Origin of the sequence: Leptospira ryugenii (genome assembly GCF_003114855.1) — a bacterium.
GTDB lineage: Bacteria > Spirochaetota > Leptospiria > Leptospirales > Leptospiraceae > Leptospira_A > Leptospira_A ryugenii.
On record NZ_BFBB01000002.1, the window covers coordinates 345,036 to 402,706 of the forward strand.

A 57,671-nucleotide genomic window follows, 5' to 3' on the forward strand; every position below is an offset into this window, starting at 1 on the left:
GCCCCTCGGAGACAGTCGAAAGCATTGCAAACCGACTCGAGGGCCTCTATTTCCCTTCGAAACATATGATTCTGGACTATAAATTGAAATTGTACCCAGTCACAAGGCCGATTGCCGAGAATCCCAACGAGTTCTGTGATCTTTTTATGGAAAATGTCTAAATCAAAATTCGCCAGGATTGACAATTCCGTGCCCTCCAGATATCTGTTAAAATAAGACTATTTTTACGAGGACAATCACTGTCTATGACCCCACAAGTAGGGATTTATTTAAAAGAAGGTGAGTCTATCGAAGCAGCGCTTCGCAGATTCAAGAGAGATTGTGCCAATGCTGGCATCATGAGCGAAATCAAACGTAGAGAATACTTTGAGAAACCAAGTGTAGTGAAGAAGAAGGCTGTAGAAGCTGCAAAAAGAAAAAGAGACAAAAAGAAACGATTGTTCGCAAAAAAGGACAAACTGTAATCTAAACCGCTCCCTATTGTATGACTCTGCAAGAAACAATCAATTCTGATTTAAAACAGGCTCTAAAGGCGAAAGATGAGGTTCTTTTGGGAACCTTGCGCCTAATAAAGGCTGATTTGCAGTATGAAATGACTAAGACTGGAGCAACAGAACTTAACGATAGTTTTGTGATGCAAGTCCTAAAATCCAATTACAAAAAAAGAAAAGACACAGCTCTTGAATATGAAAAGGCAAATCGTGAAGATTTGGCAAATAAAGAAAGGGCTGAAGCGGACATCATCTCTCGTTACATACCCAAAGAAGTTTCCGACGACCAAATCCAAGATGCAGTAACAAAAGCAATTACGGAAATGGGTGCCTCTTCCCCGTCTGACATGGGTAAGGTGATGGGGAAAGTGATGGCAGTCTTCAAAGGGCAAAACATCGACGGCTCTAAGGTATCTCTCATCGTTAAACAATCACTCAGTTCAAACTAAAAGGCAGTGAATTCCTACCAGAATTTCAAAGACAGAGTTCGGAGGGAAGTCTCCATTGAATCTTATATAGGACGTTTTGTTCCCTTAAAAAGATCGGGTAGAAATTATATTGGTCTATGCCCATTCCATAACGAAAAGACACCTTCCTTCCACGTAAAATCAGATTCTGGTTACTACCATTGTTTTGGCTGCAAAGCAAGTGGAGATATCTTTCGATTTGTTATGGACTACCAAAAGGTAGATTTTCCAAAGTCTTTAGAAATTCTCTCTGAGTATACAGGCATTCCACTTGTCTTAAAATCCAAAGAGGAAGAAGAAGAGGACCGTAAAAAAGAAGCGCTTTACCAGTTCAATGAACGCGTTCGGGTCTACTTTCAGAAGAACTTCCAGACAAGCGCAGGGGAAGTTGCCATGAAGTATCTCTTAGAACGAGGTTTATACGAAGATGAGGTTCGTATCTTTGGAATCGGATACGCATTGCCAGGCTTTCAAAATCTAGCGAAAGATTTCATTCGCAGTGAAGCCGAAACAAAGATGGCAGAAGCCTTAGGACTTTTAAAACGGCAGGACCAGAATCGAGATCCGTATGATTTTTTCCGCAATCGGATCATGTTTCCAGTCATAGATGCAAGGGGAAGGACCATTGCCTTTTCGGGTAGGATCCTTGGAAATTCTGAGGAAGCCAAATACATCAATAGTCCAAATTCCAGTATCTATGATAAAAGTAGAAGTTTTTATAATTTAAATTTAGCACAAGATTCCATCCGCAAGACTAGAGAGGTGATTGTCGTAGAAGGCGTGTTTGACGCTGTCGGTCTCTTCCGAAAAGGGATCGAATCTGTGGTAGCCCCTTTAGGGACCAGTTTCACAGACTCTCATGCAAGAATCCTAAAAAACATGGCTGACCGTGTCATTTTGATGATGGATGCTGATGCTGCAGGTGCAAAGGGTGCTTTCCGAGCTGTCACTTTTCTAAACAAAGAGGGAATCGACGTACGGATTGCCCAAATCCCAGAAGGGAAAGATCCCTTTGATTATTCTCTCAAACACAACAAATCCGAAATTCGAGACGTGTTCGAAAGATCCCAATCAGCATCGCAATTTATGATCCAACAGATTCTCGCAGGCGCAACTGTTCAGTCACTTCCCGAAACCAAACAGGCCGGTATCCGAAAGCTCATGGATTTCGTCAAAACGATGGAGAAAGAGACGGATAAGCAGGTCTATTTGCAGGAAGGTGCCAAACAGTTAGGGATCTCATTTTCTGCGATTTTTCAAGATTTTCAAGGTAAGACGGGGGAAAGTTCTGCCCCCACAAATGTCGATACTAAAAGAACGAATGCAAAACTTCCCGAGAAGAAAGCGGAGCCCATCCAAGTCTGTGAGAGAAAGATGTTAGCGAAATTGGTTCAGAACCAGGAGCTATTTGAGTATTCAGAAAAGATCTTGGAAATGGATTTTTACGATGAGTCTGCTAGCTTTCTATGGGACTATTTGTATACGAAATATTTGCAAGGTGAGCCAATTTCGGTTGCTGAGATTTTGTCTAAAGAGGACATCCCTAAGGAATATTTGGGCGAACTTGCTGGTCATTTTGATATGGAACCAAATGAGGAAAGTAGCACCCAGAGAAAGTCATTCCAAGACTTGATTCTATTGCATAGAAAGCTACACCTTGAATTCCAAATGAACCAATTATTCGATAAAATGGGAAATCCACAACTCACTGTTGATCAGAAGAAAGAGGTCCTTTCCGAGATCACGTATTTGAAAAGTGAACGGGATAAAATCTGGGAGTATCTAAGAACTCTGCAGGTACAAGAAGTTTAAACGAGAAGGAAAGAGATCAAAAATGGAAAATTTAGCAAGTTTACCTGAGGTTCAAAAAATTATTTCGATCGGAAAGGCCAATCGAGAAGTGTCATATGACGAAATTAACGAGATCCTTCCAGATAAAATATTAAACTCAGAGAAAATAGACGATGTATTCACTCTCCTACACGAAATGGGGATCGAAATCGTAGAAGAATATTCCAAAAAATCCTTAGAAGAGTCTACAAGTCTTGCCAATACAAAAGAAGAGTCCAATAAAGAAAATAAACCTGCCAGAAAGAAAAGAGAATCAAACGTTTCTTCCAACTCGGAAGACCCGATTCGTCTTTATTTAAAAGAGATTGGAAAGGTTTCATTAATCTCTGGAGAAACTGAGGTATTTTTAGCTAAGCGTATTGAGAAGGGTGAAAAAATCATTGAGGAGACTATCCTTGGCTCTTCAATTTTGAGACAAAACTTTGCTAAATTAATCCCTAAGATCAAATCTAAAAAAATCAAAGTTTATGATCTGGTAAAAGTGGACAAAATGTACGCTTTAAACCAGGAGCAAGCTGATAAACTTGAAAAAGTTTTCTTTGATAATATGGAGCTTATCCAACAGGATGAGAAGGTTCTGAATGAATCTACGAATAGGATTCGAAAATACTCAGAGAATTCAAAAAAGTTTAAAGAACTTAAAGAGAAAATAGATACATCTTCTGGCAAAATAGATGAAGCCATCCGTAAAATCGGTGTATCTCAGAAAGAGATTCAAAAAATCTCTCAAAAGATTAAGTCGATGGTCTTTCGCGTTAAAGAAATCGAAAAACACTTTCTAAAGATAAAAGCGAAGTATGGACATGACGTTCGAGAAATCAAAGGCCTGAATAGGTTCATTGAAAAGAATGAGAACCTAGACGAAATCGAAAAGATGATGGGCTGTGACATTGAAGAGGTCCGGGAAGTCATCAAAGACATTCGCAATAATGAACGTAAACTCCGACGTATGGAGCAGGAAGCTGGTTCACCAGTCCATGAAATCAAAGATTGGGGCGAAAAGATAATCAAGGGAGAACGTGAAATTGCCCAAGCAAAACGCGAATTAGTTCGAGCAAACTTACGTTTGGTGGTCTCAATTGCGAAACGATACGCGAACCGAGGGATGCACTTTTTTGATTTGATCCAAGAAGGAAACATAGGCCTTATCCGAGCTGTGGACAAATTTGAATACAAAAAGGGTTATAAATTTTCTACCTATGCGACTTGGTGGATCCGCCAAGCGATTACCCGAGCCATTTCAGACCAAGCAAGAACCATCCGTGTTCCTGTTCACATGATTGAACAGGTAAACAAAGTGATCCGGGAAACACGTTTGTTTGTCCAGGAATTTGGTCGTGACCCTTCCAATGATGAGATTGCGGAAAGACTAGGTTGGCCTGTTCAAAAGGTTAAGGCAGTGAAGAACGTGGCAAGAGAGCCTATTTCTTTGGAGATCCCTGTGGGTTCCGAAGAGGATTCTGAATTAGGTGACTTCATCGAGGATAAGGATGTTATTTCTCCTTTGAATTCTGCGGCAAGCTCTATCCTCAGCGAACAAATCCGACAAGTCTTACAAACGCTCCCAGCTAGGGAGCAGAAAGTAATCCGGATGCGATTTGGATTGGATGATGGGTATGCTCAGACACTCGAAGAGGTGGGCTACCAATTTAAGGTAACGAGAGAACGGATACGTCAGATTGAAGCAAAGGCTCTCAGAAGGTTACGCCACCCAAGCCGATCCAAAAAGTTAAAAGACTACATCGACTAGATTATTCTTCTTGCCAAGTGGTATCTTGGCAAGAGTCTCTCGTTAGCTCTCTGTTTGTTGGATTTTGATGCTTAGGTTCACACGTTTTTTTTTCCCCTTCATTACCTTGGTTTTGGTCTCCTGTGGACCCAAAGCCGAACATGCATTTAGTTTTGAGAGCGCCTTGGGAACTGGGCAAATCTCCCCTGAACAAACCTGGAAGTTTAGTCCTGAATATGCTTTAGATGGAAAACCCCAGACAGGATTTTGTGCCGATATCCAAACTCCTGGCGCAGGGCTTGTTTTTTTCCTTGCAAATGTCTCTGAATTTTCTGGTGTCCAAATCACAAACGGACTTGCCATTTCGGCAAAAGATGCTAAGGCCATGGCGCAGGTGAAGAAACTTCGTTTGACCTCTTACACCAAAAAGTCGAGTGCCCCCAATGCCAAATGGATAGAGGAGAACACAATCACTTTGGATCTAAAACCCGTTCAATTCAAAGCTGAAAAGGTGGTACCCCAAATCCTATCTTTGGATACATCGTTTCGAGGAAATGTGATCCAATTGGAATTTTTAGAAAGTTATACTGGAAGTAAAGGTACTGATGTTTGTCTCAGTGAATTTTCGTTAGGCGATTTCAAAGACAAAGAGTTTTCTGCTTATGAAATCACAAACCAGCAAAGAGTTAAAGCCTCCCTACAAGGTTATGAAGAAGCATCGAAGCACTATTATGCATTCAAAAAGTTTTTGGTATGGAATGAAACCAATTCGATTAGCTTCCAAAGTTTTGATGCCTTTTTACCAGTGTATTTTAAATCGGATGGAACTTTCAGTTTTGGTCAGGTGCAGGCTATGGACCCACAAATCGGGAACGCTTTCCCATCTGAGCCCAAACAAGGCACATATACCATTCTTGCAACCAGTCCCTCTGGTATTGATCTGAATTTAAGTTATATTGATTCGGGAGGGATGCAGAGGAATGATACTTGGTTGTTCCGCCGTGCCCAAGTCGGCGATGAGGATTACGAATACTTTAAAACAAAGATGGGCATATCATTCTCTTCCATCTACAACGCAAAGACCCACTATCTTCTTTTTCTAAAAGAAAACAACTCTGGTGCTACCTTTTACAATTACGAGGTGCCTTACTGAGATTCCAATCGAAACCAGTATGGTACTAGCGAATCGTTTTTTCGAGAGAGCTAATAAGTCCATTGAGTTCTTTCAGGGAGGATAGTTTTTGCGCTTCCGTCCATTTCAGTTCCGTTTGTAGTACCTTTGCAACGGGCTCTGCCAATACCTTTGCCAAAGCCAAGTCCAAAAACAAGACACGCCAACGCCGAGCGAGTACATCAAGGACAGAGATTGCAAATTCATTCTTCACAAAATGAGAGACTTCTTCTGCGAAAAATCCTGTGCCTTTTTTGATCTCCTTAGGTTTTTTTCCTAAAATCAACTCTACTTCTCCACCGAAAGTATCCGCAAGTCGAACAGCTGTTGGTTCCGAAAAGCCATATAGAGAGATGAGTTTTCTTGGGAGATCCTTCGTATAGCCCAAAGTACCTGGGAAGGCAAAATTGTAGGTCATACATTCATTTTTGGTCTCTAGATTCCCTTCCTCGATGAGACGGTTGGTCAGGTCTTCTCCCATCTTTCTATACGTAGACCATTTCCCACCAGACATTGTAACTAATCCAGATGCAGAGACAAGAATCGCTTCTTCTCTAGAGATCGCTTTTGTATTTTTATTCCCGGCAAGGGAGATCAAAGGTCGCAGTCCACTAAACACGGATAAGATGTCTCTTTTATCGAGTTTTGTATCTAAGTAATCGTTTCCTGTCTTTAATAAAAAATCAACTTCAGACTGCAAGGGAAGAGGTTCCGAATCGATTCCATTTTTGGGAGTATCTGTTGTTCCCAAAATCACCTTTCCTTCCCAAGGGATGACAAACACAACTCGACCATCCTCAGTTTTCGGAATGATCATCGCTGTTTTACAGGGAATTTTTTCTTTCGAAAAAACAAGATGAATGCCTTGGCTGGGACTCAGTACGTCCTGTGCGCTGGGATCATCGAGTTTTCGAATCTGGTCAATCCAGACACCGGTCGTATTCGCAACAACTTTCGCATAGATGGATACTTTTTTCTTTGTGATTAAATCAAGTGCTTCCACCCCAACAATCTGACCCTCTTTCTTTATGAATTGAATCACTTCCATTCGAGTCACAATATCCGCACCTGCTTCTTTTGCTCCCCTAACGGTTGCTATGTTCAAACGTGAATCATTAAACTGAGCATCGTAGTATTTAATACCACCTTTCAAGCCCTTCGTTTTAAGCGCTGGAAAGTCGTTCAAGGCTTGGGATTTAGAAATCCGTTCATGTCCTGGGACTGTGCGAGAACCAGCTAGTAAATCATATAGAGTTAGCCCCAGAGAAAAATATGGTTTTTCATACCATTTGTAAGTAGGCATTACAAAGGCGAGAGGCTTCACCAAGTGGGGTGCATTTTTTAAAAGTCGTTTTCTTTCGGAGAGAGCTTCATAAATGAGTTTGAAATGTAGTTGGGCAAGATAACGGACACCTCCATGGATGAGTTTAGTTGAACGGGAGGAAGTTCCGCTCGAGATGTCCTGTTTTTCGAGGAGTGCAACTTTATAACCGCGTAATGCAGCGTCTAAGGCAGTGCCTGCTCCTGTAGCACCACCGCCCAGGATTAGGATGTCATATTTTGTTTGGTTTAATTTTTCTAAGGTTTGTAATCTTTCTTTTGAGATTGCCATTTCGGTCTGCGCTTTTCTTGCCTATAGAGATTCTTAGGTAAGTATTGTCAAATATCGCCTTTCTATCTATCTAAATTTGACGAAAGATCATGAAAACTGAAGCCCAGATTGAACAAGAAATTTTAAAAATCCAAAGAGGAACCGTAGAGGTGATCTCTATCCCCGAGTTGAAAGACAAACTCAAAAAGAAAGAAAGTCTCAGAATCAAAGCAGGATTTGATCCAACGGCACCTGATCTGCACTTAGGTCATTTTGTTTTGTTGCGAAAACTCAGGCATTTCCAAGATTTAGGCCACCAAATTCTCTTTTTGTTAGGTGATTTTACTGGAATGATCGGTGATCCATCTGGAAAATCAGAAACTAGAAAACGGCTGACAAAGGAAGAAGTCAGAGAAAATTCTTTAACATACCAAAACCAAGTTTTTCGAATTTTAGACAGAGAAAAAACACAAGTTGTCTACAATGCAGAGTGGTGTATGCCGCTTACCTCTGAGGATATCCTTACTTTAACAGCCAAGTATACTGTTTCACGTATGTTAGAAAGGGATGACTTTACAAAACGATACCGTGCAGGGAGTCCGATCTCCATGATCGAGTTTCTTTACCCGCTATTCCAAGGATATGATTCTGTTCATTTGAAGAGTGATGTAGAAATTGGAGGTACAGACCAAAAATTCAATTTACTCATTGGCCGCGACTTACAACGAGAATATGGCCAAGAACCACAATGTGTCGTAACATTACCTTTATTAGTTGGGCTAGACGGTAGCAAAAAAATGTCCAAGTCCTTGGGCAATTACATTGGAATCACAGAGGCACCTATCGATATTTACGGTAAGGTAATGTCAATTTCCGATGAACTGATGTGGAATTACTTCGAACTTTTAACAGATCTTTCCTTTGAAGAAATAGATAATCGAAAGAAGGGAATTTCCGAAAAAACACTTCATCCCAAAGAAGTGAAAAGTGAACTTGCACTTCTTATTTTGGACCAATTGCACGATCCTGCTCAAAATAGAGGAGCTGTTGAGGAATGGAATCGGATCCACAACGCAAAGAACAGAGCCTTACCAGAAGAGATCAAAACAATTCAGTTGGATGAAAGTTACTTTGTTGAAGGTCATCCTGGACTGCTCAGTATACTGAACCAGTTTCAATTTATAACTTCGGTATCCGAAGGAAGAAGGTTGGTGCAGGCAGGTGGACTGTACCTTAACGAAGAGAAACTTTCAGAGTGGCAAATTTCGCTAGAAAAGGGACAAGAATACCTCATCCGCCAAGGAAAAAAAGGGAAATTTTTAAGGATTCTCACTTAGCAGAGAGTTAAGATGGCTAGTCTTTTTTTCCGATATTGAGATTAAGGTAACGTATGCCTTTAGATCCGATTGAAGAAGAAAAAGAGATTCAAGACATCGTCCATGAACTCTCAAAAGATATAGAAAAGGATAGAAACTTCGCCAAGCAGGTGAAACGTCTTCTGTTCTTGGGTTTTCTTACCCTTAGCATTTCTTCCGTCGTAGTACTTTTGAGTTACCTTTTGTACCTCTCGTTTTCAGTGGATCAATTGCAAACGGAGGTTAAGGCAAAGGATAAGATGTTACAAGAGATGGAAGAGAGTCTTTCGTCTCTTATGTATCAGGAGCAACTTCGGGAAGAACAATACCTTACTTCAGAATCGGAAATTGATGAGTCCCTTCAGAAACAGGTAGAAAAGAATATAAACTATTTAAAAGAAGTTTCAAAAGAAACAAAGGGTAAAAATATCCTCAGAGGGAATGAAAAGTATAAAGAGATAGCCTTAACTTTTGATTTAGCTACCGGTGAAGAGCTCGCACTTCTTTACCAATATGTAAAAGAATATAATATAAAGATAACGATCTTTCTATCGAATGAAAGACCTTCAGATACAAGTGGTTCATTCTTTGTAAGGTCAAATTTAGACCTAATCAAAAGATTAGCAAAGACGGGAAACGTAGAGTTTGGCAATCACACGTGGAGCCATTTCAATTATTCCAGATCCGTTTCAGAAACAAGCCAGAGAAAACGCACCGTACTTGAGTACCTCTCTAAATCGGTATTAGATCTCACTCGTATGGCAGAAGAGCTTAAGAGAGTTGAGGATATATTTTATGCCCTTACTAAACAGGAATTAAAAAAATACTATCGTTTGCCCTATGGTGCCATCAACCAGTTGATTTTAGATGCCCATGCTAGCATAGGTTACACGCAGCATATAATGTGGTCTAGAAATAATAAAGGCTCTTTGGATTTGCCTGACTATATTCATAAACAATTTGTCTACCAAAATCAGAATGGCAAACGTGTTGTTGTTAAAAATCCATATTATAAAACTAGCCAGGAAACTCTAGACTATTTGGATTTATGGGAGAGTGTCGATCCCCATGGAATGAATGGCGCTATCATCTTAATGCACTTGGGAAGCCCTAGAAAATTTGATAAACTCATCTATATATTGCCCGAGTTTATCAAAAAGATGCAAAAGAAGGGATACCATTTTAATACGGTATCCGAAGTCTTGAATGACAAAGAAGACTAGTGGCTAGTTTCATTATCTTTTAAATTTACCACCTAGCCAGCCTACAAACTCGTAGGTTGTTAGATAAAAGACTGGAACCATAATCAAAGTGATAAAGGTAGCAAACGCTAAGCCCCAACCAAAGGCCAATGCCATAGGAACTAAAAATGGATCGCGTCCTCCAATTCCATAGGCTGTTGGGAGGAGTCCAAGTACTGTCGTGACAGTTGTCAGGATAACAGCACGTAAACGAATAGACCCAGTTTCTATAAGCAAGTCAAAAGTTTTATAATTAGGATTCTCTAATTTCAATTGGTTAGCACAATCAACAAGCACAATAGAGTCATTGACTACCACCCCTGCAAGTCCAATCACACCCAAAAAGGAAAGAAAGGATAAGGGTTGTCCGTGGAGTAAAAAAGCAAATATGACTCCAATAACACCAAAAGGAATGGCACTCATCACGACAAATGGTTGTAAAAGAGATTTAAACAATGAGGCTAGGATCATGTAAATGATAAGAAGTCCAACCAAGAAAGCACGCATGAGTGATTGCATGGACTCCTCTGTATCCTTATTCTCTCCAGAAAATCGCACCGTATAACCAGGGTACTTTTTAATTATACCTTCTCCCAATTCTTTTGCTTTTTGGTTAACGGCTCGGGAGGTGGTTTTGGTTTCATCAATATTGGATGTCACAGTGAGCAATCGTTTCCCATCTAAATGGTTTATGGACGCTCTTCCTGGTGACCTATCATAACTCGTAAGCCTTGAGACAGGGATTAAATTTCCCGTAAGGTTGTTCACGTACACTTTGTTCAAATGTGATAAGGAACTTCGGTATTCCTCTGGAAAGCGGACACGCACATCTACTTCCTCATCGGCTCGTTTGATTTTTGTAGCAATCGTTCCTTGTAAGGCTGTATTTATTGCTAAAGATACGGATTGTACGTTCACACCTGCAAGGGAGGCTAGGGATTGATCTACGGTGACTCGGATCTCATCTTTACCATCATTGAAATCATCACCAATGTCAACCACACCAGGGATCTGGTTGAGGACTTCTTTATATTCTGTACCTATCTTTTGTAAGGTAGAAAAGTCATCTCCTTTGATTTCGATTGCTACTGGCTTACCAACAGGAGGGCCCCCAGCTAACTTTTCAAATTCCAAATTGACAAGCTTTCCTTCTAAAGATTTAAATTCATCCGGCTTTGGCAATAATTGAATGGGTTCTTCTTCCTTTTTGCCTTTTTTTTCCGAGGCTAATTTCTCTTCCAAGAGGAGTAAGGATTTATCATTCAATAGATACTTTGTGTTATGGCGGACAAACTCTATGATCTTTTCTGTACTTCTTTCGCGGGATTCTTCAGGAGTAAGGTAGACCATAATTTGGGCATAGTTCTTACCTCTTTTTGTGAATGGATCATTGGGATCTTTTTGAATGATTCCGACTCTTGAGATATAGTTTTCTAGCTCTTCCTTGGGCAAACTCTTTAACGAATATTCGATGGCTTGTATAAAACGATCTGTCTGTTCTAAAGTAAGCCCCGTTTCAGCCGTTACGCGGACTTGGAAAGTTTCAATCGCACCTGGAAACAATTTGAACTTACCAAACATTCCTTGTAGGGTGAGGGAAAATATAAATATCACAAGTAGTCCCGCAATCATTTTCAATTTATGACTAAGTGCAAATCGTAACAAGGGAAGATAGGTTTTGTTTTTGAAGCGGACAAACCAATGAGACTCTTCTTTGACTTCGCCTTTTAGAGAGGTTGATTTACTCACATCGTATAAATGAGAAGGTAGCATAAAGAATGCTTCAAAAAGGGAGGAAGATAGAGAAAGGATCACAACCATAGGGATAGAGTGGATGAATTTCCCAAATATACCCGTCATAAATAACATGGGTCCAAACGCAGCAATGGTTGTTGTCACAGTAGCCATTACAGGTGCCAACACTTCAGAGGTGCCTCGCAGAGCTGCCTCAAACGGTTCTTCACCATTTTCAAGATGTCGGTAGACGTTTTCACAGATAATGATCGCATCATCCACGAGAATTCCCACAACAATGATCAATCCCATCATAGAGATTAAGTTCAAAGTGAGCCCAAAGTAACTCATCGCAATAAAAGTCATCGCAATGGAAATCGGGATACCCAAAGCAGTCATTAGAGCCATTCGCCAGCCCAAAAAAACAAATAAGGAAGCAGTTACAAGTATAAGTCCTGAAATCGCATTGGAGGTAAGCACTCCTAGTCTTCTACGAATGTATTTGGACAGGTCGTTTACAAAAGCGTGTTTGATTTTGCCTTGTGAAGCTGTGATAAACTCTTCCACAATTTTTTTAGCGGAATCAACTGTTACAATGGCATCTGCTTTTTCCCTTTTGATGACAGTTAAAGCGATTGCAATCTCACCGTTTGATTTATCAAGATAATCACTATCTTCAAAAGATTCAGTGACTCGTGCAATGTCTTTGATACGAACAGATCGTCCTGCATCGTTTGACCTCACAAATACATTCTCGATTTCATCTGCTGTATCAAATTCCCCTACGGTACGAACAATAATTTCTTTTGAACGCTCGGAAATATTTCCACCAGGAAAATTCACATTTCTCAGGCGTAGTGCATTGATTACTTGAGTAGAAGAGATGGAATATGCAGTGAGTTTATCTGGATACAAATCCACCTTCATTTCCCTTTCTCGCCATCCTCTTTTGGTTATGCGAGCAACTGTTGGTAGATCTTTTAGTTTTTCTTCTAGAATCTTTGCTTGGTCTCTGAGTTGGCTTGTATCAAGAACAGGTTTTCCATTGGATTGTGCGCTTGTTAGATGGATTTCGATGACTGGCTGACGTGCTGTTGTGATTTCTGTAACGATAGGATCTTCTGCTTCTTCGGGCAAGTCTTGGACCCTATCAATAGCAGATTTAATATCATCAACGACCTTTTGGGTATTTTTTGTATTTGGGTCAATTGTGATGACAATACCAGATCGATTTTCGAGTGAAGCTGACCGGTATTCTTTTATCCCATCAACTTCTTTGATTGCATCTTCTATTGGTTTAGTGACCAATTTTTCCACATCGGCGGGGGAAGCTCCTACATAGATAGTGGCAACACTGACAATATCAAAGTTGATATTGGGGAAGGCCTCTCTATTCATGGTAGCGGCCGTAAAGCCACCCACGAGCAATATTAAGAAGGTGAGTAAGTTTACGAATAAACTTTTCGAAAGGAAGTATTCTACGATGGATGAGCGCATGCTAATACCTGTATGTTAAAAATTAGTCGAGGATCTTGCCCTCATCGTCTATGTCTTCATTGAATCCAAATAGTTTCGTGCTTTTCAGTCGGTCAACATACAGAACACCGAAAAGATGATCACATTCATGTTGCATGACGATCGCTCGGTAGCCTTCTATTGTCTCCTCGTGAGGTTCAAAATTTTCATCTCGCCATTTCATGTGGATCTTGTATGGTCTCTCCACTAGCCCTCGCATTCCGGGAACGGAAAGGCAACCTTCCCAGAAACCTTCGCCTGGCTCTGAGAGCGGAGTAATTTCAGGATTGAGGATGACTTGTTCCGGAACGGCGGGGGAACCTTTGTATCGATTGTTATCTTCTTCAGAGCCAACGACCACGATTTTTTTTAGGATGCCGATTTGAGGTGCCGCAAGTCCGACACCTTCGGCAAAGCGCATGGTATCAAACATATCTCGAATCAATTTTTTGAATTCCTTTGTTCCCACTTCTGATTCGAGGACGTCTTGAGAAGTTTGCCTGAGCAAAGGGTTTCCGATGCGTAAAATTTTTCTGACAGCCATAGTCTACCAGGTTAGAATGAAAAAGGTATCTGTAAGATCAAGGAACAAAGTTTTCCTAAGGAAAAAGCATTTGACATTCAAAGTAAATTGAGGATTTTTCTAGGAAATCGGTAGATGGTGGAGACGAGGGGAATCGAACCCCCGACCTTTTGAATGCCATTCAAATGCTCTCCCAACTGAGCTACGTCCCCAGACAGCGTCCAGAGTCTGAAAGGGCGAGCCCCTGTCAATTGAAAGATACTATAGAGAGGATGCATTTCCCATGAGCCAAGATAGCATTGAGGAACTGAACAAAAAACTGAAAATACAGTCCGATATCATCAAAGGATATGAAAAGGTTCTGAGGCTCAACGAACAAGAGTTATCAAATGCGGATGAAATCATTCGCATGTATGAGCAAATCATCGATTACTCTCGTTCTGAATTGAAAGAGGCCAAAGAGACCGTCCAAGCAAGTTCCATGGTTTCCAATTTGAGTCGAGAGGAGTTGATGGCTGCCTTTGACAAAATCAAGTCATTGGAAGAAGCAAACCGAAAATTAAGGGAAGAGTCCTTAAAGTTCAATAAAGAATAAAATTTAGTGAGCCCTTCTTCTTTACCTCCTCTAGTCCAAAGATCTGAAGAAGGGGGTTTTTTTGTTACCTCATCTCCTGAGATTTTAGATCTCTATCATTTCATCCTAAGCCAAGCAAGACGCCTTATACAGGCGAAAGCTGCCTGTTTCTATCTGAAAAACGAAAGGGGCAATCTGAGCCGCATTGGCCAGATCAAAGATACCGAATCTATATCCAAGATTGCGAAACACGTATTTAGAACACGAAAGAGTGTTCTCTTAAAAAAAGGGACACACCTATCAGGGGATTCAAAGCCCTTGGAGGATTCTGTCGTTGCCAGCTACATTGGTGATGAGGTAGGGGAACATTCCTTAGGTGTCATCATTCTTGAAGGCATACACCATTTCGAAAATTTTGCCGAACAAGACTTGGAGCTCATCAACTTCTTTACATCCAACCTGTCGGCTTTGTTGAAGGATACCTACTATGCAGAAGGAGTGAACCAATTCCTAAGCTCTCTTGCAACTTCTATCCTATTGCTCGTTGATAATTCTAATATCCATAACAAAAATAGCCGTCTTGAATATTTACTCGAAGAGATCATCCGCGTAGCAGTTCTCATCAATACAAGTTTGGATTTGGATCGATTGTTAGAAATGGTGATGAACTCAGCAAAATCGGTATTTAGAACAGAAGCCAGTTCATTACTTTTGTTAGATGATAAAAAAGAATTTTTGGTATTTAATACTGTAACAGGAGATAAGAGGGAAGAGGTCGCAAAGATAAAAGTTCCTATGGGCCAAGGGATTGCTGGGAGTGTTGCAATTACCAAGCAGCCTATGATCATCAACGATGCTCAAAATGACCCAAGGGTCTTCCGAGATGTAGACAAAGCCTCCAATTTTATCACTAGAAATATCTTGGCCGCACCCTTAATTGTCGGAGAAGAAGTCATAGGTGTCATTGAAGCCATCAATACCATTGATCGAAATAATTTTAGCCAGAGTGATATTGATTTCTTTCTCTCCTTTTCTTCTGCCTGTGCAGTTGCCATTCAGAAAACTAGCCTAATCAATAACCTAAACATTGCAAACATTGAACTCAAACAGAAGTTGAGCACCTTAGAATCACTCTTTGAATTAGGCCAAGCAGTTCTGGAAGCGCATGATGAATTGGGGCTTATGACAAGGGCCTTGGCAATCCTCACAAAAGAATTGGGTGCAGAGGATGCAGGTATGGTCATTCTTCAAGAAGGCAAACGCACTCTTCTACAAGTCTATTCACGACAAAAGGACGTAGTCTTCGAATCCTTCTACGACCCCCAAGAAAGCTCACTGATATTGAAATCTCTAGAAACAAAAGACCCTAGGATAGGACATGTAGCCCACCAAGAAAAGGATTCTTTTTTGGGATTGGAGTCCTTTGTTTTAAGAGACTCATTTGTAGTTCTTCCCGTTTCACCCAGTGGCAGTAGCCTAAAGGCCGCTCTCTACGTCTGTGGGAAAAAAGAGCCGAATGGGTTTTTGGACTCTGACCTAAGAATGTTCAAAACCATTTCCAGTCCACTTGCCAAAGCTTATGAAAACTTGCGCTTGAACCAAGAGATCATTACAAAGAAGTCGATCGAAAAAGAAATTGAGATTACACGAAATATCCAAAATAATATCTTACCGAACCATTTGATCACATCGTTTAGCTTCGATTTGGGGGTAAAGTCAGTTCCTGCCAAAGAAGTCTCAGGAGATTTCTATGACTTCCACCAATACGGAACACATAACTTTTCTTTTTTGGTTGCCGATGTTTCCGGAAAAAGTTTGCCCGCGGCCATCTTTATGGCTATGTCATCTTCCATCATCCGAACTCTATCTCGTACCACAGAACTTTCTCCTTCTGAGCTATTAAAAAAAGCAAATCAGTTGATCTATGAGGATTCTCAATCTGGTATGTTTGTGACCCTCTTCTTTGCAAATTTTGATTCTCTCTCTCGTACCATTCGTTTTGCATCGGCAGGACACAATGACCAGATATGGATCCGCGCTGATGGCACCTATGAACTTCTAAAAGGTAAGGGTGCTCCTCTTGGTGTTGTTCCCATCGGAAGTTATATAGGTGGAGAGATCGAAATCCAAGCCAATGATATGTTAGTTTTTTATACGGATGGTGCGATCGAAGAGAAAAACAAACTTGAAGAAGAGTTTGGTTTGGATCGATTGATCCAAGAAATCATTAGAAGAAAAGATAAGCCGAGTCAGGTGATTGTTGAGGAGATCTACCGCATCATCCGGAACTTTTCGGATGAGTCCGAACAATATGATGACTTCACGGTTATGATTCTCAAGTTTCCAGATCTTTTACTGGAGGAATACAAAGAGACCTTCCAGGCGACTTCGGCGGAGATTCCTAGAGTACGAGATTTTGTAGCGGAGAAAATCCGAGACCGAGTGAAACGAGAGTTTGCCTTTGATGACATCCTAGTCTCTTTAGATGAGGCCGCCACCAATATTGTAATGCACGGATATGAAGGCCTCTCCGTAGAGAATCCTACCTTCGAATGTAAGATCCAGATCCAAGGGGAACTTGCTATCTTTACCTTGATCGATGAAGCCAAACCTTTCCAGAGATCGGTCGTGCCGAGTCCTTCCTTGGAAGCCAATCTGAAAGGGGAACGAAGGGGTGGCTTCGGAGTGTATTTGATGGAAAAATTAATGGACCATGTCTCTTACCACAATGACGGACTGAAAAATTATACACGTTTGGAGAAACGTATCCTATGAACGATACAAACATTTCTATGACGCACGAAACGGTTTCGAACCGCCTTGTCATCCGAATCCAGGGCAATTTAGATGTGCACAATTCACACAAAATTGAACCGGAGCTCATGACCTTAGTGAAATCCGCAACTTCAGCGATTGTCTATGATTTAGAAGAAGTGCCCTTTATTTCCTCGGCAGGGCTTAGGGTACTTGTCACCTCACTTCGCATGAGCCAAGAACATGGGCATGAAATTTCGATCTGTTCTTTGAAACCAGCTGTCGCTAAGGTCTTCGATATCATAGGCATGCAGCAACTTTTTAAGATCCATTCTGATTTGAAGTCAGCTCTTCAATAAAATTAACTTTTCGACACCATTCCTCCTGGAAAATTGGAAATAAGTCTATGGAAAAAACGCAATATTCGCTTGAGAATCCCTTTCAAACCAAAGCCGATCCAGGCGCTACTTCTGGCAGCGGCATTTATGATGATGCCTTAAAATTGGGCAAAGAATTAATCGAAAAACCATTCTTAGGTGGTGGTGAAGATAGGATTAGGGTCCAACACTCCAAGAACCGAATGACTGTTTGGGAGCGGATCAAAGTCCTCACCGACAAAGAACCTAATATCACCTACCAAAACTGGGGACCGAATTTAGATGGTGCCTCTATCATCACTGGAATATTGAATATTGATGGGCGCGATGTTGCAGTCTACGGACATGACTTCACTTTACGTGCAGGTTCGATGGATGCCACGAACGGTAGCAAATTAGCAAGGCTCATTATGATGGCAGGGGAGCATGGCATTCCTCTCATTGGAATGAATGATTCTGCGGGTGCCTATGTCCCCGCTGGGGTCGGTGGCTTAGATGGATATTCTGAAGCCTTTACTGCTCTTAGAAAGATCAGTGGAGTGGTTCCATCCATCATGTTAATGTTTGGATTCAATGCGGGTGGAGGAGCTTACCTACCTAGACAAGGCTCGTTCATGATCCAATGTGAAAATACCTTCTTTGGTTTGACAGGCCCAGGAGTTGTCAAATCTGTATTAGGTGAGGATATTTCTGCGGATGATCTCGGTGGGCCAAAGGTACATGGCCAATCAGGGGTAGTTGACCTAGTCACAAATGACGAATTAGGCTCCTTACGTACGGCCATTCGTTTGTTGTCCTATTTGCCAGATAATAACAAATCAAATGCACCCTTTTATCCTACCTCAGATGCTCTTGATCGTTTTATCTATGAGGAAGATATCCTTTTCCGAAAAACATTCAATAGCCCTACCGGGATGAATACTCCTTTTGACATCACTTTGTATCTTCAACAGATTTGTGATCACGGAGAGTTCTTTGAATTGCAACCGCAAAGGGCAAGAAACATTGTCACCGCATTTGGCCGCATCGGTGGACATGTTGTCGGATTCCTTGCAAACAATAGCGCCGTTTCCTCGGGACAGATTGACATTGGTGCTTCAAGAAAAGGAACACGTTTTGTGCGCTTTTGTAATTTGTACAATATCCCAATGGTATTCATCGAAGACACAACTGGCTTTTTGCCAGGTCGTGACCAGGAACACAATGGTATCGTTTTGGAAGGACGAAAGCTTTTGGATTCTATCATTGACCTTCGTACACCTCGTTTAACTTTAATCATCCGAAATGCCTTCGGTGGTGCGTATGCTACATTTAACTCTTATTTTACAGGAGCCTCTGCTGTGTTTGCTCTACCAACTGCAAGGATTGCCGTCATGGGCCCAGCAGGAAAGGAATACGTCTACAAGGATGAAATATCTGCAATCCAAAAGGAATACCTGGCGAATGTAAAATCAGGAATGTCAGAAAAAGAAGCGATAACACTTCGGGATACAAAACTTGCACAAGTCAGCCAAAAGTATGAAAAAGAACTCATGAATCCTAAAGAGGCACTCTCTTTAGGATCTGTTTCTTCTATCATTTTGCCTGGTTTCACAAGAAAGGTCCTAGCCAAAAATCTGAATTTCCTCATGTCAAAATACACACCTGCGCCTATGAGCGGTCCTCAAAGGGAGTTTGAGTAATCACATGCTTGATCAAAATTTTAATCGTATTAAGTTCCAAGATGCAAAGTCAGAATGGGTTCGTTCTTTTAGTGTCGAATCCATCAAATGCCTAATTGTCTGCCGAGGGCCTGTCCGAAAGGAAACCATGGATGTCTTTGACCAGATTGGTGTCAGAGAGTATGGGATTTTACTCTCAGAAAAAGATTCCATTGTTTACCCAAAGGCTTTGGCACCTGAATTGAGAAACTTCCGTTTCCCTGAAAATGTCCACCGAGTCCCAGATTATATGGGAGCAGGCAAAGAAGAGAAAGAGCAAAGAATCAAACAAATCATCGACATTGCCAAAGACAATGGATATACCCACTTATTTGCCGGATATGGATTTATGGCGGAAGATGCTGAGTTTATTGAGGCGATTGAAACTTCAGGACTGATCTTTATGGGGCCAAGCTCTCACGTTGCCAAAGGTGCTGGAGCAAAAGACGAAGCAAAAAAATTAGCAAGGTCTCTAAAAGTATCCGTAACTCCTGGTGTGGACAATATTACCGCACTCGCTCTCGTCAGAAAAACGGGATCAAGTAAAGATGGACTTTTGAAAGTGGCAAAGGAAAAGCAGATCAGCTTTACTTTCCAAGACAATTTAAGCTTAGAAGATAACGCTGAATTGCTTTTGCAGGCCTCCTACGAAAAAACAATCGATCTTACAAGCATTGAAGATCTGCAAAAGGAATCCAAAATCCAGTGTGAAGATATTTGGAAACAATTCCCAGGAAAGAGAATTAGATTTAAATACATCGGTGGTGGTGGCGGAAAGGGACAAAGGGTCATCAATGAGGCTTCTCAAATTGATTCTGCTGTCATGGAAATCCTCGCGGAATCAAAAGTGACTGCCGTAGGTTCTAACCGAAACTTTCTCATAGAATTGAATATAGAAAACACTCGCCACAATGAAATCCAGATGATTGGAAACGGTGAGTGGTCTCTATCGCTAGGTGGTAGAGATTGTTCTTTGCAAATGCATGAGCAAAAACTCCTAGAGATTTCACTCACACAAGAGTTATTGCAAAGAGAGATTGAAGACGTGAAAGTGTCTTCTCCTAAAAAAGCAGCCATCCTGGAAAAAGATCTCGCTACTCTCAAAGATATGGAACACCAAGCAGAGGTTTTTGGGAAAGCCATTCGTTTGAATAGTGTCTCTACTTTTGAGTGCATTGTGGAAGGAAATAGTTTCTTCTTTATGGAAGTCAATACTCGGATCCAAGTAGAGCACCGAGTGACAGAAATGGTATATCAGCTTAAGTTCGTAAACCCTTCTGATCCAAAAGACTTCTTTTATGTAGATTCACTTGTGGAAGCGATGGCTATTCTTTCCTTACATGCGCCAAGAGTTCCAAAACCAGAAAGGATAGTGAGAAATATCTCTGGCGCGGAAGTGAGAATCAATGCGACAAATAGAGCATTGCAACCACATGCGGGAGGCATCATCCAAAATTGGTCTCCACCATTGCCTGGAGAAATCCGAGATGACCAAGGCATATGCACAAGAAATCCAGACACAGGTTCCTTTGTTCACTATAATTTAGCTGGTGCATACGATTCGAACGTTGCTTTGATTGTGAGTTATGGAGAGACTAGAACCAAAAATTTAGAGGTTTTGGGAGATATTCTCCGTAGGACAGTCTTACGAGGCCAAAATCTAGAAACAAACCTGCTTGTTCATTATGGGCTTATCCAATGGATACTTGGCAAGGATGCGATGTTCAAACCTAGCACTGCCTTCATGATTTCTTATTTGGCAGGCATTGGATCCTTGCAATCCGTAACAAATGATGTTGATTTGGAATACCTTTGGAACCAAAAGACAAAGCAAGCGGATGCGGATTTGAAAAAGGTTCTCGCCAAAAAATTAACACTGGTCGTTCGACCTATTGAGAAACTTCTCTCCAATCCGCATGTGTTAGGTGGGTTTTTGGGTTATTTTGACGGAAAACTTTGGGATCGTAGTGGAAAACAAATCCAATTTTCCGAAAATCCAATTGTGTTTTTGGACAAACTGTACCATTATTTAAATTGGGAGGATGTTGCAAGTAAACCACCTTCCGAAAAAATTTGGGACCATGATGCAAACTTACTCGAAAAAGCAAAAGCTTTCTATTCGGAAGTTGCCAAACGCACGGGAGTTTCTAAATGGCAAGATTTGAACACATTATTGCTCTCGGAAAAGAATCCAAAAACCGCAGTATTCAGTGAAGAGGAATGGTCGAAGGCTTTGGCCGCGCATAAAGGCTTCCAAGCGGGTCTCGAAACCCTTCTCATCATTCCAAACATCGGAGTGAAAGCAAATTTCTTCGCTTTGGGAATGGACGAAAACTTAGAAGGTGTAGTGCCAGAAACATTCAAAAAAGCCGAAACAAGAGATGCTCTGATCAAAACGTTGAACCCACCACCAAAAATGAGCGGGGATGAAATAGTTGCGCCGATGGGTGGTATGTTTTATTCCAAAGAAGCACCGAATCTTCCTGCGATCATTGAAGAAGGTGCACACTTCCAAGTTGGGCAGCCACTATTTATCATAGAAGTGATGAAGATGTTCAACAAAATTTTGGCACCTGTGAGTGGAACGATCACCAAAAACTTGATGGTAGATTCTGATGGAAAGATTGTTACAAAGGGCCAGCCTATCTTTAAGATCAAACCTGATGAAGTGATCAAAGAAGAGTCTCCCGAAGAAATCCACCAAAGGATGGTGAAGGTTACCTCGGAACTCGCGAATCTCTAGTAGCCTGAGATCACCGAGTGGACATCAGTGAGGTTGAGGATTTGGTCAATCCCGCCTCGCTTGATGGCCTCTTTTGGCATTCCAAAAACAACACAACTCTCTTCTGATTGTGCATAGGTGTTGGCTCCCGCTTCATGCATTTCCAAAATTCCATTAGCGCCATCATCACCCATTCCAGTTAGAATAATCCCACGTGCGTTTTTTCCTGCTGATTTTGCAACAGATCGAAAGAGAACATCAACCGAAGGACGATGTCGGTTCACCAAGGGTCCTTCTTTGACTTCCACATAGTACTGAGCGCCAGACCTCTTAAGCTGCATGTGGTAGTTCCCGGGGGCAATGAGGGCAAGACCGCGTGAGACTCGATCACCATCTTTTGCTTCTCTTACTTCTATATCACAGATTTGGTTCAGCCGTCTAGCAAAGGCTTCTGTAAACTTTTCAGGCATATGTTGTACAATCACGATTCCGGGTGTTTTTTCTTTTGCTAGTTTTGTTAGAATGGTCTCCAGGGCGATCGTGCCGCCCGTAGAGGTGCCAATGGCCACTATTTTTTCTGTAGCTTGGATTTGTGAGATATCACCTGTTAATTTTTGTTTGGTGATTTGTGCTGGCGTTTCGCTAGGAGCTTTCCACCTCGTTAGGTTTGTCTGTGAAGCTGCTATGACAGCATCCATTAATTGGGTGTGCGCCTCTTGCAAAAAATCTTTCAGGCCAATTTTTGGTTTTGTGATGATCTCCATAGCTCCGTGTTGCAAGGCGAGAAGTGCCGTATCAGAGCCTTCTTCTGTCAGAGTAGAACAAATCACAATGGGAGTGGGGCGTTCGGCCATAATTTTTTTTAGAAACGTAATACCATCCATTCTAGGCATTTCAATATCTAAAACAATCACATCAGGCCAATTGGAGTTCATTTTATCTAATGCAAAAATAGGATCTTGGGCGCTACCTAAAAATTGGAATTGTTCATCTTTACTAAACGCATCGCCTAATACTTGTCTGACAACTGCGGAATCGTCTATGACAAAGACTTTGATTTTTTTCATTTAATTTCCTCTTTGTGTATCAAGCCATACCTCTCCATCCCAAACGGTAAAAATGATTTTACGATGGTGGTTTCCTCCCAGGCTTTCTGAAACTATTTTGACGGAATGTTCCTCTAAAATCTTCTTTGCAAAAATATAATTTTTATCTCCCACAGAATTCATATTCGTAACCGCATCTCTTTTGAAAATATCCTCTTCCTCTTTCAAAAACATATGCGAACCACCAAACACCTTTGCCTCATATTCAAAAAGTTGTGTATTGTGTTTTTTTACTTCTTTCTGAAACAGCAGGAATGCCTCGTCTCCATACTTTCCAGAAATTTCACGGGCTTCATTAGAATCTGTTCTATGGCTCAATACAAAATGGCACATACCTCCGATTTTTTTGATCGGATTCCATAAGACAATAGAGACACAAGAACCGAGTAATGTCCGGAGTCGAAGGTTGGGGCCACCAAAATAGAATTCCCCCGGATTAAGATAAATATCTTTTACGACTCGTGGTGTTTCGTCCAAGGGACCCATTTAAGAATTCTTGGCAGATTCATGGACCAGATTCATTTCATCTAAATTCAATAGATGGTGAATATTTAAGAGTATGACAAACTTCTCATCAACTTTTCCCATACCTTTTATAAAATCCAAACGAATCTTAGAACCAAAATTAGGTGGTGGTTCGATCTTTGTTTCTGGGATATCGACCACTTCATTTACGGCATCCACAAGAAGACCAACATCCATAGATTCATTTTCTAATTGAATCTCTGTGATGATGATACAAGACTTTCTTCCAGTTATGGTTGGCTTTTTATATAACCTTAGGTTCAAATCCAGAACAGGTACCACATTTCCTCTCAAGTTGATGACCCCAGGGATGTATTCTGGCATCATAGGAACATGGGTAACCGATTCAAATTCGATGATTTCTTTGATGTGTAATATACCTAAACCAAAGAATTCATCCGAGATTTCAAAGGTGAGGTACTGGATATCTTCTATCATGGCCTTACCTGTTTAAAATTTCTGGTATCGATCATTTGAGGGAGACTCTGGCTCACTTTTTTTAGGAAGGGAAGTTGTTTTCTGAGGAGTCCTCTTTTGGGCAACAAAGGAATCCGCCGTACTGATTTTGAAGAAGTTTATTGAACCCATCAATTGTTCGGCTCTTGATTTCAATTCTTCGGCTATGGCGGCAAGCTCTTCTGAGGCTGAGGCACTTTGTTGGGATACTTGGTCCAATTGAGACATTGCTTTATTGACTTCATTCACCCCAGAGGATTGTTCCTGGCTAGCTGCTGCGATTTCTTGGACCAAATCTGCTGTGCGGTTGATGGCAGGTACGATTTCTTCAATCAATTTACCAGCTGTTTCCGCTATCTCGACCGAACCTCCTGCCAAAGTACCAATTTCATTCGCAGACTTTTGGCTTCGTTCTGCGAGTTTTCGTACTTCCGATGCGACTACCGCAAAGCCTTTTCCATGCTCACCAGCTCTTGCCGCTTCAATCGCAGCATTGAGCGCAAGTAAGTTGGTTTGGTAGGCAATATCTTCAATGATGGAAATCTTATCTGCTATCTCTTTCATGGCTTGGACAGTCTTTTTCACGGCATCCCCACCTTGTTTTGCCTCCTTTGCAGATTTTGTTGCTATCGTATCTGTTTGTTTCGCGTTCTCCGCATTTTGGTCTATGGAAGCTCCCATTTCTTCCAAGGAGGCAGTCGTTTCTTCTACAGAAGCCGCTTGCTCACTTGCTCCCTGTGATAGTGTGCCTGCTGTTGAAGATACTTCCTCTGCTGCATTCACAAGAGCATCTGCATTTGTCTTTACTTCATTCAAGATTTTAATAAGGGTGAGTGTTGTGTTGTTGAAAGAATCGCGGAGTTTTGAAAAACCAAACTCATATTGTTTAGTGAGTTGAACGGTAAGATCTCCTGCCTCAAGAGCACTTAAGCCTACTACCAAATCATCCACTACTCGAGTTGTTTCCAAGGAGAGTTTTTTCTGAGATGTTATATCGGTTGCAAATTTGATAACACGGGCAGTCTTTCCTGAAATGTCAAGGATTGGGTTGTAAGTTGCTTGTAACCAAACCTCTTTGCCACCTTTCCCGATCCGACGGTATTCAGCAGTTTGAAATTCACCGCGCGACAAGGATTCCCAGAAATGTTTGTAGTCTTCTGAATTCGCGTATTCAGGTTCGGCAAACATTCTGTGATGCCTTCCTTGGATTTCATGCAATTCGTAACCCATTGTTTTGCAAAAAATATCATTTGCCGTAATGATTGTACCATCCGGTTTGAATTGAATTGTCGCTTGTGCTCGGTTGATAGCCTCGATCTGGCCTTCATAGTCTAGATTTTTTATCTTTTGGTGGGTGATATCACTTGCAAATTTAATAATTTTCACTGGTTTACCAGTCGTGTCTAGGATTGGAGTATAGGTTGCTTGGAGCCATACTTCAGAACCCGATTTTGTAATTCTACGAAACTCAGCTGTTTGGTGTTCACCTCGATTGAGTAATTCCCAAAATCTCTTATAATCTTCTGATTGAACTTCCTTCGGGTCCACAAAGATGCGATGGTGTTTTCCTTTGATTTCTTCTAAACTGTATCCCATCAATAAAAGGAAATTTTCGTTTGCCTTAATGATGCTACCATCAGTTGAAAACTCAATCGTTGCTTGTGATTTTTCCACAGCCCTTTGCTCAGCGTTGGTTTCGGACATATCTGCCCATTCCACAATATTGGCTAATTTTTTGCCTTTTGCGTCAAAGATTGTATTTGCGATGAGATTGAATTCGCGGTTACCGATTCGGATACTGGATCTATGTTCTGAGCGAAGGTCTTGTAAGAGACCTCTCTGCATCGCTGGGTTTCTGTGGTATAGATCAATGTTTGTACCCATCAGTTTGTCTGCCGAAAAATGAGGGAGTTGTTTTCGGATGTCTGCTTCCGAAAGAGTAAACATTTTTTTAACAGCATCATTCATGTAGATGATATTCAAATTCTTATCAGCTAACATAACATTTGTGGTTATCCTACCCAAAGCTCCGGACATCAATTTCCTTTCTTTTTCGGTTTCACTCCATTTGAGGTAGAGAAGCACATAAAAAATAAGAAGGATTAGGATACCTGAAAGGGATATGCCTTGGAGAAGAGTAAGAGAACTCTGCAAGTCTAAAGATTCTACTTTTGTTTTGCCTTGGCTAGATACTTTAGGTTGAAAATCGTCTTTGTATTTGCCGATCAGTTCTTTTAAAGTCAGTTTGGCATCTTTCTCATTTTTAGTTTCATCTTCAGCTAATGATTCTAAGGAAGCCAAAAGAGATTTTCCTTTTTCAGAGAGAAATTGGTCTTGTTTCTCAGAAGAAAGTATGGCTTCCTTCGAAGACCTCGCAATCGATTCAGATTCATCATAAAAGGATTTTGCCTGCAGAGTGATCCAAACGAAAAGGAGTAGGTTAGTCACAAGGACCACACTTAGCAGGAACAAGGAATTTATTTTTTTCATGGTGTACTCTCTATTTAATTTTTATTTCGTTCTAAATACATAGTTCTTTCAAACAAGGAAGGAAGATCAACTATGAGTGCGACGCTTCCATCAGCCAAAATACTTGACCCGCTAACGCCCTTTACATGCTGAAATACAGAACCCATAGGTTTAATGACAGTTTGGAACTCTCCAAACAAACGGTCTACAACGAGACCCGCTTTTTTTTCACCAGTTTGGACTATTACGATATTCTTTCTACGTTGGGACACATTGTCCTGTATATCGTAGGCATCTTTCATTTTAATGTATGGAATGAGAGCCCCTCGCAAAGGGAAAAATTGGTTTTTGACTTCTGAATGTTCTTCAGAGAATTCTAAACATTCGAGAACCGAATCCATAGGAATTACATAATGCGATTTCCCAACACCCACCAAAAACCCATCGATAATGGCAAGTGTGAGAGGTAATCTCAGCTGGAAGCTCGTGCCCTTACCTTTGGTCGAGTGAATGGTGATGCTCCCTCTCAAGGCTTCAATGTTTTTGTGCACAACGTCCAATCCGACACCTCTGCCCGAAACATTTGTAATCGTGGCAGCTGTTGAAAATCCTGGATGGAAGAGTAGTGAGTAGACGTCCTCTTTGGCCTCTGGGATAGGCCCGTCCACGATTCCCTTTTCGATGGCTTTTTTCCATATGATCTCAGGATCAATCCCTCGTCCGTCATCAGATATTTCTATGACGATCATTCCTGTATCGTGGTAGGCTCGGATTTTCAACTCACCGGTAGCTGGTTTACCTGTTCGGAGTCTTTCTTCACTTGTTTCAAGTCCATGGTCGCAGGCATTGCGGATCATATGGACCAAGGGGTCCCCAAGTTTATCTAAAATATTGCGATCTAATTCTGTTTCCTTCCCTTCTATGCTGAGGTGGATAGATTTATTCAATTCTTTGCCTAAATCCCGAACAATCCTTTGGTACTTTTGTAGCACTTCGCCGATCTGAATCATGCGGAGTTTCAAGGAGATCTCTCTCACTTCTGTCAGTAGCCTACCGACATGGAACAAAGATTCTTGTAGGATAGGATCAGCCTTTCCCAAGAGGTTTTGGTTGAGATTGGCTTGGGCAACAACAAGTTCGCCAACTCTATGGATGAGGGCATCAATCCGATTGGCATCCACTCGGAGTGTATGGTTGGCTTTGTTTTGGTCTATTGGAATCTCTTTGTTAGTTGGTTCAAGGCTAGGAAGCTGTGTTTCAACTTCTGAAGATCCATGTTTTAATATCCCAAGAAAGCGTACGAGTTGATTGTCAGAGATGGTGCCCATCTCCTTCCAAATATTTCCTAAATAGATTTCTTCTTCCGGAAGTTGGCTTGATAGGTCGACCAATTCCTGCAGATCGGAGTGCGGCGGAAGGATATGAAGAAAAGCATCTGCTTCTAAGAACTCAAACACCTCTCGGATTTTTTCGATTGGTTCTTTGCTATCGAATCGAATCTCAAATCCAAGATAACACAACTCTGGATTGTAAGAGTTCTCTTCAGGGATTGAGGAATGAATGGTTTTCAGATAAAGAATTGTTCCCAATTTTTTTAAATAATTGAGAAAGGAGTATGGATCTAAGCCGAGTTGAAAGACGTTTTGGTGAGGTCGTAATGAAATAAGGTAGTTTTGAGTTCCATCTGCATTGTTTTTTTTGGGAAGCGCATGCGCAATTGATTGGGTTTCATTCAGAAGAGATGGTTTCTCTCCATTATCTTTTCGTATCTCGTTTAAGAGAAGTTCCGCATTTTGTAACTGTGCATTTGTGAGATTGTGTTTTGGTTCTTCTAGGACAAACTCCAAAAGTTGGTCTTTGCAACGAATCAATATACTAACGAGTGCTTGGTTCAAATCTATTTTATGAGATCTGAGCTCATCCAAAAGATTTTCTAAGGTATGTGTAAACTTAACTGTTTCACTAAAACCAAACATTCCGGAAGTACCTTTAATAGTGTGTACCGCTCGGAAGAGCGCATTTAAATCCTCTTCTGAGGGAGTCTCCTGCTCCAATCGAAGTAGGATTTCCTCCATGGATTCTAAAAGGTCTTGAGACTCTAGAATATAGGCATCAATAACTTCAGAAAGATCCATTGCCTTCCTTTTTGGTACCATAAGAAAGAGAGTATTCGCTACTTTCCTCTTTGGTGATTTTGATTTTATCTCCAAAAAAACCAATCAATCCATATAAATCTAATATCTGTAAGATGGGTTTTGGATGGTTCTGGAAACTTAAGTTTATATTTTTTTGTCTACATAGCCTCTCTATATAAATCATCCATTGAATACCAGCGGTATCGATCCTCTGGATATTTCGCAAATCGATATGGAGATTTTGGGAATGGAAAATATCTTCCTTCTGCAAAAGTTCATTCCAAACCTGGATGAAAGGAATCGTAAGATAACCATCCCATCGAAGTAAGACTCCATTCTCTTTATCTTTTCTTAGAACTTTGGGTTCCATGGTCCTATACAAGTAGCTTGGAAATTGTCTCTAAGAGTTCTTCTGGAGAAAATGGTTTTGTGAGCCATGCCCTTGCTCCGGCATCCATGCCTTGTTGTTTTTTTTCTGGCTGAGACTCAGTCGTTAACATAATGATGGGTGTAAATTTATATTTTGGATTTTCCTTTGTCTTTTTGATGAAACTAATGCCATCCATATTGGGCATGTTCATATCCGATACAATTAAATCGATTTGGTGTTCTTCTAATTTGCTTAGGCCCTCGAGACCATCCCCGGCTTCCACCAATTCAAAGTTTGCGTTCTTTAGATGCACAGAAATGATCTTTCTGAAAACTGCAGAGTCATCGATGATAAGTATTTTTTTTGACATGAGATCCTCTTATTTTTTTTGTATGGGTATAAAAAATTCGGCAATTGTGCATAGGCTGATAGGATCAGAAGTATGGTCTTTTGCATTTCTGATAAAGAACATTCCGTTATGTTTATTCGCTATGTAATCTACCATAGTCAATCCTAGACCTAAGCTGAATGGCTCTATGTGGTGAACAGCCTCTACCGGTGGATGTGAGCGGAAGAAGGGTACTGTCAGTAGTTTTTGGTTTTGCTTTGAATACTCTGCATAGCTATCATCGTTGATGCTGTTTTTTATGGAGAGGCAAAGGTATCCTTCAATGATCGTTATAAAGGTATCTATGATCGTTCCCATGGATGCATATTTAATGGCATTCAGCAGGAGTTCCTTTATGGCTAAGACGATCAGAGATTCATCTAAACAGATCTCATATTCTGTGCGAACCAAAGGTGGATTGATTTTTAGATTTTTGATGTCAGTGAATGGCTTATAGTCATCGATCTGGTGTTGGATTAAAATGGACAGATGAGAAGAGCTCAGAGCTTTTAAAGTAACCGATTGTTCCAAAGTGGCAACTGCTGCTTCCAAACCACGAATCATTGATTTTGTATGGTCATTGTTTTCAAAGAGGAGGTGCATAAGGTCTGAATCTACTAGAAGGTTTTTATTTGCGTCCTTCTCGGACGTACTTTGTATGCTATCGATGAGTGTAGTCATCGTCCCAAGTCCAGTACCTTGGGAAAGTGTAGTCTTTAGATTATAAATCGACATCATTTCTGCACTCTGGCTATCAATCTTACGTTTACTCTCTTTATAACTTAACCATTCCAACTCTTCTCTCAATTCTTTTGATTCTTCCATCAAAAGAACTTTTTCGATATCGATCAGATACCGGTATTCCAAAGCCTTTTCGAGAACAACTTTGAAGAGTTCAATTTGAAGGGGTTTGATTAAGTAATCATACACTCCCAACTTCATGATCTCTATGATTTCATCTGACGAATCAATCGCAGTTTGTACTAAAATAACGGCATCAGGATGGATTTTTTTTAGTTCTTTGATAAATGACTTTCCGTCCATCACCGGCATCATCAAGTCCACAATAAAGACACTGAAGGTTTCGCGAGCAATCAACTCGAGTGCAATCTGCCCATTGGCAGCTACTTTTGACTGGACATTTATTTCTTCGCATAGGCCAGACAAAAGAATTTGGTTTTCTTCTCTGTCTTCTATGATTAAAACGGGAAAGGACGGTCTACGCTTTGAAAAATCCGAAGAAGTCTCTTTTTGTTTTTGAAAAGGGAGTAGATTTGCCATCAATTATCTGAGCATTCTACTTCAAAATAAGAAGAGAGCAAATCATTTATTCAAATTTGCTAAATTATCGTTGAGTGGCAGTAAAACCTGAAATGTACTTCCTAAATGTTCGCTACTTTCGAAACAAATGTTCGCTCGGATAAGGTCAGCCAATTTTTTTGAAATGGCAAGCCCTAGACCACTACCCTCTGTGTTAGGGGATGCGGACAACCGTGTAAATGATTCAAAGATTCGGCTCTTGTTTTTTTCTGAGATGCCTTCTCCGAAATCTTGGATGGACAATGACAGATAAGAACTCTCTTTGTTTAATGTGACGATAATATTTGCATTGGGAGGAGAGAATTTTACTGCATTGGATAAAATGTTTAAAATGATTTGAAATAATTTAGTTTTGTCTGTAAATAATTTGAATGATTCTAATTGATTGGTATGTAAGAGTACGTTTATATTTTTTTCTTTGAGTTGAGGGGTTAAGTTCTCTTTGCAATTCATGATCAAATCATAGATACACACCTCCGACATTAGTACTTCTACTTTACCTGCTTCCAATTTTGAATACTCTAAGAGCTCGTTGATCATTTTTAGCAGCCGGTTTCCTGATTGATGGATGATGTTGAGGTATTGTTTTCCAGGTAGGTTTTCTTCAGGAAGTTTGATCAATTGGGAGAAGCCTATGATGGAGTTGAGAGGAGTTCTCAGTTCATGGCTCATATGTGCCAAAAATTCTGATTTTACACGATTGGCTGACTCTGCTTTCTCTTTGGCTTGGTTGAGGTCGGCTGTCTTTCGGTCCACAAGAAGCTCGAGATGATCCCTATGAAGCTTCAACTCATTGGATAATCGAATCCGTTCCAGATAGGTTCCGATCCAATTTGCGACCGTTCGGTAGAGTTGGATTTCGTCCTCATCCAAGGGAAAGATCTTTTTCTTTTCCCAAACGATGCATCCATAGTACTTTCCTTGGATTTCCAAGGGTATTAAAAGTATATATTGTACACCTCTAGCAAAGAACCATTTCTGGTTAGGATCGGCTTCTGGTTTGGAAACAGAAACGTAATTTCCTTTTTGTAGGTTTTCGTGCCAATTCTGAAACCCGAGCTCCAGCCACTCATGCGAAAGATTTGCTTTTTGGATGCTGAGATGTGCATCTGTTCTACTCACTTCCATCATGATTTCGTAATAGATATTTTGTCTTTCGGGTAGGTACCTGAGCAGACAAAATGAATCCATCGAAGTAAAGTAGATAAAATCTTTTAGAGCCTCATGCAAAGTAGAATGGCTAGGCGTTGGCTGTATCAATGCCTGAGTCGTGGAAGAGACTCCAAGTTCAAATAACATCCGTTTTGAGAGATTTTCTTCCAAAATCTTTTGCGAACTTAGATCAATGAGGTTGATCAAGATGTATTTGACTTGTCCTTCCGAATCCTTGATCATAGAAGTCGTTAATTTTGTATCAAAGGAAGATCCGTTCTTTCGGTAGCAAATCAGTTCTAGCTCAAAATTCATCTTCATTGAAAGTTTTGAATAGAGTTGATCGATGGATTTTCTTTTGCTCCTTTCTCCGAATAAAAGGGATAAGGATCGGGAAATCACCTCCTCTTCACTGTATCCAGTCAGTTGAAAAAAACTTTCATTTGCAATTTCTATGATCCATTCATTGTTTTTATTCGGTAGTGCTCCAATTACCAAACTAGCATCTGAATTTTGGTGGAACATGGAACGATAGAGAAAGGCTTCTTCTTGGGCTTTCTTTCGGAAAAAAAAAGTTTCAAGGATATAAATCACTTTCATCCAATCAATATGTTTACCGAGCCAATCGGAATGTAAGGATTCTATATACAAAAGTCCTCTTGTCTTATTTTTATCAGGAACAATTAAAATAAGGTCTTTGGTTTCTTTTGATTTGGAGGGTAAAACTTGAATGACTTCACCTTGTTGTTCTTCTGCAAGTGTCCGAACAAACTTCGCATCCAGGAAGGGAAGTGCTTTTGTGCTTTCTAAACATATCCAGGGGTCATGCAAAGCATTCGGAAAATTTTCAATCAAAGAACTTGATGATTCCTGGGACCAAAATTCTACTTCATTTGCATTTACCAATTCTTTGAGTTTAAAAAGAGTCTCTTTGATGACTTTATATGTATTTGATTCTTGTATCGATAGAGCAAAAATTTGGTTCTTAAACTGTAAAAATTGGTTACTCTGTTTTTCGATCCGAAAGAACTCGTCGATATGACTCACATCTTCAAAGTTAAATGCATAACACTTTCCATTGGGATGAGCCAAACTTTTGATAGGTAAGATTTGGTAGCGAAGAAGTTTGCGTTTGTCCTCATGGTAAACTTCTAGGTTTCCATTTGGATGGGAACCGTGTTGTAACATGAGATCCAACAAAGATTGAAAGGCTTTCGAATATGCAGGTTCAAAGGATAGTCTATTTTGAAATATGATTTCAGGTTTTTCCCCATCTAAAGAGAATAAAAAAACCGCTTGGTTGATTTCAGAAAGGGTTTCGTAGGCGATCAGTAAATGATCCTTCTTCGAAGCGTCAAAAAAGGAATCATCCTGATGTTTCATCTTTAAAATTGAGTCAAAAGTTCCTTAGGTAATTTAAAATTCATGAGATCCTCCCGGCTTCCAGGGTACAGACCCACTTTAGCCTTTGGAAAATGCCTTTGCAATTCACTGACGATCTCATCTACCAATACCTGAGGACTCGAGGCACCTGCAGTGATACCCACGGTTTTGATTTGGTTGTCTAAAAAGTACTTTGGGTTTAATTCTTCTTTGCCTGTAATCCGAAAGGACAAAGGCTTAGTTTTTTTGGCTAATTGTAGCAGTCGGACTGAATTTGAGGAATTGGCAGCTCCAATCACTATCATTGCATCAACACTATCAATCATCGTTGTCACAGCTTCCTGCCTTTCAGTCGTGGCATAACAAATATCATCCTTTTGGGGATGCTCAACGAATGGGAATACCTCTTCAATTCGTTTTACTATATTTTTGGTATCACTAACAGATAGGGTTGTCTGCATAAGATAGGTGAGGGGCCGGTTTGGGTCGATTTGGGACTTCAAGTTTTCCACATCCGACTCTTCTTCCACAAGAAACATATCTGCTTCCCCCATCGTTCCAATTGCCTCATCATGCCCGCGGTGCGCTATGTAGATGATTTGGTGGCTGTCTTTGATGTTTTTTGCTTTTTTATGTACTCGGGTTACGAGAGGACAAGTGGCATCACCAACCCTCATATTCCGTCGTTTGGCTTCCTCTACAACACTCGGCGCGACACCATGAGCGGAAAAAATGACCGTAGCACCATCGGGAGCTTCATTTAATTCTTCAATAAACTGAATCCCTCGTTTTTTCATTTCGCTAACAACTCTTTGGTTGTGTACGATTTCCTTTCTCACGTATAGTGTTTCACCCTGTAAATTCTCAAATACAGTATCCACGTAGGAAATCGCATATTTGACCCCGGCGCAGAAACCCCTTGGATTGGCTAAATAAACCTGTTCGAGCAAAGTGATACCTTCCTAGGTACTTTTTGATTTAAATCCATATACTTGCAAAGAAAAATTTCGAGGGACATATTCTCACGGCAGGGAAGTCTTTATTTATTCCAAAAAAAGTCCATTTTCGCTATTATCCCAAAGTTGTATTTGACCGATCATCTCTTTGAAAGGGCCAAGGACGGCCTCTTCGAAAACTCATCAAGCTCCCCCAGAGATCTGGAGGAGAACGGATTCAAGGAGGAACCCGGATGATTATCAACCACAATATAAGTGCTATCTTTGCACACAGGACTTTGAAGTCAAATGACGCAAACCTGAGTAAAGATATAGAGAAGTTGTCTTCTGGTATGCGTATCAACAAAGCCGGAGATGACGCTTCTGGACTTGCGGTGTCTGAGAAAATGAGAACTCAGATCTCGGGTCTTCGACGTGCAGAACAAAACACTGAAGATGGTATGTCCCTCATCCAAACGGCTGAAGGCTACCTCCAAGAAACACATGAAATCGTTCAAAGGATTCGTGTGTTGGCTGTTCAGGCAGCTAACGGTATCTACACTGAAGAGGATAGACAACAGATCCAAGTGGAAGTTTCTCAGTTAGTGGACGAAATCGATCGTATCGCTTCTCAAGCAGAATTCAACAAAATGAAACTGCTCACAGGAGCATTCGCTAGATTGAATCCTACAGCAAGTATGTGGTTCCATATTGGAGCAAACATGCACCAAAGAGAAAGAGTATTCATCGAAACTATGAATACAGCTGCATTGGGATTAAGAAACCCTACGGTTCTTACTTTCATTTCTCTTTCGACTGCTGGAAAAGCAAACTCCGTAATTGGACTTTGTGATGATGCTTTACGAGTGATCTCTAAACAAAGAGCTGACCTCGGAGCTTATTACAATCGTATGGAGCACGCTGCAAAAGGACTTATGAATGCTTATGAGAATACACAAGCTTCTGAGTCTCGTATCCGTGATACTGACATGGCTGAACAAATGACCAGCTTCACGAGATACCAAATCTTAACTCAGGCTGCAACTTCAATGTTAGCGCAAGCAAACATGAAGTCTCAGTCAGTGATGAGATTACTCCAATAATGGGGTAGGAGAGTTTGAACTAAAGGGACAGGTGGTTGGGGTCCCTTAAGTTCAGCTCTCCGTTTTCTTTTCTAGAATTTTTTCCCAAGCTGAAAACTGGTATATCGATGGAAGGGCAAAGTACTTTCTGTTGCGCGGTATTCGAAACTACTCAATTCCACTCCAAACTGCATAAACCAATCTACATTTTGAAACATAAAACCGAAGGATAATTTTCCTTGGAATCTTTGTAGATCCACATGGTATACTTTTTTTGCATTCGATTCATTTGTAAGTAAAAGCAAACTAATGAGTTTTGTTTCTTCTGAATTTAGGTTTCCATTGTAAAAATACTGGTATGCCAAAAAGCGACTATAAACGGAAAGCCCTTTGGTTTCATTTCTAAATAATGTATCATAAAGAAAGTAATTCAATCCTGGGTATTTTGATTGGTCAATGTTTGAATCTAGCAGGGATTTAAGGATGGAAAACTTCAGACCTTCATTCGGGACCGATGCCCCATTAAAAATAGAGTTAAAGATAAGGTAATTGATCGCAAAAGGCTGGTCCTTACCTATAAATTGTTCGTATGCTAAAAATCGTGTAATTGTGGATGAAGAAGACTCATCAAAGACTGCATTGTACAAAGCTTGGCCATAAATATTGGTTTGTCCATTTTCTAAAATGACAAATTGATCCTCTTTATTTGGAAGTGGGCTGCCAATCGAAGTTCCCTTTGGATTTCCTAAAGTTGCGTTGATAGTTTGGTATTTGACTCCTGGTATTAAATAGAAATAAAATTCAGAATCTTCGCTGTAGTAATTTCCACTTGGATCAAATACAGATAATCCTCCCATGTTAGGTGAACTGATCTTTCCAAATCTCAATATAGGTCCAATGCTGAGAGAGGAATCTAAATTCCCCAAGCGTGCTGTTGATTGGAAACCAAATTGAGGTAGCCAAAAATATTTCCAGTCCAAATTCACTTGAAGGAGATTCTGTTTCGGAATTTGGTAATCCCAGCCTTGGGGCATAGGTGATTGTGTGATTTGGTGGATGATCCCTTGGAAGTATTTTCCTTGAGCGCTTGGGCCGATCTGGCCAAAGGCGAGTTCCAGTGATAAGGCACTTTTTTCCCAAAAAAAACTAGCTTTATCCGAAACCAAACCAAGAGAGGAGTAGGGCCTTTCACCGTATGGAATATCCGAAGTATAGAGATTGAGAGGGGAGTAGATGGCGTGAACTAATCCTATTCCCGAATATTGCTGTTTATGCGTACGATCTGCACCTAAACTTGATAGGATTGCGTGCAATACCCAAGAGGCGGGTAAGGGTAGAAGTAAACTTTGACCGTATTCTGCACGGATACCATTCGTATACTCTCTGTCAGTGAGTAGGAAGACATCATTTTCCCAATGCAGTTTAATGCTACGTGTTGGGCTTGTTTGTGGTTCTGATCGTAACTTTGCCGAGCCGATAAAAAAAAACACAAAAAGGAGAATACTTAGCAGAACTTGTTTCAATACTTGCCCACGCTTTGCATCCAATCTCTGTTTTTACTAGAATTAGAGAATCTTAAAAAAAAACGAAAGGGAAATCTAATGATTTTTTTTTAGCTGCCGACAGCTATAATGATCCAAGCAGATCGCCGTACAGCTTTGAATCCCGAAAAACTTTTCGGGATTTAATTCTTTTCGTTTTGCGCAATCACAAATAAACTTAAACTAGCAAAGAGATTGGGTAACCATTTTATCTCTCGTCTTCTATTAAAAGAAGCCGTTTGTAGGATTTTGATCGTTTCGATTTCACAAAAATCTTTGAAATCCTGGGCAGAGAGAAAATGTAAGTTAGGAGTATCATACCAATGGAAAGGCATAAGGTCAGTGACTGGCGTTTTTCCACTCAATAGGATGCTTAGGCGAATTTGCCAATGTGAAAAGTTTGGAAAGACGATGATCACTTTTTTGCCGATCCTAAGGCATTCTTTGATGATATCTCCTGGATTTAAGGTTTGTTGTATGGTTTGGTTTAGGATTAAGTAGTCAAAACTTTTGTCTAGATGGTGTTTCAATCCGTGGTCAATATCACCATGGTGGACATAGAGTCCTCTCTTTACACATTGGATGACACAACGTTCATCCTTTTCTATCCCCTGAACTCGCACACCTTTTTGTTTTAGGAGTAACATCAGTTCACCGAAACCACAGCCTAAATCCAAAATCCTTTCATTGGTTTGGATTAAGTTTGCAATATATGAGATGTCAGGTCTGTTTTGCAGATCGATTTCTTGAATGATTTTGGTTAAGCGAGTATTCATTTTCATCCTATCTCTTCCCAAGAAGAGAGTAAAAAATCGCGGATGATGGATTCTTGTTCAGGATTTGGGAGTAAAAAACTATCGTGACCTGCGGGATTGTTGAGTTCTACAAAACTGACAGGGATCGCATTCACTTCTAGGGACTTTACAATTTCTAAAGACTGGTAGGGAGGGTAAAGCCAGTCGGATGTATAAGCAACAACTAAAAATCTACATTTAACAACGGATAGTGCAGCTGTTAATTCTCGTCCAGTACCCAAACTGAAATGATCAAGTGCCTTTGTTACATAAATATACGAATTTGCGTCAAATCTATCCACGAAAGATTCACCCTGGTAAATTAAATAACTCCCCACAGCAAAATCAGTGGATTGGATGTTACCTTTAGGTGGCTTTCTCCCAAATTTTTCTCGCATAAGCTCATCAGAGAGATAAGTAATGTGGCCAACCATTCGTGCCAAAGCGAGTCCCTTTGCTGGCCTATGCTCAAATGAATACTCTCCTTTCAAATAATTTGGATCTGCTAAGATAGCCTGCCTACCTACTTCATTGAAGGCAATCTGCTGTGCAGAGTGTTCGGATGTGGAAGCCATGATGATACAATTTTTTACTCGATCAGGGTAACTGACTGACCATTGTAAGGCTTGCATTCCTCCCATTGAGCCACCAGCCACAGCAAACAAAATTTCAATTCCGAAATGACTGACTAATTTTTCCTGTGCATTCACCATATCTGCGATGGAAACAAAGGGAAAGGATGATTGGTAAGGTTTTCCGGTCTTGCCATTTTTGGAGAGTGGACCACTTGAGCCTTTGCATCCACCAATTACATTTGAAGAGATAACAAAAAATAGGTTGGTATCGATTGCTTTGCCAGGTCCGATGTAATTGTCCCAGTAACCTGGTTTTTTATCTCCTTCATGGTAGCCAGCAGCATGCGCATCGCCTGAAAGGGCATGGCAAACAAGGATTGCATTGTCTTTATTCGGAGAGAGTTTGCCATAGGTTTCATAGGCAATCTCGAGGGGTTTGATGGTCTCCCCATTGTCTAGAGTCAGTGAAGGGAAGGTAAATAGTTTTGTTTCGACAATGCCTACCGACCGCTCTCCAGATTGATCTTGATTGTCAGTGGTAGGCATGATTTTTCTCGTTAGATCAAATCTTTTTCAATGCCTCTTCTAAGTCGAGTAGAATGTCATCAATATGTTCTAGGCCAACAGAGAGTCGAACAAAGCCAGGGCTCACACCAGCAGAAGACTGTTCTTCTGGAGTTAATTGTTGGTGAGTTGTACTAGCTGGGTGGATGGCCAGTGATTTCGCATCACCAATGTTAGCTAACAAACTGAACAATTCTAAACTATCTATGAATTTTTTCGCAGAAGGAACTCCACCTTTGATTTCAAATCCAACTATGGCTCCAAAGAGTCCTCTTGTGTGGTATTTGGAAGCGGTCGCAAAGTTCTTATCTGTCTTAAGTCCTGGATAGTTTACCCATTCTACTTTTGGGTGTTTGCTCAAAAATTCTGCAACTTTTAGAGCATTGCTAGAGTGTTTTTCCATCCTAAGCGGAAGTGTTTCAATACCTTGCAAAATTTGCCATGCATTGAAAGGAGAGATTGCTGGTCCGAGGTCACGTAGTCCCTGCACCCGAGCTTTTAAAATGAAGGCAATGTTTACTCCGCCAAAGGGTTCAAATTTTCCAAAGACATCCCAAAATTTTAAGCCATGGTAAGAAGGATCCGGATCAGTATAGTTCTTAAACTTTCCATTCCCCCAGTTGAAGTTTCCTCCATCCACTATGATACCGCCAATCGAGGTTCCGTGGCCACCCAAAAATTTGGTGAGGGAGTGTACGACAATATTAGCACCATGTTGGATTGGGTTTACCAAATAAGGAGAGGGCATAGTGTTATCGATGACGAGTGGCACTCCAACTTCATTGGCAACTTTAGCTACCGCAGAAATATCTAGAGTATCCAACTTGGGGTTTCCGAGCGTTTCGGCAAAAAAAGCTCTTGTTTTATCATTTGCTGCTTTTCTAAAATTTTCCGGATTGGACTGGTCCACGAAATGAACTTTAATTCCAAGTTTGGGAAATGTATAATGGAGAAGGTTGTAGGTTCCTCCATAGAGTGAGGAAGATGCAACGATCTCCTGTCCTGTTTCCACAATGTTTAAAAGGGCAAGGGTTTCGGCTGATTGGCCGGAAGCGGTCGCGAGGGCTGCCACGCCACCTTCTAATGCCGCAACTCGTTTCTCCAAGACATCTGTCGTTGGGTTCATGAGTCTTGTGTAGATATTTCCAAATTCCTGTAGCCCAAATAAACGTGCTGCATGGTCTGTGTCTTTGAACACATAGGATGTCGTTTGGTATATAGGCAAGGCACGAGAGGTCGTGGTAGGATCAGGCTCCTGTCCTCCGTGTAAGGCGATGGTTTCAGGTCGATACGATCTTGGCATGGGATTCTCCTCAGAGAGTTTCGTTTTCCCCATGAAAATCGAATACTACTTAAATGTAAAGAAAAATTCTGCTAAATTAAACTTATTGTTTGTTTTATTGGATGTGGTGGTGATGCTTAAAATTCTTATTTCCAGTCACATTTCGATCGATATTATAGGATAGCTCAATGAAGACTCGGTATTTCCTATTGACTTGTGTTTGTTATGGTCTGGCCACCGTCTCTCTCTCAGCCCAGGTATGGGCGCCTACTGGAACGGAAACACGAAGACCCTCCGCCCTGCAATTTGATGCGGGTACTAGCCAATTCAGAGGGGATTATTATGTCTATCTTTCGCCGAACTTTACCTATAACCATGGGAGCCAATTTGGTTATTCCTTTTCCTTGCCCCTAAATTTTCTTTCGGTGGACCGAGCGCCCAAACTGTCGGGACAGAGCACAGGGGAGTTAAGACAAATTGACTACAATAGCAGGCAAGATTATCTACGGACATTGAATTACATTTCCTATGGGACTTACAACCAGCAAGTGCCTGGAAAATTCACCTACTCTTTGTATGCTGGAAAAGTGATCGATGGATACGTAGGACATGGCACTATCTTAAATAAATACCAATCGTCCTCCAGGTTTGATGCTTATAATCCAAGTGTGTTAGCTGATGCTAATTCTGATTACGGAGGTGTGCAATACTTCTCCAATTCAGTCGCCAGTTTCAATGTGAATGTGGTGCGCGTTTACGTTAAGCCCTTAGCAATAGGGCGCAAAGTGATGTCTTTTTTCCAAGACCAGTCTGGATCCGTATATTTTTTGAATATACGAGGAAAGGTCATTGATGATGCCGGAAGGAAAAGTGTCGAGGAAGAGATATCTTCCGAAGATACCGTGGCAAAGCAAAAAAAGGAAAAGGAGATTCGTCCCATACAAAAAGACTCAAGGGTGGAAATTGCGGAGAATGATCCTTGGTACAATCGTTTGACTTTAGGCTATACATCAGCTTGGGACCGAGGGGCACCCGTTACACTCTCCTATAGCTCGAATGGTGCTCCCTTATTAGAAAAAACTTCAGACCAACCCACAATCTCTACAAGTAAAACTGTGCGCGTTGAAGGTTTTGATGCCGAATACCGACTACTGAATCTAAGTTTTTTAGAATTCACACCTTATTTTGACTTCAACCGAATCAAGACATTAGACAATTCCACGGGAACACATTATGGAGCTAGCCTCAGGATCGGGAACAAAGATTTAAATGTGATCTTAAAACCGGAGCTACGCCAAATGACAGGCAATTACATTCCAATGTACTTTGATAGCTTTTACGAAATCGAAAGATTCCAATCATTCCCTGCAGTCGCTCCAATGCGTACAAAATTTGAAAACTTAGAAACGCAAGGAAATGGAACTATAAAAGGTTATTTGCATACGATCTATTTGAATTTTTACCATCTAGGCTTTGAATTTGCGGTAGAGGACTACGGTGGTAAAGAAAAGAAACGGGTGTTTGCTGCTGCCTATATTCCGATTGGTTCTTCTTTTCAAGTCTCTTTTTTCTTCACGAAAAAAGGTTACGGTGGGCAAAGTAATCTTTTTGAGGTGGACGAAAATAGCCAAGGAGCAGCAGAGATTTCGAAATCATTTGGGCCTTTGATGTTTCGAGTGCAGAACTACAGACGATTTGTCTTAGATGTCGCGGAGAAGACTTTTGTCTCCACCGATGAAGTCCGTTTTTTGGTTTCAGGTGGCATGAGTTTTTAGCCAAACGTCTGTTTGGTACAATGCTGCAAGATAGGCATCCTCTGTGCGCAAACTCAGATCACTCAATCGGACAATCTTTGCTCCCAAGCTTTGGTAATATCGAAGGTCATTTTCTAAAAAACCGGATTCAGGACCAAAAATATGTTCTATGGAATTAGATGCTAAATAAACATCTCTGAGGTCGGAAAAGGCCTCTCCCTCAGGATGGAAAACAAAAATTGTCCTTTGATCTTCAGTCTTTGGTTTCCAATGTCTCTCTTTCGAATAGTGGATCTCTGCTTGGAAGATATTTCCCGTTTGTGACATTCCCTTTGCATAATCCTCGTATTCTTTTCCTCTATACAAAGGAGAGGTGAGATACTCCTGGTTTCTCGTTTCGGGAAGAAAGAATTGGAGGGTTCCGATTCCAAAACAGCCAGACAGATAGAAAATCTTTTTCCCTGTTTGTGGTCTGGGTAAAGCAAATGAAAAACTATGCTCTTTACGGATTGGCTTCTGAGAATCTATAGATATAATTTGCAGTGAGGTTTCGTTACTTGTTTGGTGAACAATTCTACAAATACCTCTCCACACATTAGTAAGTAAGGCCCGAACTGTATCATTCGTTTTTTTTTGCAGAATGGTTTGTATGTGTCTGTGCCTATCTCCTTGGATTGTATAAATGCCGTTTTCAAATGGATCCTCTGCTCGGATGACGATCCAGTTCATATCTCTAATACTGGTTCATCACTTTGGATCTCTGGACTGGGGTTTCTGGGCTCTTGGCTAGTCGGTTCAGAAGGTTCCTTCGGGAGTGGTTTATTTGTGTCGAGGGAAGGGGACCTAAAATAAAATACAATGTACAAAAACAAGATACCATACAAAAGAATCGCGGCAATCTGTTTGGGTTCTTTCCAGAAGGGTGTTGCCGAGGTTTGTTTCTTCGGAATTTTTGATTTTAAGAAATCAATCGGTGCGTAGAGAAGGTCCGAGAGGAGATGTAAATACTCTTGTTTACTCGGTTGGAACGAAAAACTTTTAGATGGAGTCTCAAGTTCTATCTTAAAATCTTTATCCGTTTCAGAGTTGAATTGAAAGCTATGGTAGCAGACAGGGCATCTAACAATGACGGTTCCCATACTCTTCGGGAACCGTAACATCGTAGAACAATTCGGACAGTGTTTTAGTAAATTCAAACCATTCGTAGGCTTTGAGCTCTTAGTATTTCAAAGAGCTTTTCAATGCCTCAACATTTTTCTTATAATGTTTATTGGAATCGCGGTCATTGTAATCAAAAATCTTAGTGAAAAGCTTATCAAAATAATCTAAGTTTTTGAAATAAAATGATTTTTTGAATCGATTTCGGATTGGGTTTGTTTTTGTGTTTTCCACATTTGCAAGGATGTACTTTCCTACCCCTTTTTCAGAAGGAGTTTCTGGTGTACCCCAAAGAGGGAAACCATCGTGTTGGTAAAATAGTTCGATTTTATCGTTATGAGCAGGCGTTCCGTTCGGAGCAGTGTCTGCAATCACAGATATGATCTTGTCTTCTATTTGGAAATTGTTTTGGTATACATACGTCCTAACCTTGGTTAGGTTTCTGGGTTGTTCCTTTCTGGGATCTGGGTCTGCGTTGTTGGAGCCTTCAAAAAACAATTCAAGAGTTTTTGATTTAGCACCTAAATTGTAGGCGGATTTTCCATCATCAGAACCAACAAAATCAAACACCTCGAGGTGAAGGCAGGTGTTGTCCTTTGCTTCTTGGTTGGCCGCAGCCTCGCACTTTTCCCCGTCTTGGCTTGGTTTGCCTTTGTAGAGTACGGTTCTATGTGGCAAGGTGCGCACTTTCATTTTAAAGAGGACAGTATGTCGAGTGAGCTTTTTATTCACTTCGGAGATATTTCCATCTAGTTCGGCCTCGGTATCAGCAATTGCTTTCCCTTCCTGGGTAGCGTCAATGCCAGCCTGTGAACTGCTTTGCTCTGTTTGTGCAGACAAACCGAAAGCAAGGAATATGATAGGAACAAATTTTAAAAGTTTCATGTCCGCGTTCATCCTAAAACGGTTAAATTGAGGATACCTCCGAACGGCAGTCTACCGTAAAGTATTATCCTACAAACTGTATCGGATTTTCCGAGCCTAGGGTTGACCCAAATATTCCAATTTTCTCAAGTGTGGTGAAAATCTGTCAGGCAAGACCGGTACAAATCGAAAGGAGGCGCCTCGATGCCCTTTCCTTCCCGAATTTGTTTGGTGATCCACGTTCTTTCGACAAAATCGCAGAAATCCTTCAAATTTCTCCCGGAAGCTCCTTCCAGTGACACGGATAATACGGCTCTTTCTTGGTCCGTCAATTGTTTAGCATAATTTGCGAGGATTTTTGTTCTTTCCTCCTGTTTTGGTAAGGGGAAGTAAATCTTTCTGTCAAAGCGAGAGACAAGAGCAGGGTCTAGGTCTTTTTTTCGGTTTGTGGCACCAATGGTGATCAAATTCCCTGTTTTCGCAAATCCATCTAATTTTCGAAGGAGTACACTCAGTAAATTTCGGGTAGCTTCAAAGAGCCCGTCCTCTCGTGAAGTTGCCAGGGAGTCTATTTCATCTAAAAACAAAAAAGACCTTGGGAATAGGGCAGTCGCGTCAAAGATCATGGCAAGATTTTGTGAAGATTCTCCATAGTATTTACTTAAGATGGACTCGATGGGAACATAGACCAAAGGGATCTTTGCCATATAGGATGCTACTTTGGCCATACTTGTTTTTCCCACCCCGGGTTCCCCTTCGAATAGAACTGCCCTCGGGAGGATGGAGGAGGCTTGGACCCGCGTCAATTTTGTAATCTCTTGGAAAGGTTTGGGGTGGAGAGTCGGCATCACCAAACTTTCTAAGATCTGGTCTTTCACCTCTTGGTAACCAGCAATTTGGGAGAAACTGTATTCCGCGACATCACTTGCTAGAGGATCATAGACTTCCACACCCAGCTTTTGTAGGATCTCTTTGGGTTCTTGGGTCTTCTTTTCGGCACCAGAAAAATGTTGGGAAAGCGCAATGCAGGCCTGTATCTCCCTTTGGGAAAAATCACCCCGTTTGGATGCTTCCCATTTTAAGGAGGGTCCTCCGAACGAAAAACGAAATCGGATTCTTTGGCTTAGGTTTTTATCTACTTCGAACAGATTGTCAGGCAAGGCTTGTAGGCTCAAATAATTGCTTTCAAAATTATAGATGCGGTAGTTTTCAATGAAGTTGCGTAGGACTCCCAAAGCATCGAAAAGGGCCACCTTTCCAGGATCGGGAAGATGCATACGAAAGATGGTCTCTTCTTTCTCTGTTAAAAATTCGAAGGCCTGTTTGGGGAGTTCATGCAACAAAAGTTCCCGGGCCCGAAAGAAGTCCAAGGGACTGCTCTGAGTAGACATAAGTGACAAATTCCATACCCAGAATTTTTTTTTCAAGGAAGGAATTTTTATTTCTCCGACAGTGAATAGAGAGAGGATGCAGCATGGGTGAAGGTTCATTATCACAAGAAGATATTGATGCTCTATTAGGTGGATTTGGCGGGGGAAGTGGGACAGGGAGTTCCTCTTCCGGAGCGAGTAGCCCTGCGCCTTCCGGTGGAGCCCTAGATGATTTGGATGCCCTAGTAGGAGCCGGCCCTGGGATTTCCGATGATGGTGGACCCAGTTTTGCAGACATCGCTGCTGCTTTAGGACCTAGTTCCACTCCAAGCCCTCAGAAAAGTAGCCAAAAAGCGCAGAGTGCTGGGGGAGGCGGAAACACCGCCAATTTAAATCTCCTTTTAGATGTCACCCTCCAACTCACCATAGAATTAGGTAGGACTTCTATGTACATCAAAGATGTTCTCATGCTGACAGAAGGAACCGTAGTGGAACTCGACAAAAACATTGGAGAGGAATTGGATATCCTCGCGAATGGAAAGCTTGTAGGACGAGGAAAGCTAATCGTTTTGGATGATTATTATGGGGTTCAAATCACTCAGATTGTGAATCCTATGGATCGATTAGGTGGAGCGGCCTTTCTCTAGGAAAACACTTGCCTTTATCCGCTCGTTTGAAAGTCTCACCGCATGCTGCAAAGATTTCTTTTACTTTCGATTTTACTATTCATGACTGCATGTTCCAAAAATGACAAACCACTCCCTTTTGGTTCCGAAATGCGTATGATGCCAGTGGATACAGCCAACCAAGGTAGAAATGATACCGTAGGATACTACATTCCCGAAAAAGGAAATTATCGTATCCTCTACATCGAAATCGATAAAGACGATAATGGCTCCTCTGATGAATTCATCTGGCAGGGACTTTCCTCTGTACAGCAGGAAGCGAATCCTAACGTAAAATCTATGGTGAAGGTTCATGAGGAAGTGGATGAGAACAATGACGGGAAGATCGACTTAATTAGGTGGCTACTCCCGAATGAGCTTATCGGTATTGCACAAAAAGATTCCAACCACGATTCCTATTTTGAAACGACTATGTTTTATAATTTAAAAAAACAAATTGTCCGTAAGGAAATAGACGCCGAACGCAAAGGTTTTCCGACTATATTCATTTTTCCTGATCGAGCTGAAATTGACTCAAATTATGACCGTATACCAGACCTTGTGGTTTTCGGAACTTCGGATTTAGAATTAGAAGCTAAAGCAACAGGAAAAAAAGATACAAAGCCCCTTGCCAAGTCGGAATCACGGGTTTTAAACCAAAAATTATTGCCAGCTGAAATAAGACCGATCATAGGAAGTGGCCTAATCGATTGAAAGGAGCCCTCATGAAACAATTGTTTCATGAGGAAGTTTCGTTTTAAGTTTTTGCTTTTTTTCCTTCCGTAAGATTTGCAATCAAATTCGGAAGGTTCATCACATCTGCAGGGATGAGAATTTCCGTATTCTCTTTAGCCACATGCAAGAAACTCTGAATGAATGACTTAGTGATTTGGAGTTTGATTGCTGCCGAACCAGTTTGGTCAGAGATTGCATTTGCGATGGATTCAATTCCTTTTGCAGTCGCAGCAGCCAAAGCTTCAATTTCATTTGCTTTTCCTTCCGCTGAGTTGATACGTCTTTGTTTTTCCCCTTCAGACCGGTTGATAGCTTCCTCTTTTAAACCTAAAGATCGATTGATGCGGGAATCCCTTTCTCCTTCTGAAAGTAGAATCTGCGAACGCTTCACAATCTGAGCCTTTTTTTCTTTTTCCATTGCTTCCAAGACAGATTTGGGAGGCACTATGTTTAGAATTTCATAGCGATTCACTTTTATGCCCCAAGGCTCAGAAGCTTGGTCCAATGCTGCTACAATTGTACTATTGATCAGATCTTTTTCACCGATGGTTTTATCTAATTCCATTGTTCCAATTACGGAACGCATGGTAGTTTGTGCCAACAGGATGGAGGCAAATTTATAATCTTGGATCCCATAAGAGGCACGAACAGGATCAATTACTTTTAAATACAGAACTCCATCAACCTTCACCTGAACATTGTCATGCGTAATGCAAATTTGAGGTTCTACATCTATAGCCTGTTCCTTTAGTGTATGGAAGTAGGCATCTCGGTCAACAAATGGAAGGATAATATGGAATCCCGCCCGTAAAGTTTGGCTGTATTTACCTAGCCTCTCCACGATGAGTACATCTTGTGCGGATATGATCCGTATGCATCTAAATATTTTGTAGGCAAGGTAAATGGTGACAAGCGCCCAAAAGGCAATGACATGATAACTCATATTAGTTCTCTCCTGCTTGTGGGATTTTTGTAGTTATGCGAGACAGTCCTTCAAATACTCCGCCTATGTTAGCTAAGTTTTCTGGGACAACTGTCGTTTTGGAATTTTTTAAGATAGAACCCAGTGCATCCAGATATTCTTGTGTGATCTGAAGGCTTACAGCTTCCTTTCCCCCTTTTTTGGAAATGGCTTCTGAGACCATTTGTAGGCCTTTCGCAGTTGCCGTCGCGATCAATTCAATCTCCTTTGCCCGGCCCGTTGCTTCATTGACAAGTCGGATCTTTTCACCTTCCGAGATATTGATTGATTCTTGCATCTCTCCCATTGATTTGTTGACGAGAGATTCTTTTTCTCCTTGGGAGATGGTAATTTCAGCTCGTCTTTCTCTTTCCGATTTCATTTGGTCTTCCATCGCTAATAGGATTTGTTTGGGAGGAGTGATGTTTCTCAGTTCATAACGAGTGACTTTTATCCCCCAAGCATCTGTGGCTCTATCGATATTGGATACCACATTGCCATTGATTTCATCCCTTTCTGAGAGAAGATTATCGAAGAGCAATTTTCCGATTTCGGAACGTAGAGTCGTTTGTGCTAGTTGGGAGGTAGCTAACATAAAATTATCGATTCCATACGATGCTTTTTCGCTATCCATTACCTTAAGGTACAAGACACCATCCACTTCTACAGAAACGTTATCGCGTGTGATGCAGATCTGCGGGTCAATGTCTATGGTTTGTTCTTTCAAATCCTGTCGATAGCGAATCTGGTCTATAAACGGAATCAAAAAATAAAAACCTGGTTTGAGAATGCCTTGGAAGACACCCAGTCTTTCTTTAACAAACTCTTGTTGCTCAGGTACGATGATGATTGTTTTTCGTATGATGTAAACCACCAACACGAATAATACGATGGCTATGTTTTCCATGTATCGTATCCACTCCTTTTTGTGAATGTAGAGGCAAAGCGTATCCTAGATACCCGGAAGAAAAAAGGAATTTTTTACCTCTTGGATTTTTTTATGCCACAGGCTCTGTTGGTTCAACGAAGAAGGTGAGGTTGTCTCGTCTGGTGATCCGAACCAGACTGCCTTTGGGGATTCTCTTCCCTTGCGTTGTGGCATCCCAAATTGTCCCTTGGAAGCGGACCTTTCCACCGAGCTGTCCTACAAGTATGTCCTGCTCCACCTTAACAATTTGGTTCAGGTAATCTTCTTTCACAAAGGGATCCACTGTCTTTTCCGATCGAAAGAGCTTTCGGACAAAATGGCCTCCGATGAGAAGGGAACCCAAAGTAGAGACCATCCAAACAATGGCCTGTTGGCTAAAACTGAGAGGGAACCAAAGGTGGACTAGGCCAGTCACAAGAGAGCCAAAACCCAAAAACATAATAAAGGTACCAGGGAAGACAAATTCCAAAGCGATGAAAATCACTGCGGAAATGATCCAAAGTGTAGATGATTCTGTAATCAGATCCAAGAGTCCCTCCGAGGATTGAGACTGGCCTGGCTTTTCAAAAGGCGCAAGAAAATAATACTTTGAAATGCATCCATAGGCCGAATTCTAGGAGGAAAAAATGAAACTAACCCTTGCCATCGTAGGATTTCTTTTGTTTGCCATCCAGTGGATCCCTGTTGACCGAAGCCAAAGACCAGAACCTGCGCCTCTCGAGGCCGAACCAGAGATCAAGTCCATCCTAGAACGGAGCTGTTTTGATTGCCATTCGAATCGTAGCCAATGGCCATTCTATTCGTATATTTCTCCCATTTCATTATTTGTTGAGCGGCATATCCAAGAAGGAAGAGAAGAATTGAATTTTTCAGAATGGGAGTCGCTATCCTTGAAGAAAAAGGCTACCTATGCAGGCAGTATAAGAGAAAGTATCGAAGAGGGGGAAATGCCTCTCTTCTCCTACACCATTCTCCATAGAAATGCTATTCTAAGTGAAACTGACCGTAAGACCCTCATCCAGTGGACGGAAAGAATCGAAAATGAATACGACAAGGAATCAGAATGAAATCTAAAAAACTTTGGGGAGGTCGTTTTGAAGAAGCTCCTTCTTCGATAATGGTGCGCATGGGGGAGTCCATTTCCTATGATAAAACTTTGTTTGCACAAGACGTACGCGGTTCCATTGCGCATGCCCGGATGTTACAAAAGATAGGTATTCTTTCGAAAGTAGAACTCAAAAAAATGGAATTAGGTCTCTTACAAGTTTTAAAAGAGATCAAAGCGAATCAATTTGAATTTAAAATTGAAAATGAAGACATTCATATGTCGATTGAATCTCGTTTAACGGAGATTATTGGGGATTTAGGAAAAAAGTTACACACGGGAAGGTCTCGGAATGACCAGGTCTCACAAGATGTACGACTCTATTTGAAAGATGAGATTATCTTGATCTTAGAATCGTTCCTTAGTCTTTTGGCTGTTTGGATCCGAAAGGCAGAATCGTCCATCGATATTATCTTTCCTGGCTATACCCATTTGCAAATTGCACAGCCTATACGGGCTTCTCATTATTTCTTATCACATTTTTGGGCCAATGTCCGCGACTTTGAAGAATTTCTGGCTAGTTTCGATAGAGCAGATGAGCTTGTCTTAGGATCGGGCGCCTTGGCGGGTGTGAACTACCCAACAGACCGTGTGTTTTTACAGAAAGAGCTCCGGTTATCGGCAATCAATGAAAATTCGATCGATGGCGTATCCCAAAGAGATCACATTTTAAAATTTTTATTTTCCGTTTCTCAGTTTTCTTTACATGCATCCCGTTTTGCAGAGGAAGTGATTCTATTTTCTTCTTTAGAATTTTCTTATTTTCGTTTGCCTGACTCACTCACAACTGGTTCCTCAATTATGCCACAGAAAAAAAATCCAGATATTGCGGAATTGATCCGTGGAAAAGCAGGAAGGGTCATAGGGGGACTCAACCATTTGATGGTGATGATCAAGGGTACTCCCTTTGCCTACAACCGAGATTTCCAAGAAGATAAAATTCCATTATTTGATGCCGTAAACCAAGTAAAACTGGTGTTAGAAGGTGTGAGAGAGATGGTAAGAGAACTAAAAATCTTAGAAAAAAACACGGAAAAGAGTCTGAAGCAAGGTTTTGCAACAGCAACCGATTTGGCAGATTGGTTAGTAAAACGAAAAGGTTTACCATTTCGTAGTTCACACGAAATTGTGGGCGAACTCGTGAAGCGTTGCACGGAAAAGCATTGGACTCTCGATACAATTCCCAAGGAAGAAAGGAAAAAAATACATGAAGCACTCGTAGACCCAGAATACGAAGAAGCCATTTCTCTAGAGACTTCTTGTGAAAAGAAAGATGTTAGAGGTGGGACTGCCAGAAGACGGCAGATAGAACAAATCTCTAAAGCTAAGCAGAAATTAAATGATTTAACCAAACAATACATACAAAGAAAAGGAAAGCTCAAATGATCAATACGATACGAACTATATTATTTTTAGGATTCCTAGTTGCCCTAGGCTTTACAGCATGTTCCAATCAAAAATTTAAGAAACTCACGTATGAACCTGTTTCGTATGGAAAAATAAATGTAGTCGTTCGCAAGTTGGAAACAAGCTATGCCAAATTGCCCGAAAAACCAGCCATATACGCCATTATCAATACAAACGTGGGGGATTTGGTCTTGGAATTGTACCATGAGGCCGCTCCCAAAACGGTGCAAAATTTTATTGATTTAGCTCAAGGTGAAAAAGAGTTTCGAACGGAAAAAGGTACCGAAAAACGGCCGTTTTACGATGGATTGAAATTCCACAGAGTCATCAAAGATTTTATGGCACAAGGTGGTTGCCCGAGGGGAGATGGAACAGGTGGTCCTGGCTATCAGTTTGAAGATGAAATCAATGGTAAGGCCTTGGGGCTAGGTGCAGTCAAAGTAAAGGAGGCTCCTCAATACCAGACACAACTCCAAAGGTTAATCTTTACCGAGTTTAACATCCAAACCAAACAAGATTTAGATGCAAAGGGTGCAGAGGTTGAAGAGGCATACGTGCAGGCATTGGAACTACCGGTTTTGGAAGTTTTGCATAGGGTTGGTTACCGATTTAATGAAGTTTTACCGAGTAAACCTCCTGTAAGAGGCTCTCTTGCGATGGCAAATGCTGGTCCAAATACAAATGGTTCACAATTTTTTATTAACCAAGTAGATACTCCGCATCTAACTGGGATTCATACTGTATTTGGTCAGCTGGTAAGTGGCTGGGATGTACTAGATAGAATCATAGAGAAAGGGAATTTACAGACTACCATCAAACATATCAGTATCATTGATAAACGAATATGAATTATTTAGAAGGAATTGAAATCATCCAAAAATATACGGCTGGTTCCTCAGTGGAACCTGTATTACAGTTCGTAAGTTCAGTTCCTTATGATGGCGATGGCTTCGCTCGTGCCTTGGATGAGATCGGAGGTATCAACCGATACCCAGATACATTTGTTGGACTACTTTCTTTTTTGAGCTTTTTGTTAGCTGAAAAAAAAATCGTAAGCGATCTATATGAAAGCGCATTGGAACGCTATGACAGGCTCAACCAGCATACAAGCAAACGAAAACCTACAGAAGAAGAGGCGAAAATCAAACGCACCTTGACGGACTTTATCTTAAAAGTAGAAAAAGTCTTTGAAGTCCAAGACCTAACAGATGAAAGTTTAGTCAAAGAACTCAATCGATTTGTCTCTGAATCCAATCTCTATGGAATCACTGAGAACGAGGTCAAAAACTTAAAACTATCTACAAAAACAGTAGCCCTCGTCGAATCCCATTTGGACAAACTCCGAGAGTCCTACTACCAATACAAAAAGCTAAGGTCCATCATGGAGCGTCTGATTCGTATTGCCGATTATATCTTAGAAGATGCTGAGCGTATGCGCACATAATTTTTTATGTCTTAAAAAAAGAATTTTGTTTTTACACTTTTTGCCGACAAATGAGATGTATGGCGAGAAGCATATCCGCATTTGTCTTTTTATGGCTTGTTTTAGCTGAGATTCTTTACGCTTTCCCTGACCGAGATGCTCGTGGGGAGTCTATAGAGAATTTTTTAGCACTCCAAGGCAAAATCCATCTCGAACTGCCCAAGCGAAATTTTGAAGAACGGGAAAGAATCGCATTGGAGTATAGCATTCGCAATACAGGGAAAGAAGTAGTTCGGATTTTTCCTGCGGGAGACTATCGCTATAGCTTTCAGATCCTAATCAAAGATGGAGAGGATAGACTCCTTGCTCCACTAGAAGACCCAGAATTCCATGATCCGATATTAAAACGCAGGACAACCATTGTAAATTTGGTGGGAGATGCCAACAAGGAGATTATCCTCCACAAAGGAGAGTCTTTCTCTCGTACCATCTATCTGGATGAATTGTACGCTTTTGAGCCTGGTAAAAAATACTATGTTACAGGCTATTTTTATCCTAACTATACTGAGGATAAAAGGAATTTCCTACGTTCAGAAAACACTGTATCATTTCTTTTGCAGAGTCGACCCAAAGAGAAAGTTAGCTCACTCATCCAATTGCCGGGCCAAGAAATCACCAAATTGAGTCCAGAGGAAACATTATTTTTATTTCTTGGTTCGGAAATGAAGAAGAACTGGGAAGGTCATTTTAAATGGATTCACTTCCCTGAATATATATTGAATTACGATCGGTTCAGCACTATCTATTCGGAAAGTCCTGTGGGAGAAAGGGAAGCGATTATCCAGGAATTTAAGGAATATTTGACAAGTTCTCCTTCTGGTGTGTTAAAATACTTTAAAATCCTTTCTGTAGAATACCCAAGTGTTAGAGATGCGCGGGTCCTCGTCTATGTAGAGAGGATGCAGGGAAGATTTAAGAGTCGCTACGAATACCAATATAGTTTACATTTGGATATGAATGATCGATCGGCTCTTTGGCAAATTAAGAATGTGTTGGTAAAGGTAAAAAAATGACCGAAATCCTTTCTCAAGATGAAATTGATGCTCTGTTAAATGCGATCTCCTCAGGTGAAGTTTCTGAGGATGAATACTCCTCTGTAGGCGAACAAAAGAAAGTCAAAATTTATGACTTTAAAAGGCCAGACAAGTTTTCGAAAGACCAGATCCGTACGCTTCAGATGATGCATGAAACCTTTGCTCGTTTGGCCACTACGGGTTTATCTGCTCAGCTGCGTGCCCTAGTTGTGGTCCACGTGGCCTCGGTTGACCAGTTAACCTATGAAGAATTCATTCGTTCCATTCCCAACCCAACCACTCTGGCCGTGATCAATATGGACCCCCTCCGTGGATCGGCTATCTTAGAAATTGACCCTTCTATCTCCTTTACGATCATAGATCGTTTGTTTGGTGGTAAAGGTGAATCTTCCAAAGTAAATCGAGAACTTTCCGATATCGAACTTTCAGTAATGGAAGGTATCATCGTTCGAATTTTAGGGAACTTACGTGAATCATGGTCTACTGTAATTGATTTACGCCCTCGTTTAGGGAATATTGAAACAAACCCGCAGTTTGCGCAGGTGGTTCCTCCGAATGACATGGTGGTTTTGATTACTCTAGAAACAAAAGTAGGAGAAGTTGAAGGGATGACTAACCTTTGTATTCCCTATATCACCATTGAGCCAATCATCAATAAACTATCAGCGCAGTATTGGTATTCCTCCATCCGAAAAGGAGAGGTAGATGAGAATAGGGCCGTCATCCAGGAACGACTTGACCAAGTCAAGATTCCGCTGATTTCAGAAGTGGGCTCCGTAGACATTTCGTTAAACGATCTTATGAATTTACAATTGGGTGATGTTATCAAGTTGGAAAATACTCCTATCAAATCAGATCTTACGGTAAAGGTCGGAGACAGAAGTAAATTCAAGGCCACTCCAGGAAAGGTGGGGAATCGTTTGGCAATTCAAATCGGTGATAGCATTGAAGACATTCCAGACGAACTGCTTGGTTCTACAAGATCCGAACAGGAATATTGATCTCTGTCATTGGGAATTTTGTTTTTCTGTGAAGGGTGCTTAATCTATGCATCGAACATGGGTTCAATTTTTGATCCTATTCTGGATTGGGTGTGGAAGTATTTTATTTGCGAATCCAAAAACCAAACAAAAAATAAAGCCCAAAACCATCATCATTTCTGTGGATGGTTTTCCCTACTACTACTGGTCCAAACAAGAACATAGGCAACACTTTCCTCATCTTACTCGTATATTCGAGAAATATGGAGTCTTTCCCTTAGAGACTGTCAATCCCTCTGTGACGTATCCTGCGCATACCTCTATGGTGACAGGAAAGGATCCCATTGAACATGGCATCTATAACAACACTCTATCCGATCCATTTGACCGAAACGACGGTGGTTGGATGTGGTATGCAGAAGACATACAAGTCCCGACACTCTGGACTCTCGCAAAAGATCGGGGCAAAAAAACGGCAAATGTATTTTGGCCAGTGACAGTAGGCGCCTCGATCGATTGGAATCTACCCCAGTACTGGCGAAAGAAAATTCCAGAGGACGATAAACTTCTCCGCGCGCTTTCGACAAAAGGTCTACACAAGGAAGCTGAATCTAAAGTAGGTACTCCCTTAAATGATGTAACAAAAGATGAAATCAAATTAAAGACAGCTTCCTATCTATACAAAACCTACCAACCAGATCTACTCTTTGTTTATACCACGGATTTGGATAGTATGCACCATGCTTATGGACCTAGTTCTGAACAGGCACTCAAACGTTTGACGGAAATCGACAAGGCCTTACAGGAATTCTTCGTCTCATTAGGAGTGTTTTCTAAAGGTGGTCCAAACCTTATCTTAGTGTCAGACCATGGATTTTTTTCTGCTGAGGAAGTTTGTGCACCGAATGTAATACTGAAACAAAGAGGCTATATCCAAGACGAATCCTCAACTTACAAACTCACGTTTAAAAGTTCGGGTGGCATTGCAATTTTATTGCCCGGAGAAGGAACATCTATCTCTGAAGAAGAAGTGGAAAGCATTGCAAAGGAAATTGTAAGTGTATGTACAGGCGCGACTTGGTTATCTTTTCGCAATGGAGAGAAACCAGAGAATCTATCGGAAATGGAAATGCAAAGGTTGAAAAGACTCAACACTCTCCATCCGAAAGCGATAGGAATTTTACAAACGAAGCAAGCTCTCTTTTTTTCAGGGTCGAGAAAAGGCGAAGTCTATTCCAAATCTTCCAAAAAAATCCATGGCCATGGGTACTGGAATGATATGGAGGAGATGAAAACGATAGGATTTGTCTATTCAGCGAATGGAAATAAGTACAAAATGTCCTCAGTTAAGGACATTTTCACAATTGTAAAAGACATGATGCAGCTGGATAGAAACTCGATTCAAAAACAAAAACCAAAGTCTAAAAAGTAATCAATGTTTCTTCCAATGGATGCATTCGCCTGGGCATTCATCCATTTCTTTTTGTACTTTAGAAATATCATCTAGAGGTATCAGTGCATCATTGATCGAAGATCCTGAGATATGAGTCTGGGATAGATCATCCTCATCCATCATAAAATACTTTGGTAAGTTATCAGCACACTGGTTACAAGATGTACAATTGTCTTTGTCTACGTAGGCTTTTTTCATGCTGTTTCATTCTCCTTTTCTTCAGAAATTTTATAATAGAGGATCGTAAGAACAAATCCTAAAGTGACGGCATTTGCTAGTATGATGGGCAAGTTGGTCAAAAGAACCCCGTAGCAAAGCCAAAGAAAAACACCAAGACCTTGCAATAGATACATATTTCTGGAAATATCCCTGGTTTGTTTTGTGAGGATCACTCGGAGTACTTGAGGTAAATAAGAAAGAGTCGTGAGAATGGCCGCGATATAACCAATCAGTAGTTCCATGTTAAGTTGCAATGTACTCCCTACGAACGATCGTTTTGACACCACCGCGCACATTGTAATCACCTACGACTTTCAAATACATGGGATCAACTGCTTTTACAAGGTCTTCTAGTACCTTGTTTACAACATTCTCATGAAAAATTCCAATATTTCGGTAAGCCAGAAAGTATTCTTTTAAGGATTTCAATTCCAAACATTTTTCTCTAGGTATGTATTCGATCATAATCGTTCCAAAGTCGGGCAAGCCCGTCTTGGGGCAGACGGCAGTGAACTCGGGAATCGTAAATTCTACCTTGTATTCCTCTCCAGCATACACATTCTGAAACCATTCGATTTTCGGGGTTTCCAATTGGGGTATGTGGTCCTGTCTATCTTCGTATAAAGAATTGGATTTTTTTTCCGACATTTGTTTACCCCGATATTTGCAAAATTATTTTGGAATCATCCCATGAAAAGTGATAAAAAAATAGCAGTTGTTGATTTCGGTGGCCAGTATGCGCATTTAATAGCATCGCGTGTTAGAAGGATAGGCGCCTACACAGAAATCATCAGTAACGAAGAATCAATCGAAACCTACCAATCCTATGCAGGTATCATTCTTTCAGGAGGGCCATCGAGTGTTTACGAATATGGAGCGCCAACCTTACCAAAGGATTTTTTAGATCTTAAGCTACCTGTTCTAGGTATCTGTTATGGCCACCAACTTCTCATGCAAAAACTAGGAGGATCCGTTGTTCCATCTCCCAACAAAGAATACGGTCCAGCCACTTTGAAGGTAGATTCCCAAACACAAAGTCTCTTAACAAAAGGTCTTTCTAGAGAATCAATTATGTGGATGAGCCATGGAGATGAAGTTGAATCTCTTCCCGAAGGCTTTGAAGTTTTGGGTTCTTCTGCGGATTGCCAATATGCCTTTGTTGCAAATGAGGAGAAAAAATGGTATGGGATACAATTCCATCCTGAGGTAACACATTCAGTAGAGGGGGAAATCCTCCTCAGAAATTTTGTATCTCTTTGCCAAGTATCCAACACTTGGAGCATTGACCTTTTCCTAACCGAGGAGATTGAACGATTGCAGAAACAGATTCCCTTAGACCAGAATGTCTTTCTTCTGGTATCTGGAGGGGTCGATTCGAGCGTCGCCTATCTTTTGTTAGCTAAAGCATTAGGAAAACATCGGGTAAAAGGATTGTTAGTCGATACTGGCTTCATGCGAAAAAATGAAGTCTCAGATCTAAAAAATCATCTATCTAAGATGGATTTTGATTTGAATGTTTGGGATGCTAGTGAAGAGTTTTATACAAAGTTACGTGGAAAGACGGAACCAGAAGAAAAACGCAAAGTGGTGGGAGACCTCTTTATCAAAGTACAAGCTGAGGCGATATCTACATTTCAATTGGACCCAAAGTCCTGGGTATTGGGCCAAGGTACAATTTATCCA

General features: G+C 40.9%; 51 protein-coding genes, 1 tRNA gene and 1 pseudogene (2 of these 53 cut by a window edge). 25 read left to right on the plus strand and 28 right to left on the minus strand.

Annotated elements, in window-relative coordinates:
- The 6 genes from DI060_RS02395 to DI060_RS02420 all read left to right on the plus strand — a co-directional run.
- Positions 1 to 161: the end of a hypothetical protein gene (locus DI060_RS02395; RefSeq protein ID WP_108973313.1), read on the plus strand. Its footprint begins 658 nt before the window's first position; only the last 161 of its 819 coding nucleotides appear in the window; the start codon falls outside the window, past its left edge; it ends in the stop codon at positions 159 to 161.
- Positions 162 to 245: 84 nt separating this feature from the next.
- Positions 246 to 464, plus strand: coding sequence for a 30S ribosomal protein S21 (gene rpsU / locus DI060_RS02400; RefSeq protein ID WP_002973784.1), 219 nt, complete (start codon positions 246 to 248; stop codon positions 462 to 464).
- Positions 465 to 484: 20 nt separating this feature from the next.
- Entirely contained in the window at positions 485 to 940 is a 456-nt protein-coding gene (locus DI060_RS02405; protein WP_108973315.1) for a GatB/YqeY domain-containing protein, read from the plus strand.
- Between the two features lie 6 nt (positions 941 to 946).
- Positions 947 to 2,770, plus strand: a complete 1,824-nt coding sequence (gene dnaG, locus DI060_RS02410) for a DNA primase (protein ID WP_108973317.1) — start codon at positions 947 to 949, stop codon at positions 2,768 to 2,770.
- 22 nt (positions 2,771 to 2,792) lie between these two features.
- Complete coding sequence (gene rpoD, locus DI060_RS02415; protein WP_108973319.1) at positions 2,793 to 4,559, plus strand: RNA polymerase sigma factor RpoD; 1,767 nt, start codon at positions 2,793 to 2,795, stop codon at positions 4,557 to 4,559.
- A gap of 67 nt (positions 4,560 to 4,626) precedes the next feature.
- On the plus strand, positions 4,627 to 5,691 hold the full coding sequence (locus DI060_RS02420; RefSeq protein WP_108973321.1) for an NADase-type glycan-binding domain-containing protein: 1,065 nt from the start codon (positions 4,627 to 4,629) through the stop codon (positions 5,689 to 5,691).
- Positions 5,692 to 5,716: 25 nt separating this feature from the next.
- Here the strand turns inward: DI060_RS02420 and DI060_RS02425 are convergent, their stop codons facing one another.
- Positions 5,717 to 7,321 carry a glycerol-3-phosphate dehydrogenase/oxidase gene (locus DI060_RS02425; protein ID WP_108973324.1) on the minus strand — a complete coding sequence of 535 codons (1,605 nt, stop codon included), beginning with the start codon at positions 7,319 to 7,321 and terminating at the stop codon, positions 5,717 to 5,719.
- Between the two features lie 89 nt (positions 7,322 to 7,410).
- Here DI060_RS02425 and tyrS point away from each other — a divergent pair, with 89 nt between their 5' ends.
- The gene (gene tyrS / locus DI060_RS02430) at positions 7,411 to 8,637 is read left to right on the plus strand and encodes a tyrosine--tRNA ligase (protein WP_108973326.1); all 1,227 of its coding nucleotides are present in this window, start codon (positions 7,411 to 7,413) and stop codon (positions 8,635 to 8,637) included.
- Between the two features lie 53 nt (positions 8,638 to 8,690).
- Positions 8,691 to 9,878, plus strand: coding sequence for a polysaccharide deacetylase family protein (locus DI060_RS02435; RefSeq protein ID WP_108973328.1), 1,188 nt, complete (start codon positions 8,691 to 8,693; stop codon positions 9,876 to 9,878).
- A 12-nt stretch (positions 9,879 to 9,890) separates the two neighbouring features.
- Here DI060_RS02435 and DI060_RS02440 read toward each other — a convergent pair whose 3' ends face one another.
- The 3 genes from DI060_RS02440 to DI060_RS02450 all read right to left on the minus strand — a co-directional run bounded on the left by DI060_RS02440 (position 9,891) and on the right by DI060_RS02450 (position 13,880).
- Positions 9,891 to 13,127 carry an efflux RND transporter permease subunit gene (locus tag DI060_RS02440; protein WP_108973330.1) on the minus strand — a complete coding sequence of 1,079 codons (3,237 nt, stop codon included), beginning with the start codon at positions 13,125 to 13,127 and terminating at the stop codon, positions 9,891 to 9,893.
- 22 nt (positions 13,128 to 13,149) lie between these two features.
- Complete coding sequence (def, locus tag DI060_RS02445; RefSeq protein ID WP_108973333.1) at positions 13,150 to 13,689, minus strand: peptide deformylase; 540 nt, start codon at positions 13,687 to 13,689, stop codon at positions 13,150 to 13,152.
- 115 nt (positions 13,690 to 13,804) lie between these two features.
- Positions 13,805 to 13,880 (minus strand) — tRNA-Ala (locus DI060_RS02450).
- Between the two features lie 71 nt (positions 13,881 to 13,951).
- Here DI060_RS02450 and DI060_RS02455 point away from each other — a divergent pair.
- The 5 genes from DI060_RS02455 to DI060_RS02475 are packed head-to-tail and all read left to right on the plus strand — an operon-like array spanning position 13,952 to position 21,816.
- Positions 13,952 to 14,263: a hypothetical protein gene (locus DI060_RS02455; protein WP_108973335.1), complete on the plus strand. Its 312-nt coding sequence runs from the start codon at positions 13,952 to 13,954 to the stop codon at positions 14,261 to 14,263.
- Positions 14,264 to 14,269: 6 nt separating this feature from the next.
- A complete protein-coding gene (locus DI060_RS02460) occupies positions 14,270 to 17,017 on the plus strand; it encodes a SpoIIE family protein phosphatase (protein ID WP_108973337.1) in 2,748 nt (915 codons plus the stop codon).
- Positions 17,014 to 17,355, plus strand: a complete 342-nt coding sequence (locus tag DI060_RS02465) for an STAS domain-containing protein (protein ID WP_108973340.1) — start codon at positions 17,014 to 17,016, stop codon at positions 17,353 to 17,355. Before DI060_RS02460 ends, DI060_RS02465 begins: the two co-directional genes overlap by 4 nt.
- Before the next feature lie 47 nt (positions 17,356 to 17,402).
- On the plus strand, positions 17,403 to 19,055 hold the full coding sequence (locus tag DI060_RS02470) for an acyl-CoA carboxylase subunit beta (RefSeq protein WP_108973342.1): 1,653 nt from the start codon (positions 17,403 to 17,405) through the stop codon (positions 19,053 to 19,055).
- A 4-nt stretch (positions 19,056 to 19,059) separates the two neighbouring features.
- Positions 19,060 to 21,816, plus strand: a complete 2,757-nt coding sequence (locus tag DI060_RS02475) for an ATP-binding protein (RefSeq protein ID WP_108973344.1) — start codon at positions 19,060 to 19,062, stop codon at positions 21,814 to 21,816.
- Here DI060_RS02475 and DI060_RS02480 read toward each other — a convergent pair.
- The 10 genes and pseudogenes from DI060_RS02480 to ispH form a co-directional block, all read right to left on the minus strand.
- Positions 21,813 to 22,862 (minus strand): protein-glutamate methylesterase/protein-glutamine glutaminase, encoded by a 1,050-nt coding sequence (locus tag DI060_RS02480; RefSeq protein WP_108973346.1) that lies wholly within the window; start codon positions 22,860 to 22,862, stop codon positions 21,813 to 21,815. The two genes, DI060_RS02475 and DI060_RS02480, sit on opposite strands and share 4 nt — an antisense overlap.
- Positions 22,863 to 23,378 (minus strand): chemotaxis protein CheD, encoded by a 516-nt coding sequence (locus DI060_RS02485; RefSeq protein WP_244594249.1) that lies wholly within the window; start codon positions 23,376 to 23,378, stop codon positions 22,863 to 22,865.
- Positions 23,379 to 23,387: 9 nt separating this feature from the next.
- Positions 23,388 to 23,864 (minus strand): chemotaxis protein CheW, encoded by a 477-nt coding sequence (locus tag DI060_RS02490; protein WP_209451974.1) that lies wholly within the window; start codon positions 23,862 to 23,864, stop codon positions 23,388 to 23,390.
- Positions 23,865 to 23,876: 12 nt separating this feature from the next.
- Positions 23,877 to 26,285 (minus strand): annotated as a pseudogene (locus DI060_RS02495) (methyl-accepting chemotaxis protein); the annotation flags it as partial.
- Between the two features lie 101 nt (positions 26,286 to 26,386).
- Entirely contained in the window at positions 26,387 to 28,486 is a 2,100-nt protein-coding gene (locus DI060_RS02500) for a chemotaxis protein CheA (protein ID WP_108973352.1), read from the minus strand.
- Positions 28,473 to 28,856, minus strand: a complete 384-nt coding sequence (locus tag DI060_RS02505; RefSeq protein WP_108973354.1) for an STAS domain-containing protein — start codon at positions 28,854 to 28,856, stop codon at positions 28,473 to 28,475. The genes DI060_RS02500 and DI060_RS02505 overlap by 14 nt, the downstream gene beginning before the upstream one ends.
- A 4-nt stretch (positions 28,857 to 28,860) precedes the next feature.
- Positions 28,861 to 29,226: a response regulator gene (locus tag DI060_RS02510; protein ID WP_108973356.1), complete on the minus strand. Its 366-nt coding sequence runs from the start codon at positions 29,224 to 29,226 to the stop codon at positions 28,861 to 28,863.
- 9 nt (positions 29,227 to 29,235) lie between these two features.
- On the minus strand, positions 29,236 to 30,525 hold the full coding sequence (locus tag DI060_RS02515; RefSeq protein ID WP_108973358.1) for a response regulator: 1,290 nt from the start codon (positions 30,523 to 30,525) through the stop codon (positions 29,236 to 29,238).
- Between the two features lie 42 nt (positions 30,526 to 30,567).
- Positions 30,568 to 33,099, minus strand: coding sequence for an ATP-binding protein (locus DI060_RS02520; RefSeq protein WP_108973361.1), 2,532 nt, complete (start codon positions 33,097 to 33,099; stop codon positions 30,568 to 30,570).
- Positions 33,100 to 33,101: 2 nt separating this feature from the next.
- Positions 33,102 to 34,049, minus strand: a complete 948-nt coding sequence (gene ispH / locus DI060_RS02525; RefSeq protein ID WP_108973363.1) for a 4-hydroxy-3-methylbut-2-enyl diphosphate reductase — start codon at positions 34,047 to 34,049, stop codon at positions 33,102 to 33,104.
- A 239-nt stretch (positions 34,050 to 34,288) separates the two neighbouring features.
- Between ispH and DI060_RS02530 the strand changes: the two genes are divergently transcribed.
- The gene (locus DI060_RS02530) at positions 34,289 to 35,137 is read left to right on the plus strand and encodes a flagellin N-terminal helical domain-containing protein (RefSeq protein WP_108973365.1); all 849 of its coding nucleotides are present in this window, start codon (positions 34,289 to 34,291) and stop codon (positions 35,135 to 35,137) included.
- Positions 35,138 to 35,208: 71 nt separating this feature from the next.
- Here the strand turns inward: DI060_RS02530 and DI060_RS02535 are convergent, their stop codons facing one another.
- The 4 genes from DI060_RS02535 to DI060_RS02550 form a co-directional block, all read right to left on the minus strand.
- On the minus strand, positions 35,209 to 36,639 hold the full coding sequence (locus DI060_RS02535; RefSeq protein WP_167836889.1) for a lipid A-modifier LpxR family protein: 1,431 nt from the start codon (positions 36,637 to 36,639) through the stop codon (positions 35,209 to 35,211).
- A 161-nt stretch (positions 36,640 to 36,800) separates the two neighbouring features.
- The gene (gene metW / locus DI060_RS02540; RefSeq protein WP_108974007.1) at positions 36,801 to 37,433 is read right to left on the minus strand and encodes a methionine biosynthesis protein MetW; all 633 of its coding nucleotides are present in this window, start codon (positions 37,431 to 37,433) and stop codon (positions 36,801 to 36,803) included.
- Positions 37,434 to 37,435: 2 nt separating this feature from the next.
- Complete coding sequence (gene metX / locus DI060_RS02545; RefSeq protein ID WP_108973370.1) at positions 37,436 to 38,572, minus strand: homoserine O-acetyltransferase MetX; 1,137 nt, start codon at positions 38,570 to 38,572, stop codon at positions 37,436 to 37,438.
- 16 nt (positions 38,573 to 38,588) lie between these two features.
- Positions 38,589 to 39,893: an O-acetylhomoserine aminocarboxypropyltransferase/cysteine synthase family protein gene (locus tag DI060_RS02550; protein ID WP_108973373.1), complete on the minus strand. Its 1,305-nt coding sequence runs from the start codon at positions 39,891 to 39,893 to the stop codon at positions 38,589 to 38,591.
- A gap of 167 nt (positions 39,894 to 40,060) precedes the next feature.
- Here DI060_RS02550 and DI060_RS02555 point away from each other — a divergent pair, with 167 nt between their 5' ends.
- Positions 40,061 to 41,647: a hypothetical protein gene (locus tag DI060_RS02555; protein ID WP_108973375.1), complete on the plus strand. Its 1,587-nt coding sequence runs from the start codon at positions 40,061 to 40,063 to the stop codon at positions 41,645 to 41,647.
- Here the strand turns inward: DI060_RS02555 and DI060_RS02560 are convergent.
- The 4 genes from DI060_RS02560 to DI060_RS02575 form a co-directional block, all read right to left on the minus strand.
- A complete protein-coding gene (locus DI060_RS02560) occupies positions 41,627 to 42,355 on the minus strand; it encodes an RsmE family RNA methyltransferase (protein WP_108973377.1) in 729 nt (242 codons plus the stop codon). The two genes, DI060_RS02555 and DI060_RS02560, sit on opposite strands and share 21 nt — an antisense overlap.
- A complete protein-coding gene (locus DI060_RS02565; RefSeq protein ID WP_108973379.1) occupies positions 42,352 to 42,765 on the minus strand; it encodes a hypothetical protein in 414 nt (137 codons plus the stop codon). The genes DI060_RS02560 and DI060_RS02565 overlap by 4 nt, the downstream gene beginning before the upstream one ends.
- A 79-nt stretch (positions 42,766 to 42,844) precedes the next feature.
- Positions 42,845 to 43,669 (minus strand): flagellar-coiling protein FcpB, encoded by an 825-nt coding sequence (fcpB, locus tag DI060_RS02570; RefSeq protein ID WP_108974009.1) that lies wholly within the window; start codon positions 43,667 to 43,669, stop codon positions 42,845 to 42,847.
- A gap of 125 nt (positions 43,670 to 43,794) precedes the next feature.
- The gene (locus DI060_RS02575; protein ID WP_108973382.1) at positions 43,795 to 45,039 is read right to left on the minus strand and encodes an AAA family ATPase; all 1,245 of its coding nucleotides are present in this window, start codon (positions 45,037 to 45,039) and stop codon (positions 43,795 to 43,797) included.
- 83 nt (positions 45,040 to 45,122) lie between these two features.
- Between DI060_RS02575 and fliN the strand changes: the two genes are divergently transcribed.
- Both fliN and lsa25.6 read left to right on the plus strand, forming a co-directional pair.
- The gene (gene fliN, locus DI060_RS02580) at positions 45,123 to 45,665 is read left to right on the plus strand and encodes a flagellar motor switch protein FliN (protein WP_108973384.1); all 543 of its coding nucleotides are present in this window, start codon (positions 45,123 to 45,125) and stop codon (positions 45,663 to 45,665) included.
- Positions 45,666 to 45,707: 42 nt separating this feature from the next.
- Complete coding sequence (gene lsa25.6, locus DI060_RS02585) at positions 45,708 to 46,397, plus strand: Lsa25.6 family adhesin (protein ID WP_108973386.1); 690 nt, start codon at positions 45,708 to 45,710, stop codon at positions 46,395 to 46,397.
- 43 nt (positions 46,398 to 46,440) lie between these two features.
- Here the strand turns inward: lsa25.6 and DI060_RS02590 are convergent, their stop codons facing one another.
- From DI060_RS02590 to DI060_RS02600, 3 genes are all read right to left on the minus strand, one after another.
- Positions 46,441 to 47,361, minus strand: a complete 921-nt coding sequence (locus DI060_RS02590) for an SPFH domain-containing protein (protein WP_108973388.1) — start codon at positions 47,359 to 47,361, stop codon at positions 46,441 to 46,443.
- Position 47,362: 1 nt separating this feature from the next.
- Positions 47,363 to 48,286 (minus strand): SPFH domain-containing protein, encoded by a 924-nt coding sequence (locus DI060_RS02595; RefSeq protein ID WP_108973391.1) that lies wholly within the window; start codon positions 48,284 to 48,286, stop codon positions 47,363 to 47,365.
- Positions 48,287 to 48,377: 91 nt separating this feature from the next.
- Entirely contained in the window at positions 48,378 to 48,836 is a 459-nt protein-coding gene (locus DI060_RS02600) for an NfeD family protein (RefSeq protein ID WP_108973393.1), read from the minus strand.
- 97 nt (positions 48,837 to 48,933) lie between these two features.
- Between DI060_RS02600 and DI060_RS02605 the strand changes: the two genes are divergently transcribed.
- The 7 genes from DI060_RS02605 to DI060_RS02635 are packed head-to-tail and all read left to right on the plus strand — an operon-like array spanning position 48,934 to position 55,748.
- A complete protein-coding gene (locus DI060_RS02605) occupies positions 48,934 to 49,374 on the plus strand; it encodes a heme-binding domain-containing protein (protein WP_108973395.1) in 441 nt (146 codons plus the stop codon).
- On the plus strand, positions 49,371 to 50,798 hold the full coding sequence (gene argH, locus DI060_RS02610) for an argininosuccinate lyase (protein WP_108973397.1): 1,428 nt from the start codon (positions 49,371 to 49,373) through the stop codon (positions 50,796 to 50,798). The genes DI060_RS02605 and argH overlap by 4 nt, the downstream gene beginning before the upstream one ends.
- Positions 50,795 to 51,667: a peptidylprolyl isomerase gene (locus DI060_RS02615; protein ID WP_108973399.1), complete on the plus strand. Its 873-nt coding sequence runs from the start codon at positions 50,795 to 50,797 to the stop codon at positions 51,665 to 51,667. Before argH ends, DI060_RS02615 begins: the two co-directional genes overlap by 4 nt.
- Positions 51,664 to 52,263: a hypothetical protein gene (locus DI060_RS02620; protein ID WP_108973401.1), complete on the plus strand. Its 600-nt coding sequence runs from the start codon at positions 51,664 to 51,666 to the stop codon at positions 52,261 to 52,263. The genes DI060_RS02615 and DI060_RS02620 overlap by 4 nt, the downstream gene beginning before the upstream one ends.
- A gap of 59 nt (positions 52,264 to 52,322) precedes the next feature.
- Positions 52,323 to 53,315, plus strand: coding sequence for a hypothetical protein (locus DI060_RS02625; protein WP_108973403.1), 993 nt, complete (start codon positions 52,323 to 52,325; stop codon positions 53,313 to 53,315).
- Positions 53,312 to 54,337: a flagellar motor switch protein FliM gene (fliM, locus tag DI060_RS02630; RefSeq protein ID WP_108973405.1), complete on the plus strand. Its 1,026-nt coding sequence runs from the start codon at positions 53,312 to 53,314 to the stop codon at positions 54,335 to 54,337. Before DI060_RS02625 ends, fliM begins: the two co-directional genes overlap by 4 nt.
- Before the next feature lie 46 nt (positions 54,338 to 54,383).
- On the plus strand, positions 54,384 to 55,748 hold the full coding sequence (locus tag DI060_RS02635; RefSeq protein WP_108973407.1) for an alkaline phosphatase family protein: 1,365 nt from the start codon (positions 54,384 to 54,386) through the stop codon (positions 55,746 to 55,748).
- Here DI060_RS02635 and DI060_RS02640 read toward each other — a convergent pair whose 3' ends face one another.
- Genes DI060_RS02640 through queF form a run of 3 tightly spaced genes read right to left on the minus strand, consistent with a single transcriptional unit; the run spans position 55,749 to position 56,636 of the window.
- Complete coding sequence (locus DI060_RS02640) at positions 55,749 to 55,967, minus strand: ferredoxin (RefSeq protein WP_108973409.1); 219 nt, start codon at positions 55,965 to 55,967, stop codon at positions 55,749 to 55,751.
- The gene (locus DI060_RS02645; protein ID WP_108973411.1) at positions 55,964 to 56,230 is read right to left on the minus strand and encodes a SemiSWEET transporter; all 267 of its coding nucleotides are present in this window, start codon (positions 56,228 to 56,230) and stop codon (positions 55,964 to 55,966) included. The genes DI060_RS02640 and DI060_RS02645 overlap by 4 nt, the downstream gene beginning before the upstream one ends.
- 1 nt (position 56,231) lies before the next feature.
- Positions 56,232 to 56,636, minus strand: a complete 405-nt coding sequence (gene queF, locus DI060_RS02650) for a preQ(1) synthase (protein ID WP_108973413.1) — start codon at positions 56,634 to 56,636, stop codon at positions 56,232 to 56,234.
- A gap of 42 nt (positions 56,637 to 56,678) precedes the next feature.
- Between queF and guaA the strand changes: the two genes are divergently transcribed.
- Positions 56,679 to 57,671: the 5' portion of a glutamine-hydrolyzing GMP synthase gene (gene guaA / locus DI060_RS02655; RefSeq protein ID WP_108973416.1), read on the plus strand. It continues 819 nt past the right edge of the window; the window shows 993 of its 1,812 coding nt (coding positions 1–993); the start codon lies at positions 56,679 to 56,681; the stop codon falls past the right edge of the window.

Bases quoted from the DNA above. Each gene is read 5' to 3' on its own strand.
- DI060_RS02590 (WP_108973388.1), bottom strand. From the start codon at position 47,361: ATGAGTTATCATGTCATTGCCTTTTGGGCGCTTGTCACCATTTACCTT.
- fcpB (WP_108974009.1), bottom strand. From the start codon at position 43,669: ATGAAACTTTTAAAATTTGTTCCTATCATATTCCTTGCTTTCGGTTTG.
- metX (WP_108973370.1), bottom strand. From the start codon at position 38,572: ATGCCTACCACTGACAATCAAGATCAATCTGGAGAGCGGTCGGTAGGC.
- DI060_RS02640 (WP_108973409.1), bottom strand. From the start codon at position 55,967: ATGAAAAAAGCCTACGTAGACAAAGACAATTGTACATCTTGTAACCAG.
- DI060_RS02455 (WP_108973335.1), top strand. From the start codon at position 13,952: ATGAGCCAAGATAGCATTGAGGAACTGAACAAAAAACTGAAAATACAG.
- tyrS (WP_108973326.1), top strand. From the start codon at position 7,411: ATGAAAACTGAAGCCCAGATTGAACAAGAAATTTTAAAAATCCAAAGA.
- argH (WP_108973397.1), top strand. From the start codon at position 49,371: ATGAAATCTAAAAAACTTTGGGGAGGTCGTTTTGAAGAAGCTCCTTCT.
- DI060_RS02425 (WP_108973324.1), bottom strand. From the start codon at position 7,321: ATGGCAATCTCAAAAGAAAGATTACAAACCTTAGAAAAATTAAACCAA.
- rpoD (WP_108973319.1), top strand. From the start codon at position 2,793: ATGGAAAATTTAGCAAGTTTACCTGAGGTTCAAAAAATTATTTCGATC.
- DI060_RS02520 (WP_108973361.1), bottom strand. From the start codon at position 33,099: ATGAAACATCAGGATGATTCCTTTTTTGACGCTTCGAAGAAGGATCAT.
- DI060_RS02475 (WP_108973344.1), top strand. From the start codon at position 19,060: ATGCTTGATCAAAATTTTAATCGTATTAAGTTCCAAGATGCAAAGTCA.
- DI060_RS02635 (WP_108973407.1), top strand. From the start codon at position 54,384: ATGCATCGAACATGGGTTCAATTTTTGATCCTATTCTGGATTGGGTGT.
- DI060_RS02615 (WP_108973399.1), top strand. From the start codon at position 50,795: ATGATCAATACGATACGAACTATATTATTTTTAGGATTCCTAGTTGCC.
- DI060_RS02465 (WP_108973340.1), top strand. From the start codon at position 17,014: ATGAACGATACAAACATTTCTATGACGCACGAAACGGTTTCGAACCGC.
- metW (WP_108974007.1), bottom strand. From the start codon at position 37,433: ATGAATACTCGCTTAACCAAAATCATTCAAGAAATCGATCTGCAAAAC.
- DI060_RS02625 (WP_108973403.1), top strand. From the start codon at position 52,323: ATGGCGAGAAGCATATCCGCATTTGTCTTTTTATGGCTTGTTTTAGCT.
- DI060_RS02515 (WP_108973358.1), bottom strand. From the start codon at position 30,525: ATGGCAAATCTACTCCCTTTTCAAAAACAAAAAGAGACTTCTTCGGAT.
- DI060_RS02510 (WP_108973356.1), bottom strand. From the start codon at position 29,226: ATGTCAAAAAAAATACTTATCATCGATGACTCTGCAGTTTTCAGAAAG.
- DI060_RS02480 (WP_108973346.1), bottom strand. From the start codon at position 22,862: ATGAAAAAAATCAAAGTCTTTGTCATAGACGATTCCGCAGTTGTCAGA.
- DI060_RS02405 (WP_108973315.1), top strand. From the start codon at position 485: ATGACTCTGCAAGAAACAATCAATTCTGATTTAAAACAGGCTCTAAAG.
- DI060_RS02500 (WP_108973352.1), bottom strand. From the start codon at position 28,486: ATGGATCTTTCTGAAGTTATTGATGCCTATATTCTAGAGTCTCAAGAC.
- fliN (WP_108973384.1), top strand. From the start codon at position 45,123: ATGGGTGAAGGTTCATTATCACAAGAAGATATTGATGCTCTATTAGGT.
- def (WP_108973333.1), bottom strand. From the start codon at position 13,689: ATGGCTGTCAGAAAAATTTTACGCATCGGAAACCCTTTGCTCAGGCAA.
- DI060_RS02550 (WP_108973373.1), bottom strand. From the start codon at position 39,893: ATGCCAAGATCGTATCGACCTGAAACCATCGCCTTACACGGAGGACAG.
- DI060_RS02555 (WP_108973375.1), top strand. From the start codon at position 40,061: ATGAAGACTCGGTATTTCCTATTGACTTGTGTTTGTTATGGTCTGGCC.
- DI060_RS02645 (WP_108973411.1), bottom strand. From the start codon at position 56,230: ATGGAACTACTGATTGGTTATATCGCGGCCATTCTCACGACTCTTTCT.
- DI060_RS02505 (WP_108973354.1), bottom strand. From the start codon at position 28,856: ATGGAACCCAAAGTTCTAAGAAAAGATAAAGAGAATGGAGTCTTACTT.
- DI060_RS02435 (WP_108973328.1), top strand. From the start codon at position 8,691: ATGCCTTTAGATCCGATTGAAGAAGAAAAAGAGATTCAAGACATCGTC.
- DI060_RS02530 (WP_108973365.1), top strand. From the start codon at position 34,289: ATGATTATCAACCACAATATAAGTGCTATCTTTGCACACAGGACTTTG.
- DI060_RS02575 (WP_108973382.1), bottom strand. From the start codon at position 45,039: ATGTCTACTCAGAGCAGTCCCTTGGACTTCTTTCGGGCCCGGGAACTT.
- DI060_RS02565 (WP_108973379.1), bottom strand. From the start codon at position 42,765: ATGGGAACCGTCATTGTTAGATGCCCTGTCTGCTACCATAGCTTTCAA.
- DI060_RS02490 (WP_209451974.1), bottom strand. From the start codon at position 23,864: ATGATAGAAGATATCCAGTACCTCACCTTTGAAATCTCGGATGAATTC.
- lsa25.6 (WP_108973386.1), top strand. From the start codon at position 45,708: ATGCTGCAAAGATTTCTTTTACTTTCGATTTTACTATTCATGACTGCA.
- DI060_RS02595 (WP_108973391.1), bottom strand. From the start codon at position 48,286: ATGGAAAACATAGCCATCGTATTATTCGTGTTGGTGGTTTACATCATA.
- fliM (WP_108973405.1), top strand. From the start codon at position 53,312: ATGACCGAAATCCTTTCTCAAGATGAAATTGATGCTCTGTTAAATGCG.
- DI060_RS02420 (WP_108973321.1), top strand. From the start codon at position 4,627: ATGCTTAGGTTCACACGTTTTTTTTTCCCCTTCATTACCTTGGTTTTG.
- queF (WP_108973413.1), bottom strand. From the start codon at position 56,636: ATGTCGGAAAAAAAATCCAATTCTTTATACGAAGATAGACAGGACCAC.
- rpsU (WP_002973784.1), top strand. From the start codon at position 246: ATGACCCCACAAGTAGGGATTTATTTAAAAGAAGGTGAGTCTATCGAA.
- DI060_RS02440 (WP_108973330.1), bottom strand. From the start codon at position 13,127: ATGCGCTCATCCATCGTAGAATACTTCCTTTCGAAAAGTTTATTCGTA.
- DI060_RS02470 (WP_108973342.1), top strand. From the start codon at position 17,403: ATGGAAAAAACGCAATATTCGCTTGAGAATCCCTTTCAAACCAAAGCC.
- DI060_RS02605 (WP_108973395.1), top strand. From the start codon at position 48,934: ATGAAACTAACCCTTGCCATCGTAGGATTTCTTTTGTTTGCCATCCAG.
- DI060_RS02560 (WP_108973377.1), bottom strand. From the start codon at position 42,355: ATGAACTGGATCGTCATCCGAGCAGAGGATCCATTTGAAAACGGCATT.
- DI060_RS02620 (WP_108973401.1), top strand. From the start codon at position 51,664: ATGAATTATTTAGAAGGAATTGAAATCATCCAAAAATATACGGCTGGT.